This is a genomic window from Asaia sp. A2 (assembly GCF_057319415.1).
In genome coordinates this window covers 1-57,114 of the sequence record NZ_JBXWTO010000007.1, presented here as the reverse complement: position 1 = coordinate 57,114, position 57,114 = coordinate 1, and the positions used below count along the sequence as shown (strand labels likewise).

Below are 57,114 nucleotides of genomic sequence, written 5' to 3'. Positions count from 1 at the left end.
GCGAAATTTTCTGGGCTGCGGCCATGAAGCAATCCGAGGGCTTCACGCGTCTCTGGCCAAGCCTTGCAGCGATCATTGGCATGGTGGTGAGTGTCGGGCTTCTCGGCTGGGCAATGAAGAGCCTGCCTTTGGGTACTGCCTATATGATCTGGACCGGTATCGGGGCGATCGGGGCATTCATCATCGGGATCATGCTTTTTGGCGAGGCTGGCAGTCCTTTGCGCTGCATTGCGGCTCTTCTCATTCTCGCTGGCCTGCTTCTGCTGAAATGGGCCACGTGAGAAGCGGTTTTTCATAGCTCAGCCCTCCCGCCTGTGCGTGAGCTGCGAAGGGATGTGCTGGTCCGGGGGCATCGCGCTCCACCCCTGCACGCTCGCAAAGATCGTTCAGGTCATCGCGCATCCTGTCCCCTGATGGACTGCGAGTAGGCATGGGGGCGGTTACATTCCCTTTCGCTTCGTTCCTCGTCCGGTATGAAGCGTCCTGCCATAGAATGAGCAGGACAATCGCCAGACGGATCACGCCCTTTCATGATACTCCGGATCACGACATCCGCATTGCTTGTGCTCATTTCAGCCGGGTCGGTTTCTGCGGCGCTTGCGCAGAGCAATACGGTTTATAACGGGCAGGTCTATACGGCCTCGCCCGGTTATGGCGCCACCTCATCCGCCGGACCGGAGGACGGGCAGGAACAGCGATGCAGACGCCCCCCGCCGCCACCACGGGACGGAAGGGGACCTCCGGGGGGAGATGACGGACACCCGCCCCCGCCGCCGGATGATGATCGTGGGCCGCCGCCAGGAGACGGGCAGCGCTGGCACCATCCCCCGCATGGATGTCCGCCCCCGCCGCCCCCTCCCGATGGGGAAGGATATGGGCGATGATCCCTCCTATCCGGAGTGACGTGCTGATTGCCCCTGAGGATAGCGACGCAAGGCGGCACGCCGGGGGGCGGTCTCGTGATGGTGAGCGGGCGCCCAGACGCTCCATGGCGTTGCCATATAAGGCCCGGACACTCGGTTTCTGCCTTGTTCTGATCCTCTGCGGATGTGCATCGCATACGCAGCCAGACATGGATGACAGCGGCGCGGGTGCTGATGATCAGGCGCAGCAGAGCGATGGCGCGCATGGCTCACATGGAGGGGGAGGCCATATGGGTGGGCTCTGGACTGAAATGGCCCGTACGGCCCTGCAGACCGGCATGGGTTTCATCCATCACTGAACACGTCATATGAAGCCGCATTTTCAGGGCAGCAGGCCGAGCCTCTTCAAAACTCGCCATTGTCACACGCAATGGTGCGGGGCATCAGGGCTGTCCTGCGCTCGGGGCAGGTGAGCACATCGCTATCGCAACAATCTTCGCCGTTGCGTGATCGGACGTCCCAATTTTTTGTCTCTATAGTCGGATTTCAGACCTATTCAGAAAGAAGATTCCGATGCAGCTCGCTACCGCCCTGGATTATATCGACCGTGCCTTGCAGATTGCCCGCGAGCGCGGCGTGAGGGTTGCGGTCGCCATCGTGGATGCCGGTGGTCATCTGGTGGCTTTCAAGAAGGATGACGGGACGCAGCTGGGAAGCATTGAGCTCGCCCTGTCCAAGGCACGTACCTCAGCCCTTTTCCTGCGCCCGACCGAGGATATGGAAAAGGCCCTGCATGCGGGCAAGACCATGATTGCAGCCCTGCCCAATGTTCTGCCTGCAGGGGGCGGTGCACCCATCATGGTCAATGGTGCGGTCATCGGGGCGCTGGGGCTGAGCGGCGGGGAGGGTGAGACCGATGCCCGTCTGGCCGAGGCGACAATCAAGGCTTTCGGCATAAGCTGAGTTTGTCTTTTGCGGGCCCCAGCCAGCGCGTCGCAACGTTGGGGGCTGGCCTGCAAGTGCACTCTGACTAGGCTGAAAAGCCCGCAGAAAACATGGCGCGCTACAGGACCGTTGAAGCTGATGTGATTTTCAGAGAAATGGCGGACCCGAAAGGATTCGAACCTTCGACCTTCGCCTTCGGAGGGCGGCGCTCTATCCAGCTGAGCTACGGGTCCCGCTGGATCGCTTCATACCCAGATTTTCCAGAGCACGCCAGTCCCAATTTTCGGATGTCGACCAGACGTGTGCTCGCCGTATTACGAGCAGGCGCTCTCTCAACACCTCTTGCGGTAGGCGTATTGCCGGGCAAGGCTCAGGGGCCGAAATGGCCCGGATCACCCGCCATCCATGCCGCCGCAGCGGCATCGCCGCCAGAGGGAAGAAGCTGGTCCGGGTGCAAAATCCATGAGGCGATGTCACCCGTCGCATTGCGCCCATTGCGGTCGCGCAGCAGCAGATGGTGACCCCCGGGAATGAGGTCCTTGCGCACGCCCGCAGGCAGGTGGTGCCAGAACGAGGCCATGGGCGGGGCCGGGATCATCTGGTCATGATCGCCGTACAGGACGAGCATGGGGAGTTGGACATTCCGGGCCTGGCCCTCGCTGGCGGCCATCAGTTCAACCAGCCCGTGCAATGTGTCCAGACGATATTCATGCAGGGTGAGGGGATCGAAATAGAGTCGGCGCAGGGCAGCAATGTTGTTGGTGGCGATATGCTCCCCCGGCACATGCGCGCCGGTAAAGACCCAGTCCGGGGCGATAGTGTCGAGCCCTTCCAGAACGAGGCGTGAGAAGGGGTCAAAGCGCCATATGGCGGGAGAGACGAGAATGACGCCGCTCACTCCCGCGCCTGCGCGAGCTGCCTGCGGATCGGCCGCCAGAATTGTCGCAACCGCGCCGCCCATGCTCTCCCCCATGATGAAAAGCGGCACGGTTGGGTTGCGGGCATGGATGAAGCGGGCCTCTTCGCGCGCATCCTGAACCAGCCTTGCGGTGCTGCTCCAGCGGCCGCGACTAGCTGTTTCACCAAAGCCTCGGGCATCGGGCGCTATGGTTTCGATGCCCGAGGCGGCAAGCTGCGGTGCAGAGAATTCCCAGGCGTCGCGACTGTCACCAAAGCCGTGAAGCGCCAGAATGATGGCACGCATCGGCGCTTTGGCAGGCCATACACGCAGCGGCGCAACGGCACCATCAGACAGGGTGATATGCATTGAGGCGAGAATAAGCGCGGCTTCCTGCCCGCGTGGTTGCGGCGCATGGCGGGGTGGGGCGGTGGTGCAACCCGACAGGATCAGGCCACAGATCACGACAGGAACGAGGAGCGCGAGCCGTGCCCGTGGCGAAATGGACGCGCTCTTGCCTTTCTCAGGGCAGGCATCGATCGCCCTTACCCTGCGACGGTAGTTTGAATGTGGGCGGAACTCTCGTATCATCGGAAGAGTATTGCGTCCTCGGGGCGCGCTGGCCAGTAGGGGCGCAAATCCGCCCCGCCGGGATGCCATATGATGGCGTACCCGTAGAAGGAGATGCGCAGCTTGTCATTCTCGATCATACAGGTTGCCGCATGAGCGCCGGGAAACATCTGGTTCTGGTTGATGGTTCGGGCTTCATTTTCCGTGCCTTTCATGCGCTGCCGCCCATGAGCAGCCCCGAAGGGGTGCCGGTCAATGCGGTGTATGGCTTTACCAATATGCTGCAACGTCTGTTGCGCGATCATGTCGGCACGCATCTGGCCGTTGTTTTCGATGCCGGGCGCCAGACCTTCCGCAACGACATCTACCCCCAGTACAAGGCGCATCGTCCCGAAGCGCCAGAAGATCTGCGCCCGCAATTCCCGCTCATTCGCGATGCGACGCGGGCCTTCAATGTGCCCATGATCGAGCTGGCCGGTTTCGAGGCGGATGATATCATCGCCTCCTATGCCGAAATCATCGAGCAAGAGGGCGGTCAGTGCACGATCGTCTCGTCAGACAAGGATCTGATGCAGCTTGTAAGCGATCGCGTGGCCCTGCTCGATCCGATCAAGCAAAAGCCGATCAAACTGGCCGAGGTCGAGGCCAAGTTTGGTGTGCCGCCAGAGCGTGTGATTGATGTGCAGGCCCTGATGGGCGACCCGACCGACAACGTGCCGGGTGTGCCGGGGATCGGGCCCAAGGGCGCGGCCCAGCTGGTGCAGGAATTCGGCACGCTGGAGGCGATCCTCGCGGCCGCTCCCGACATGAAGAAGTCCAAACGGCAGCAATCGCTGATCGACCATGCCGAGGCTGCCCGGATCTCGCTCAAGCTGGTGACGCTGGCACGCGATGTGCCCTTGCCTGAACCTGTCGAGGCCCTTGGCTGCCGTGAGCCCGACGCGCTCGTCCTTCGTGATTTTCTGGAAAAGATGGGGTTCCACTCGGTCATTCAGCGCATGGGTCTGGGGGCGCTGGCGGGCAAACGCGGCGGCGGTAAGGTCGAGCCGACGGCCAATGAAGCGACCGAAGAGACGACCAAGGGCGACAAGCCCTATGGCCCGTATGAAACCATCCAGTCCATCGACACACTCAAGAACTGGATCGCCCGCGCACAGCGCCGCGGGTATTTCGCGTTCGATACCGAGACGGATTCGCTCAACGCCCGTCAGGCGACGCTGATTGGTCTGTCACTGGCCGTGGCACCAGGCGAGGCGGCCTATGTGCCGCTGCGTCATGAGGGCACGCTGGAGCATCCCGCGGGCGGCCAGCTGGATGTGGCAGAGGTGCTCGAAGCCCTGCGCCCGCTTCTGGCCGATGACTCGGTGCTGAAGATTTTCCAGAATGCCAAATACGACCTGCTCGTGCTGTCTCACGCAGGTATCGATAATGTGGCGCCGGTTGATGACACCATGCTCATTTCCTATGCCCAGTCGGCGGGTGAGCACGGTCAGGGCATGGATGAACTGTCACGCCTGCATCTGGGCCATGAGCCAATTTCCTATGACTCCGTCACGGGGACAGGGCGTAGCAGAGTACCTTTTGCACAGGTCCCCATAGCCCGCGCAACGGAGTATGCGGCCGAGGATGCCGATGTGACGTTGCGTCTGTGGCTCGCTCTCAAGCCTGCCCTGCGCGAGCGTCATGCGCTGGCGCTCTATGAGGAAATGGAACGCCCTCTGGTTGCCATCCTCAGGGATATGGAACAGGCGGGGGTCAAGCTCGATGCCGCGGAACTGCGCCGCATGTCGGCCGATTTCGGCTCGCGCATGGCCGAGATGGAAATCGAGATCCATGCTCTGGCGGGGCGCAGTTTCAATCTGGGGTCGCCCAAGCAGCTTGGCGAAATCCTGTTCGACGAAATGAACCTGCCCGGTGGGAAACGCACCAAGGCGGGCGCGTGGGGCACGGATTCATCGGTGTTGCAGGAACTGGCCGATGCCGGGCATGAACTCCCCTCGCGTATTCTGGCGTGGCGTCAGCTCGCCAAGCTGAAATCGACCTACGCGGATGCGCTGGTACAGCAGATGGATGCGCGCACCCATCGCGTCCACACCTCGTTCCAGATGGCCATCACCACCACAGGCCGCCTGTCATCCAACGACCCCAATCTGCAGAATATTCCCATCCGCACCGAGGAAGGCGGGCGCATCCGCCGTGCCTTCATTGCCGAAGAGGGCTATGTGCTGGTTTCGGCGGATTATTCCCAGATCGAACTGCGCCTCCTGGCCGAGGTGGCCGATATCGGCCCATTGAAGGAAGCCTTCACCCTGGGGCAGGATATCCATGCCCGCACGGCCGCCGAGGTGTTCAATCTGCCGCTTGAGAATATGGACCCGCTGACGCGTCGACGGGCCAAGGCCATCAATTTCGGCATTATCTACGGCATTTCGGCTTTCGGGCTGGCGCGTCAGCTTGGCATACCTGCGGGTGAGGCGCGTCGTTATATCGATGCGTATTTTGCCCGCTATCCGGGTATTCGCGATTACATGGATCGTACCAAGGACGATGCCAAGCGTGATGGCTACGTCACCACGCCGCTGGGGCGTCGGTGCTACGTGCCGGGAATTGGCGAAAAGAACGGGGCCAGACGCGCTTATGCCGAGCGTCAGGCGATCAACGCCCCCCTGCAGGGCGGGGCTGCCGATATCATCAAACGCGCCATGGTGCGTCTGGGGCGGCGCTTGCCACAAAGCGGGCTGGACGCCAGAATGTTGCTTCAGGTGCATGATGAATTGCTGTTCGAGGTCCGGGCTGACCAAGCCGAGGCTCTGGCAGAATTCGTCCGTATCGAGATGGAGCAGGCAGCGACATTGAGTGTGCCGCTGGTTGTCGAGACAGGCATTGGCAAGAACTGGGCGGAAGCACATTAAGCAATGAACAAGAACCGTACACCCCGCAAGACCTGGACCGCTCCGCGTCTTTCCATCGTCGTCCTCATTCTCGCTCTGGCGCTCAGTTGGAGCGCGTATCGCCTTTCCGAGAAATACGGCAGCACGGTTTCGACCCAGGGTAACGAGATTGGCGGGAGTTATCGTCTGGTCGCACTGGGCGAGGGCAATGTCACCGAGGGCGATTTCAAGGGGAGCTGGGTTCTGGTCTGGTTCTTCGACACGCATTGTCCCAAGGGGCTGTGTGGTCCGGTGCTGAAAACCATGAGCGATACCAAGCTGGCTCTCGCGCGCGAAGGGGTGAAGGTTGCCCCGTTGGCCATCACGCTCGACCCGCTTCATGATGAATCAGACGACCTCAAGAAATACGCCCTGCCTCTGGGCGATCACGTCGTGCCGCTCACGGGCTCACCCAGCATGATCGACCGGGTGGCAAAGGAATTTCACGCACCTAACGAGATGATTCATGCCGAAGATGGTACAGCCTATCATCTCCCGGCCCCGCGCATTGTGATCATGGACCCGCAAGGGCGTTACGCCGGGACGGTCGATTCGACAGCAGGGACCGAGGCGCTGGTGACGCGCATCCATCAGCTTGCCCATCGCGGCTGAAGAGTAGCGCAGCGTGAGAGGGCGTTACGGTCTCATCCTTGCCGGACTGGGCGCCGTTCTTCTGGCGCCCTTTCATAGCCGGGAAGCACAGGCGGCGACGCCCGCGGCGCAGGAAGCATTGCCCGCGATGTCAGATGGCATCACGCAAGGCAGTCCTCATCGCGGTGGTGGGTTGCGCCTGACCGCCGATGCGCCGGGCGGTACGCTGGACCCGCAAATCAATTACACCAGCGAATATATCCAGCTTTTCGTGAACATGTATGACGGGCTCGTGACCTATCGTCAGGCCGACGGGACGCGTGGGCTCGAGGTTGTGCCGGATCTGGCGGAGGCGCTCCCCGAGGTGAGCGCGGATGGTCTGGTGTGGGCGTTTCGCCTGCGTGAGGGGATACGCTTTTCCAATGGCGCGCCGGTAACGGTCGAGGATGTAGCGGCATCGCTGCGCCGCATCTACAAGGTGGGTAGCCCCACCGCCTTGTCCTTTTATGGCAATATTACCGGCGCCAAGGCCTGCCTTGCCGATCCCGCCCATTGTCGTCTTGAGGGGGTGACGACCGATCGGGCGACGCGGCGCATCACCATCCGGCTCGATGCCCCTGACGGTGAATTTCTCCAGAAGCTTGCTTTTCCTCATGCTGTGATCCTGCCAAGGGATGCCCCGGCGACGGAATCGGCGCTGACGCCCCTGCCGGGCACAGGGCCGTATCGGATCACGCATTATGATCCGTCGCGGCGGATGGAAATCGGGCGTAATCCCTATTTCAGGGTCTGGAATCCGGCCGCGCAGAGCGAAGGCTATGTCGATCGGATCGATTATGATTTCGGCCTGTCTGATGAGGCTGAGGTGACCGCCATCGAGCAGGGTCAGTATGACTCGATGCTCGATGCCAAGCCGCAGGACCGGCTGGGCGAACTGGGCAGCCGGTTTACCGATCAGGTACACCTGCAGCCACTTCTTGGCCTGTATTATCTGGCCCTGAATGTGCATGAGCCGCCTTTTGACTCGCTTGCCGTCAGGCAGGCCATCAATCATGCGATCGACCGCCATGCGATGACCATTCTCTATGGCGGTTCGGCCATTGCCGAGCCGCTCTGCCAGATTGTGCCTCATGGTATTGCCGGGGCCGATATTCCATGCCGGTTCGGGCGGCTATCCGATGCCGGGCAATGGCAGGGGCCCGACATCGATCGCGCCCGGGCGCTTATCCGCCAGAGTGGCCATGCCGGGCAAAGCGTGACGCTTGTTGTGCCCAATCAGGCTATTGGACTGGCGATGGGGGTCTATCTGCGGAACATGCTGCAATCCCTGGGATTTCAGGCCAGTGTGCGCCCCATGACACCCGCCACGGCGGAAGGCTATGCCCGCAATTCAGACAATCACGTGCAGATCAGCCTGGCTTACTGGTATGCGGATTACCCGTCACCCTCGACTTTTCTGGATGCCTTGCTGGGCTGCGACAACGCACGCCCTCACTCTGACAGTGCGACAAATGCGAGCGGGTTCTGCCATCCCGGGCTTCAGAAGCTCATGATGCAGGCCGAGCACAGCCTCGATGCAGGGCAGGCCCGCGCGTTGTGGGAACAGGCGGGCACATTGGCCATGGAGCAGAGCGCCGTCACACCGCTCATTCAGATGCGCTATGTGGATTTCGTCTCGAAACGTCTCGGGAATTATCACTACTCACTGCTCAACCACATGCTGATCTCGCAGGTCTGGGTGCAATAGGCATACAAATCCTGTGTGCCCGTCCTTCAGTCAGACATCTCGTCGGGTAATGCTGTGACGAGCGCGCTCAGATGCTCTCACGCTCTCGTCCAAACGATCGCTGCTTTCATGGGGTGGCGCCTGGCCAGCCACGTAGCCGCTTGTCGAGCGGCTGTGAAAAACCGCAACTGATCACGCGGCCGAGGCCGAATACAGCAAGCAGGGCCGGGGGGTAGATCAGCCATGCCCAGCCGGTATCGAGACCTGATAACCGGGTGAGCGCGACGACGGGCATGACGATGAACATATGGCTGAGATAGATTTCATAGCTGTCTTGTCCCCAGCGACGCAGCCAGAGTGTATGTCGCCCCGTATATGCGGCCCCCCATCCCCGGGCGAAAGCCCAGACACACAAGCCTATGGCCGTATTGAAAAACAAGGGTGTCGCGAGCCCGAATAGGGACCAGCACCAGCCCCCCTGCAAAAGATAAAGCGCCATACTGGCAAGGCCTGCTGAACCGGCCATCGTGACAGCCAGTCGATAACGCCGATGCAAAGCTAGCCTTGCGACCAGAGCCGCGAACACGCCGGTAGCGATGGCGCTCATGCCGGGGCCATAGGCCTTTTCCTGCCATATCTCAGTGGCATCACGCAGTTGCCACTCGAAATACGGCGAGGCGAGCGCGAGGAGTGCTGCACAGATCAGCAGGGTTGTTCTCGAATGACCGAGGCTCAGGCAGATCAGCGGGAAGGCGAGGTAGAAAACTTCCTCGACCGAGAGTGACCAGAGCACATCCCAATAAGCCGGCAGATATCCTGTGCGGCCCTCATAGACATTCAGATGCATGAACAGGGCGGAAAAGGCTGCCCCACCGAGGCTTTGTCCCGGATGGTCCGGCACGAAGCTTGGCACATGCAGCGCACCAAGCATGCAACAGATGGCGATGAGGGCAAGAAGGCAGGGCAGGATACGTGCAGCACGTCGGCCTGAGAAGGCGCGCCAGTCGAGCGCGGCAGGACGGCCGTAGCGTCTGATCATGTGATCCGTGATCAGGAAGCCGGAAATGACGAAGAACATCGTCACCCCCTTGATGCCGCCCCAGTTCAGCATCCTCAGCACGCGATACGGTATGACGCCCGCAAGACCGGTTTCCGTAAGGGGAAAACGCAGGGCCAGATGATGAATGACCACCAGCAGAATGGCGATCCCACGCAGGCAATCGATCCCGTCATTGCGACGCGGGTTGATCCTGTCCTGCGCGCAAGCGAGAGGCATGGCGGAAGAGGGCAGGGGACACGGAGGCGCGCTCATGATGTGGCAAAGCTCCGCAGGGATGATGACGCTGCGACCTGACATCCCGTCATGGCACCATGATGGCCGATGCGACGCGAGCGCGGCCCATCCTTGTCGCGTCAGTGGATCCTCAGGCGCGGCGGCAAAGGTAGACTGTTATCTATAACTTCAATATAACGTGATATATGGGACGCATAACGTTATTTTCGCTATCGTGAAGATGTCGCCGTGTCGTCACGGCGTCATGGAGAACACGATGATGCAGCATACGATCATGGCGGTATTCGATACCGCCCGTCATGCCCAGATCGCTGTTGATGACCTTCTGGTTTGTGACATCCCATCAGAGACAATCCACCAATATCCCCTGCAGGCAGGCGATGCCCCTGCCGAGGCCATGCGAACGGGCAACGAGCTTCATCGTCCACCGGGTGTGTGGACGTGGCTGATCAATGATCATCCACAGCCCGGTTCGGACAAGGCGCATCAGGTGGCGCTTTATCACGAGAGCCGCGCGCGGAACGAGCCTGTGCTGGTTGCCGTGGCGTCATCTACGCTGAACGAGGCCAGGATCAGAAAAATCCTCAATGACCATGCCCCGCTGGATGTAAAGGGCTCGGAAGAAGGACAACATCATGAGATTACGTCGCTTGCGCAGGAAAGCCAAATGGACCCGTCGTTCCTTGAGCCCACGGCCCCTGTCGAAATGACGGAATACCGCTAGGGCTTCAAAGCCCTCCCGGTCCGGTTTGATTGCCGGGCCGGGGAGAGGCTCACCGTATCCTTGCGTAAGGCGGCTCCTATCCCGGCGAGGGAGAAGAGTACGCATGCCTTTGCGCATTGTGTTTCTGGGCTCACGCGCCGTCCCTCAGGCGGATGCGGCCACGGGTCAGACCCAAGCCTGACGCGGCCGGTTTGATCCGGCGCTGACTCGGGCTTTCGTATCCGGCAGGCAGAATTATCTCGCCTGCTTCGACACCGGGACCAGGTTGATGCCTTGCGAACCGCCCCGACGCATTTGCAGGCGGGTCAGTCTGGCTTCAGAGACCGATATCGCGACGGTAGATCCCGTCATCCCAATCTATAGCCGAGACGCCCTGATAGGCCCGTGCCCGTGCCTCTTCGGGCGTTGCGCCTGTGGCGCACACGGTCAGGACGCGGCCACCGGATGCGACGAGCTTGCCGTCCTGCATGGCTGTGCCGGCCTGAAACACCTGTACGCCCGGCACGGCGTCGGCCCGCTCGATGCCTCGTATCACCCCGCCTTTGGCAGGGGTGCCCGGATAGCCACGCGCCGCCAGCACGACCGAAATTGAGGCCTCATCGGTGAAGCTGATGGCGGCGTCATCAAGGTGTCCCTCGGCAAGGGCCTTGAGCACGGGCAGCAGATCGGATTGCAGGCGGATCAGCAGGGCCTGTGCCTCGGGGTCGCCGAAACGCACATTGTATTCGATCAGCTTGGGGCCTTCCTCGGTCAGCATCAGCCCTGCAAAGATGATTCCCCTGAAGGGCGTCCCACGCCGGACCATCTCGGCCAGCATCGGGCGCACCATGATATCGAGCGCCTTTTCCTGCGCGTCGCGATCGAAATGGGGCGGCGGCGACACGGCACCCATGCCTCCGGTATTGGGCCCTGTATCCCCTTCACCAATGCGCTTGTGGTCGCGCGCGGCACCAATCAGCACAGCCTCGCCGTCAGAGCAGAAGGCGAACAGCGAGACTTCCTGCCCGACAAGACATTCCTCGATCACGATGCTGGCGCCGGCGGCACCGAAACTGCGATCGGTCAGGATATCGATGATGGCGGCCTCGGCCTCTTCGAGCGTCAGGGCCACGATCACGCCCTTGCCGGCGGCCAGACCATCGGCCTTGATGACAATGGGGGCTCCACGGCGACGCACGAAGGCGAGGGCAGGTTCTGCTTCCTCAAAACGCTCCCATCGTGCCGTGGGAATACCGGCGGCGTCGGCCACATCCTTGGTGAAGCTCTTGCTGCCCTCGAGCGCACTCGCGGCCTGGCTCGGCCCAGCGCAGGCAATGCCGGCTCTAGCGCAGAGATCGGCGAGACCAGCGACAAGCGGCGCTTCCGGGCCGGGAACGACGAGATCGATTCGCTGTTCACGGGCGAAATTCACGAGGGCCGTCACATCATCGGCGGCAAGAGGGACCAGCGTACCAAGCGTCTGCATGCCCGGATTGCCCGGTGCAATGAAGAGCGTTTCCAGCTCCGGAGAGCGGGAGAGGCAGGCTGCCAGAGCATGTTCGCGTCCGCCTGATCCGACAAGTAACACCCGCATTGTCATTCTTCCTGTTCTGACTGGTCGTAGCCCGCGTTCCGTAGCATAGACTGTGCTCATGAGCGAAAACGATCACAGCGCGAGCGGGAATGTCCCCGAATATTCGGTCAGTGAAATTTCCGGCGCCATCAAGCGTACGCTCGAAGGCAGCTTCGGCCGCGTGCGTGTGCGCGGCGAGATTACCGAACTCAAACGCTATCCCTCCGGCCATATCTATCTCTCCCTGAAAGATCAGGGAGGCAAGATATCGGGCGTGATCTGGCGCGGCTCGGTGTCACGCCTTGGCATGGTGCCCGAGAACGGGGTCGAGGTGATCGCGACCGGCCGCGTTTCGGCCTATGGCGACAGGTCGAGCTATCAGCTTGTCATCGACCAGATGAGTTTTGCGGGTGAGGGAGCCCTTCTCGCCAAGATCGAGAAGCTGCGCCAGAAGCTTCTGGCCGAAGGGCTGTTCGACAGCGAGCGCAAGAAGCCGCTGCCCTTCCTGCCACGGCTGATCGGGCTCGTGACATCGAGGCGCGGGGCGGTGCTGCACGATATTCTCACCACACTGTCACGTCGCTTTCCACGCCCGGTTCTGGTCTGGCCCGTGGCTGTGCAGGGTGAGGGCGCTGCGGCCCAGATCGCGGCGGCCATCGAGGGGTTTTCGAGCCCGACCCTGCCTGAAGCGCACCGACCTGATCTGATGATCGTGGCGCGCGGTGGTGGCTCGCTGGAGGACCTCATGGCCTTCAATGATGAGTCGGTTCTTCGCGCCGTGGCGGCCTGCCCCATTCCGCTGATCTCTGCGGTCGGGCACGAAACTGATACCACCCTGATCGATTTCGTGTCGGATCAGCGCGCCCCCACCCCCACGGCTGCGGCTGAAATGGCCGTTCCGCTTCGTTCGGAGATGGTGGCCGATCTGGCTCATCGCGGCGCACGCCTTGCTGGTGCCCTGTCGCGGCAGCTGCAAATGGCCCGGGCGAGACATGACCAGATTGTTGCACGCCTGCCCGATCTGCCGGGATTGCTGGAAACGGCGCGTTTCAGGCTGGACGAGCGCGGACAACGCCTTGAGCTTGCCCTGCCCATGGTGGCGGCAAAAGCCCGGCAACGTCTCATGACGCTTGAGGGACGCATGCCCTCGGCTGCTCATTTCATGGGCCAGAAGCAGGCGCGTCTTGGCCTGGCGAGTGCCGCTCTGGCTTCGGGCATCCGTTATCGCATGCAGCAGGAGCGCGCGTCATTCACGCATGCGCGTCTTGGAACCGAAACGGTCAGCGCTCGTCTTGGTCTCGATCGGGCGAGATTGTCCGGTATGGTGGGCAGGCTTGAGGCCGTGTCGCCCGAGGCGGTTCTGGCCCGCGGCTACGCACTGGTGCAGGATGCACAGGGCAAGCCGGTAACAACGGCTTCCGGGCGGCCACGTGGCGGTGCCATTACGCTTCGTTTTGCAGATGGCACGCGCCAGGGACGGCTCGACCCTCTGGGAACGCAAAAGAAAGAACAGGGGGATTTAGGACTATGAAAAAGCGCTTCGCACTCACACTCGCGCATGCCGGTCTGCTTGGGGTTTCGCTTCTGGCTGGTTGTGCCGACACGCCCGCGCCCCAGCCAGCGCAAGCCCAGACCCAGGCGCGTATCCCGCCGCAGGACTTCGCACCGGGCCTGACCGGCGAAACACCGCTGCCCGCCAATGAGGCGCAACTGACCAATGATCCTTCGGCCCCGATCAACACCCCTCTTTGCGGTGCTGTTCAGCAAGAGACCAACCGCATGGGCGGGCAGGTCTTCAGTGACGGTCTGGCCTCAGGCAGCACCTGCCCGCAAAACGCCTGCTTCAACCCGCTGACAGGCACGTATATCGCAGCGACCGGTGCACCGAGCGTGTGCCGCTGAGTTGGGGGCGCATATCTACCCCGGTTTCCCAACTAGATGCTGTATTCACCTGATAGTGCGATACGGTCAGGAAGCGAGCCTACTTCGTTGAGATGTGGCGGCACTTGCTTGGTGAGCGTATAACACATAGGGCGAATGTAGAGCGCGTTCAATTTTTGCATTGTTTCGCTCGATAATGAATCGAGGCAAAGCTGGGTGCGACCCTTGACTGCCGGGATGGCCCCGCTTCGGCATGCGGGTCAATGTGGCCTTCGCGCGTATTGACCTAGATTGATATTGAGATTGCACGGGCGCTTCGTTCCTATCACAGCTTTGGAAAATCCCTTCTGTCTGGATGTCTTCTCGTGGCCGCTTGCGATACCGCGCCTCGCCATCCGCTCTTCCACACTGAAAAAAACGGGGCGGTGTGGGCCGCCCCGTTTTCCTGCTTCAGCAATGAAGTCTGTTGCGGTTACCGCTTCCACCAGCCCGTACGGGGCTTGGCGGGTGCAACCTCATCGACATTGATGGGCTGCACGACCGGGGCCGCATCATCGGCCTTGGCCTTGCCACGGCGAGCGGAGGCTTTGGCGGGCGCCTTCGCGGCCTTTCCCTCTGCCTTTACAGCGCTGTCAGCCTCGACGTCGCTTGCAGCTGCCTTGCGCGGCGTGCGGCCACGGCGTGGCTTGGGCGCATCGGCGGTTGCCGCTGCAGGTTCTGCGGCAACAACATCACCCTCAGGCAGGGCGGCAGTAGCAGCAAGTGCCTTGCGAGGGCGGCCGCGACGACGGGCTGCGGGCTTGTCCTGATCGGCCTCAGCCACGGCCACAGGCTCAGCTACGGAAGCTGAGTCTGATTCTACCGGTGCAGTCGGCGCAGGTTCGGCCTGCTCGGCAGCCACCGGACGACGACGCGGACGGCCACGTCCCTTGCGGGCGCCAGCCTCATCACCCTCGCGAACGCGGCTTGCAGCCGTTTCGGCGGGCGCTTCTGCCGAAAGGCTGGCGGTCGAAGCAGCGCTTTCAGCCCTTGCAGATTCCGCGCCATTGTCGGCCGCGCTATCTGCCAGAGTGGGCGTCGGCTCGTCATTGCGCGCAGACGGTGCACCCAGACGGGATTCTGCCTGTTCGATCATATCGAAGATGTCGAACGAGGCACCACCGAAGGGATCGGCCGGGGTGGGGCCATTCCAGCGGTTTTCCGGTTGGTTGCGACGGCGATCCTCGTTCCCACGCTTCGCGCCATTGCGCTCACCGTTGCGGTCCGCGTTGTCGCGTGTCTCAGCCTTGCGGGGCTCCTGGGCGCGGGCTTCGCGCGGCGCTTCGGTCTGGCCGCGTTCCTCACGGGAGACACGACGCGTCCGCATGCGACGACGGCCGGGAACGATCAGGGCTTCGCTGTCGCCAGCTGCCTGATCGCCGCGCGATGCCACGACGTCCTGCTCAGGGGCCGTGCCTTCTTCGTCCTCTGCTTCATCAGAGGTCTCGGCCTCGGCTGCCTGCGGCATGTCGCGCGACTCATCCGAGCGTCGGCCATTGCGACGGCGACGGCGACGGCGACGGCGACCGCCATCTTCACGGCTGTTTTCCTCGCGCGGCGCCTCATCACGGCTTTCCTCGGCCGAAACCGCGTCCAGATCGGACTCCTCTTCCACGCCGATGGACGCAGATGCGGCGGGGGTCGCTCCAGGCTCATGACGCTCGGGCTGCGGCGCGCGTTGCTCGGCAGGAACCTGCGGGCGCACGCGTTCGATACGCAGATCGGCCGGTGTCAGGCTGTCATCCGGCTGGAACGACACGCGCATGCGGTGGCGCTGTTCGATCTCGCCCAACCAGTCACGCTTGTTGTTGAGGATGTAGAGCGCGATGCCCGACGTGATGTGGACACTGATCTCGGCGGCTTTCTGCTTCAGCCCTTCCTCGTCCAGGGCGCGCAGCACATGCAGGGCGGCACTTTCAATGCCGCGCACATGGCCTGTACCCTGACAATGGGGGCAGGGAACCAGAACGGCTTCCGAAATCGACGGGCGCAGACGCTGGCGGGACATTTCCAGCAGGCCGAAATGCGAGATCTGGCCAATCTGTATGCGTGCGCGGTCAGAACGCAGGGCATCCTTCAGGCGCTTCTCGACCATCGCATTATGCTTGCGGCTTTCCATGTCGATGAAGTCGATCACGACAAGCCCGGCAAGATCGCGCAGACGGAGCTGACGGGCGACTTCCTCAGCGGCTTCGAGGTTCGTGCGGACCGCCGTATCCTCGATATTGCGCTGACCGGTCGAACGGCCGGAGTTCACGTCGATCGAGACGAGGGCTTCGGTCTGGTTGATCACCAGATAGCCACCCGATTTCAGTTGGGCCGTGGGCGAGAAGATCGCGTCCAGATGGCCTTCCACGTGGTAGCGGCCGAACAGGCTCTGGCTCTGGTCGCGCCAGAGTTTTACCTTGTTGGCGTTATGCGGCATCAGAAGACGCATGAACTCACGCGCATTCTTCCAGGCCGGCTCACCATCAATGATGATTTCTTCGATATCCTTGCTGAACAGGTCGCGAATGGCGCGCTTGATCAGATTGGCTTCTTCATAAATCAGCGTCGGCGCGACCGAAGACAGCGTATGGTTGCGGATATCGTCCCAGAGCTGAAGCAGATATTCGCAGTCACGCGTGATTTCGGGCCCCGGACGCTGCGCACCAGCCGTGCGCACGATCATGGCCATGCCGCGCGGCAGGTCGAGCTCGGCAATGATGTCGCGCAGGCGCTTGCGATCGCTGTCGGATGTGATCTTGCGCGATACGCCGCCGCCGCGCAGGGCATTGGGCATCAGCACGCAATAACGTCCCGCCAGCGAGACATAGGTGGTCAGAGCCGCACCCTTGTTACCGCGCTCTTCCTTGACGACCTGAACGAGCAGGATCTGACGACGGCGAATGACTTCCTGGATCTTGTAGTTACGCAGGAAGCGGGCCGTGCGACGGGCAGCCGCACCCTCGTCACCCGTGTCATGCTCACCACCAACGGTCTCGGGGCGGCCTTCGAAATCGGGCTGCTCTGCAGGCTCGGCCTGTTCCGCGTCCGCGCTGACCTCGGCGCCTTCGTTCTCGGTCTCGACGCGCTCATCGGCGCGGAGATCTTCGTCCTGAAGGGCGAGAAGCTTTTCGCGGTCGGCAACCGGAATCTGGAAATAATCCGGGTGGATTTCGCTGAAGGCAAGGAAGCCGTGACGGTTGCCGCCGTAATCGACAAAAGCAGCCTGAAGGCTGGGCTCTACGCGAATGACCTTGGCGAGGTAGATGTTGCCCTTGATCTGCTTTTTTGATGATGTTTCGATATCATAATCTTCGAGACGATCACCATCCATGACCACAACGCGGGTTTCTTCCGCGTGTGTGGTGTCGATCAGCATACGCTTGTTCATAAATAAGGAGACTCCGGTCAGCCCTTGTCACGGCCGGTATCAAACCCTGTGCAGACACAGTGGTGTTTCCGGCGCGCGCGGCAGAATGTCGAGGCGTGGTTTGTGAGAAAGAGCCATCAGACCAGCGCTCGCGGAACAGCGTCGGACACAGGTCGATGCCTGCTCCGGTAGTTTTCCACAAAACGAGACTGGCAGATTTCATGCGGCCCCTGCGAGTTGTCATCTGCGCCCAGGCCTGGAAGACTGACCTCTCTTGTCGTCCCGCGGCTGTGCCTGCGGGAGGGAGGGGGCTCTTGCAAACCATGATGGCGCGCGAAGCATGCCAGAAAACGGGAGCGGCGCTTGGAGAATTCCCCTCTAGACGGGGCGCTGTCCTGACGCCGGATCGACCGTATCGTGATCCTTCTCCCACAGGATGACGGAAAATGCCGTGCCATGCAAGATGGCCGCTATCGCCTTGTTGACACCTTATTTTTTGATCAGAAGATGCATGGTCATTTCTCATCACCGGGGCCGCCTATGCCTGTTTTTGATCCGACCCGCCGTAAGGTGACGCGTTTTCTGGGGGGCTCGCTGGCCACAGGCACGTTGCTGGGTCCGCATGCTGCGGGAGCGGTGGGCCACCGGGCGGCCCATCACGCAGCGCAGGGGACGGGCGTCCACCATCAGACGCCGCACGCCAGGGCGCCAGCGCTGACAGGCAAGGCCGCACCACCGCGCCCTGTGATCATGCTTGACCCCGGCCATGGAGGCAAAGACCCAGGGGCGATTGGTGTTACCGGCACCTATGAGAAACACATTGCCGCAGCCGCAGCGCAGGAACTCTGTCACCAGATCAGGCGCGCCGGGCGCTATGATGTGGTGATGACACGTGCAGACGATCACTTCATTCCGCTTGAGGGGCGCGTGGACCTTGCGCACCGCCACAAGGCAGAGCTTTTCATTTCCATGCATGCCGACGCCCTGCATGACCCGGAGGTAAGGGGCGCCAGCGTCTATACGCTTTCCAACGGTGCATCAGATGCACAGACTGCCTCGCTTGCCCAGACCGAGAACAGCGCTGACCGGTTTGCGGGCCCCGCGTTTCACGGCATGTCCTCCGAGGTGCAGGCCATTCTCGCCAGCCTCGTGAATGAGGAGACGAGGCGGGGGTCGGCGCATATGGCCGCCAGTGTTGTATCAGCCTTTCAGCCGCGTATCGGCCTGCTGCGCCATCCCGCGCGTCATGCAGCTTTTGTCGTGCTCAAATCGGCCGATATTCCCTCTGTGCTGGTTGAAATGGGTTTCATGTCCAACCGGCATGATGAGGCGGCCCTGAGGCAGGGAGGCTATCGCAAGCAGGTGGCGACCGCCATGCGCGCGGCAATCGATCGGTATTTCGCCGGATCTGGCATGAATATTGCGCATTCGGGCTAGAAAATGATGCGACCGCGCTAGGCAACGGCAGGTCTTTTACAGTAGGAAGGGCGTCATGAACATTCTGGCGCCCCTTTCAAGCATAGGATCCCGTGCAGCAGCACGCGCTGATCTATGCCCGGGCCTCCTTCTTCGTACGCTTCGACTTATCTGCCCCTGAGCGCATTTTGCGGCCGGTTCGACCGGCGCGTTCAGGGGTTACGATCCTGTTGTTCAAAGCCACGAAAAGACAAAGCCATGACCATTATCCATCCTTCTTTCGGCACGGTTGCTGACGACCGCGTCATCATTTTTGACACCACCCTGCGTGATGGCGAGCAATCGCCCGGCTTCTCGATGAATCTGGAAGAGAAGATCCGTATGGCGAAGGCTCTTGAAGAGCTGGGTGTCGATGTGATCGAAGCCGGCTTCCCGGTTGCGTCGCCCGGCGATTTTGAAAGCGTGCAGAAGATTGCTGAAACGGTCCGCGAGGCCGTGGTCTGCGGTCTGGCCCGAAGCGGTGGCAAGCGGGACATCGAGGCCGCAGGCGAGGCTATTGCCAAGGCGCCGCGCCGTCGAATTCACAACTTCATTTCCACCTCGCCGCTGCACATGAAGTACAAGCTGCGCATGGAGCCCGAGACGGTTCTGGAGCTGATTGCCGAGGGCAACAAGGCGTCGCGTCACTTCACGGATGACGTGCAGTGGTCGGCTGAGGACGGTTCACGCACCGAGCCGGATTTCCTGTGTCGTTGCGTGGAAATGGCGATCCGTCATGGCGCGACGACCATCAATATTCCTGACACGGTTGGCTTCACGACGCCGGATGAGTTGCAGGCTATCTTCACCATGCTGCGTGAGCGCGTGCCGGGCGCGGAAAAGGTGATCTTCTCGACCCATAACCACAACGATCTGGGCCTGGGTGTCGCCAATACCCTGGCAGCAGTCGCCGGTGGCGCCCGCCAGATCGAGTGCACGATCAATGGTATTGGCGAGCGTGCCGGCAATGCGGCGCTTGAAGAAATCGTCATGGCGATCCGTACGCGCCGTGACAAGATTCCCTTCCAGAACCGTATCGAGACGCCACGTCTGCTGGGGATCTCGCGCCTTCTGGCCAACATCACCGGCTTTGACGTGCAGCCCAACAAGGCGATCGTGGGGCGGAATGCCTTTGCTCATGAGAGTGGTATCCATCAGGACGGTATCCTGAAGAACGCCGCGACTTACGAGATCATGACGCCGGAAAGCGTGGGCTGGAGCAAGACATCGCTCGTTCTGGGCAAGCATTCGGGGCGCGCTGCCTTCCGCGATAAGCTCAAGGCGCTGGGCTACGACCTGCCGGATGAGAAGATCCAGGATGCCTTCGAGCGCTTCAAGGTTCTGGCGGATCAGAAAAAGACCGTATTCGACGAAGATATCCGCGCCCTGGTCGATGACGAAACCCGTGATCACGACCGCATCCGCTTTGTCGCGCTGGAGCTGACGGCTGGCTCGAAGCGTCCGGCCGAAGCAGCTCTCGAATTGCTTGTGGATGGCGTTGTGCGCACGGCAAAGGTCAGCGGTAACGGTCCGGTCGATGCTGCCTTCAAGGCAATTGGCGAGATCTTCCCGCATGAGGCCGAGCTGGCGCTGTTCTCTGTCGGCGCCGTGACCGAGGGCACGGATGCCCAGGCGAAGACAACTGTCCGCCTCCAAGAGGGCGGAAAGATGGTGGATGGTCAGGGCGCTGATGCCGACACAATCGTCTCTGCGGTGCGTGCTTATGTTCACGCGCTGAACAAGCTGCTGGTCAAGCGTGCCCGCAGCGAGCCCGAGGCGCTTGCGGTCTGATCAGACGGCAGATCGATGTTTTCAAGCCCCGGCGGAATCAGGCTGCCGGGGTTCTTTGACGGCACCTTGAGGCTGTCATGAGCTTGCGCCCGCTTATGGAAGCTGTAACGGCACGGGATAAAGGAAAACGCCCCGAAGCGGTATCGCTGCGGGGCGTTTTCCGCATGGTGTAAAAAACGGCGAGGCCGTTGTGACTAGTATCCGTAACCCTGGTTATAGGCTGGATAACCTTGCTGGGCCGGATATGCGGCCTGGGGCTGCGCGGGATAGGCTGGCGCGGCATATCCGTTCTGGCCATTATTATAATACGGCTGCTGGTAGCCCTGCTGTGGCGGGGCCTGATTGGCGTAGCCGTTCTGGTTGTAATACCCACCCTGGGCGTAACCGGCTCCCGGACGATTGGGCGTTGTGGCTGCTCCACCAGCCGCGCCCACCAGACCGCCTGCCAGCGCGCCGATGGCAGCGCCCCGGCCACCACCTGCAAGAGCACCGATTGCCGCGCCGGCACCGCCACCGATCAAGGCGCCCGAGCCAGCCCGTGCACCCGGGTCATAGGGGCTGCCACAACCATTGAGCATCAGGCAAATCCCGGTAATGCCGAGGACACTCAGCGAAGCAGTGCGTGAGTGGTTGCAGGATTTGAAGGCAATTATCATGACAGGCTTTCGGATGGCTGGAAATCAGTAGCCGGAACGCGGGCGGTTGGGGGTGGTTGCGGCACCGCCGGCTGCCCCAAGCGCACCACCGGCGAGAGCGCCGATAGCCGCACCACGGCCACCACCGGCCAGCGCGCCAATCGCCGCGCCGCCGCCTGCGCCGATCAGGGCGCCCGACCCTGCGCGTGCGCCGGGATCATAAGGATTCCCGCAGGCGCTCAGGCCCAGCATACCGAGGCAGGCCAAAGCAGCCAGAAGGCTGCGCAGAGAAAGGGGGGAAGGACGCTTCGTCATTGGTCTGGTATCCTGGTTCATTCATTCGACGCTGTGAGAACGGAGTGGTTTTTCCCGGGTTTCCTCGGGCCACCCAGTCGTGAACAGGTCATGAATAAATTAGGGTTCCACCCACGTTGTCAGCGTGTCGGCATCATGGCTAAGGCGGGACAGTTTGTAACTAAAGGTAACCGCTGCAATAAAGCATGGCTCAGGCAAGGTTTCTGGTCATTAAACTGCAATTTTCCCTGATCACCTCTTGCCCCTCACACGGTGCACCGGTAAGCCACCCGCCAGAATATCTCGCGTCACGACTTCGGCCCGTCAAGGCTCCACGCATTCCCCAAGGGTAATCATGCAGGCGAGACGAAGGCAGGGCGCAACATGTATGCGCACAATCTTTTCGGCCAGGAGGCTTGAATGTTCTCACGTCTGCTGGGTCTCATGTCGGCAGACATGGCTATTGACCTCGGCACCGCCAATACACTCGTCTACGTGAAGGGACGCGGCATCGTCCTTGATGAACCATCTGTCGTTGCCATCGCTGAGGTGCGTGGCAAGAAGCAGGTTCTGGCGGTTGGCGAAGAGGCCAAGCTGATGGTGGGGCGTACACCTGGCAATATTACCGCCATTCGCCCGCTGCGCGACGGCGTGATTGCCGATTTCGAGGTGGCGGAGGAAATGATCAAGCATTTCATTCGCAAGGTTCATAACCGCCGCGCCTTTGCCAGTCCGCAGATCATCGTCTGTGTGCCGTCAGGTTCCACGGCTGTCGAACGACGTGCCATTCAGGAGAGTGCCGAAAGTGCTGGTGCGCGCAAGGTCATGCTCATCGAGGAGCCTATGGCGGCCGCGATTGGTGCGGGCCTGCCTGTTACCGAGCCGTCGGGCAGCATGATTGTCGATATCGGCGGCGGTACGACCGAAGTGGCCGTGATCTCGCTTGGCGGTATCGTTTATGCCCGATCGGTACGCGTCGGCGGCGACAAGATGGATGATGCAATCATCTCGTATATCCGCAAGACCTTCAATCTGCTGATCGGTGAAAGCTCGGCGGAACGTCTGAAGATGGATATCGGCTCGGCCTGTCTGCCCGACGACCCGCGTGATCCGGGCCCCGTCAAGGAGGTCAAGGGACGCGACCTTATCAACGGAGTGCCTCGTGAGGTGCTCGTGAGCCAGGCACAGGTTGCCGAGAGCCTTTCCGAACCCGTCATGCAGATTGTAGACGCGGTTACGATCGCGCTTGAGAATACGCCGCCTGAACTCGCCGCTGATATTGTTGACAAGGGTATTGTGCTGACAGGCGGCGGGGCATTGCTCTATCGTCTTGATGATGTCCTGCGCAATGCGACGGGTCTGCCGGTCACTGTTGGCGAATCTCCGCTTTCCTGTGTGGCGCTCGGGACAGGCCGAGCCCTTGAGGAGATGCGTCGTCTGCGGAATGTCCTTATTTCGATGTACTGATAGTCAGGGAGCATCCGGTCGATGCTGTCGATACAGGGACGACATGCACTCGCGAAGCTGATGCTTCCGTTTTTCTTCATTCTGGCGGTCGGGCTGATCATGCTGGGTCTGACCCGACGCCCTGCCGTCGACTCCCTGCGCATGAAGCTGGCCGATGGACTTTCGCCGGCCTATCGTCTGATGGCGGCACCGGGTGCGGAGCTGGGCCACCTGCGCCAGTCTCTTGCAGGGTTGACTGATATTGTCGGCGAAAATGCCCGCCTGCGTTCGGAGAATGAGCAGCTGCGTCGCTGGTACGATGTTGCCGTTGCTCTCGCCAACGAGAACGCCCAGCTCAAGGCCAGCCTGCATTGGATACCCGATAGCGCTCCCAATTTCGTGAGCGGTCATGCCCTGCGCGATGCAGGAGGGCTCTATGGTCGTTCCATTCTGCTTGCTGTGGGCGATGGTCACGCCATTGTGCCTGGCGATGTGGCGCTGGATGCCTCAGGACTTCTGGGGCGCGTGACGGAGACGGGCGCGCATACAGTCCGGATCCTGATGATCAATGACGAGGCAAGCCGTATTCCTGTCATGCTGGTTGCCTCACGGGGCAACGCGATCATGGCCGGAGACGGGTCCCCTTATCCGCGCCTCATTTATTACTCCCAGGATAATCGGCCGGTTGAGGGAGAGCGCGTCGTAACCGGTGAGCAGCCTGCTCCTGAAGGCCATGACCATGGTGCTTTCGCCGGTATGCCGGGAGGGCTTGTGGTCGGGACAGTTCATTATCTCCGTCCTGGCACGCCTGTTGTTGTGCCTGAAGCTGCGCTTGATCATCCGGATATCGTGCGTGTGTTCAATTACATGATTGCCGATCACAACGGCCCGGAGGCGCCAGGGCGCGTCCATCTGACCCCGCCCATGCCGGTAGCCCCGGAACTGCCCTTTGTCCCGTTTCAGAAACCTGTGCGCGGGCAGGGCTGACCGCATGGTGTCCCATCGTCTGCCTCCCGACATTCATCCCGGCATCGCACCCCGGCAGACCTTGCGTCGGCGTATCGATCGTCTCATGCGTGCGCTCATGCCATCACTCTTCGTGGTGGTATGCGCATTGCTTCTGTCAGCAGACCTAGGTCTGCCCGGACAGAGCGAGCTCTGCTTCGGTATCGGGGCAAGTACGGTTTTCTTCTGGTCGTCTCATCGTCCGCAATCCATGACGCCTTTCATGACGTTCTGCGTGGGGCTCATGTGCGAGGCGCTCAGCTTTGGGCCGCCGGGTGTATTCCTGTTCTCACTTCTTGTTTTGCATGGTGTGGCGCATCTGTGGCGCTACGGACTGAGCCGTATAAGCTTTCTGTTTGGCTGGGCGCTCCTCGGCGCGCTTGCGCTGGTTTTGTCGTTGTTTGGTTGGATCATCGCGTGTATCGGGACGTTAACATTGCTGTCACCGGGGCCGAGTCTCTTTCAGGCGGCGGTGACAATTGGTATCTATCCGACCTTGAGCGCCCTGTTCACCTGGGCGCGTCGTACAGTGGCAAACCCCGAGCAAGCCTGAAGGCACCGTCTTGACCATGATGTCCCGTTACAGCGCAGCGCCTTGTGTTGAACGTCCGACAGGCGAGAGCGACGTCATGGCGTCGTCGCGTAACGGGATTTCCGCCACGCGATGAGAAAGAACAAGCGTTCCCCATCGTCTCGTGCCCGGACCCGGCGCGAGGAAGTCACCCCCTCACGCGGTGTGTTCACCCGTCGTGCGCTTCTCGTCCTGGCCACGCAGGCGGGTGTACTCGGTGTGCTGGGCAAGAAACTTTACGACCTGCAGGTGCATGAGGGTGACCATCTGCGTGATCTTGCCGCCCGCAATCGTACCAGCAAACGACTCCTGGCCCCGGCGCGCGGGCAGATTGTCGATCGGTTCGGCATCCAGCTTGCCGGTAACAAGGTCAACTGGCGTGCGCTTCTCATGCCTGAGGAAACGACCGATATCCATGCGACGATTGCCCGGTTCGGGCAGATCATCGCGCTGGATGATCGCGATCAGGCCCGTATCGAGCGTGATCTGCGCCATATCCGCAAATATGTGCCCGTTGCGCTCAAGGATTTTCTGAGCTGGGATGACATGGCGCGTATCGAACTCAACGCGCCAAGCCTGCCTGGCGTGTTGATCGATGTGGGAACGACGCGCCTTTACCCTTATGGATCGCAGCTTGCGCATATTGTTGGTTATGTTGCCCCACCCAATGAGCGCGATGTAGCATCGAGCCCCATGATGGCACTCCCTGGCATGCGTGCCGGACGCGCTGGCATCGAGCAGACACAGGATGACCTGCTGCGTGGTCAGCCAGGCTCGGTGGAAATGGAGGTCAACTCCAAGGGCCGCGTCATGGGCGAGATGGACCGCGTCGACGGTCAGCAGGGAGACGAGGTCGTTCTGACCATCGATGCCGGATTGCAGCAGATGGTGCTCAACCGCATCGGCGATCAGGCTGCCAGCGTCGTGGTGATGGATTGCCGCAATGGCGAGGTGCTGGCCATGGTCAGCACGCCGTCTTTCGATCCGTCCCTGTTTGATTCAGGCGTGAGCCACGCCCAGTGGATCGAATGGACCAATAACGTCCGCACACCACTCATCAACAAGACCGTGGCAGGTGTTTACCCGCCGGGTTCGACGTTCAAGCCTGCCGTGGCGCTTGCCGCGTTGCAGTCAGGGCAGATCAGCCCCCAGGACCGTTTCAACTGCCCGGGCTATTATGACATGGGCGGCGTTCGCTTTCACTGCTGGTCGCGCTGGGGGCATGGAAATATCACCATGCAGCAAGCGCTCATGTATAGCTGCGACGTCTATTTCTATCTGGCTGCACGCAAGATCGGGATGGAGCCAATCAAGGCGATGGCCAATGGGTTTGGTCTTGGCACCAGGCTGGATATCGAGCTGCCCCATACGCGCGCCGGTGTAATCCCTACCCCGGAATGGCGGCAGAAGCACGGATTTCACTGGAATGGCGGCGACACGGTCAATGCCGGTATCGGACAGGGTTTCGTGCAGGTGACGCCGCTTGAACTTGCGACCTATGTTTCGCGCATAGCTTCGGGCCGGAATGTCACGCCGCATCTGGTACGCAAGATCAATGACAAGGATTCCGAGCACACGCCGCTCGACGCTGCCCCTGCACTGGATATTCCTGACACGCACCTTTCGGTCATTCGTCAGGGGATGTTCGATGTCGTCAATGCGCCGCATGGCACTGCGCCGAAGGCCAGGCTGAATATTCCCGATGTGGCGATGGCGGGCAAGACAGGGTCGGCGCAGGTGCGACGCGTTTCACGCGCCCTGCGTGAGAGCGGTCACTTCAATTCGATGAATCTGCCGTGGGAAGAGCGCCCCCACGCCCTGTTCATCTGCTTTGCTCCCTATGACGCACCGCGTTATGCTATTGCCGTCGTGATCGAACATGGCAATGGCGGTGCCGATGCCGCGGCACCTCTGGCGCGTGACATCATGACCGACACGCTCTCGCGTGATCCGGTCAACCATGATCATGCGCCTGGTCAGGCTGTTGCGGACGCCGCATATTGAACTGGCAGAAACGCCTGTGGCGTCCCGAGCCAAGTTTCAGGCTTCTGGGCAAGCTGCTTCAGATCAACTGGCTCTATGTGCTTCTTATCTGCGCGCTGGCCGGGGTGGGCTATCTCGCGCTCTACTCTGCCGGAGGCGGTACGGCCAAGCCTTTTGCTCGCCCGCAGATGGTGCGCTTTGGCTTCGGTCTCGTGATGATGATCGTGGTTGCACTCACCAGCCCCAGGGTGCTGCGTCTGCTCTCCATTCCGATTTACCTCGTGGCCATCACTCTGCTGACCCTCGTGCTGCGCATGGGCCATGTGGGCAAGGGTGCAGAGCGCTGGATCAACCTGGCCGGTATCCAGTTTCAGCCCTCGGAATTCGCCAAAATTGCTCTGGTCCTGGCTCTGGCAAGCTGGTTTCATCGCATCGACATCAAGCGCATGGGCAATCCGCTCCGATTGATCCCGCCCGCCTTGCTGACGCTCCTGCCAGTGGTTCTGGTGCTCAAGGAGCCCAATCTGGGCACAGCTGTCATCATCGGTCTCATAGGCGCGACCATATTCTTCGCGGCCGGTATGCGCCTCTGGCAGATCGTGCTGCTGGTGGCGCCGGTGCCGTTCCTCGGCAAGTTCGTCTATGCGCATCTGCATGACTACCAGAAGGCCCGCATCGACACCTTCCTGCACCCTGAGCATGACCCGCTTGGCGCTGGCTATAACATCATCCAGTCCAAGATCGCCCTCGGCTCGGGAGGGATGTGGGGCGAGGGTTATCTGCGCGGGACGCAGGGCCAGCTGAACTTCCTGCCGGAAAAACAGACCGATTTCATTTTCACCATGATTGGTGAGGAATGGGGCTATGTCGGCGCGGTGTCGGTCATTGGTCTTCTGGCCACGCTTGTGGTCGGGGGAATGCTCATGTCCATGCGCAGCCGCAACCAGTTCGGGCGGCTTCTGGCTCTGGGCATCTCGGTCGATTTCTTCCTTTACTGCGCGGTCAATCTGTCGATGGTTATGGGGGTCATTCCGGTGGGTGGCGTGCCGCTGCCCCTCATTTCCTATGGCGGCTCGGCCATGCTCACCATGATGTTCGGCTTTGGCTTGCTGCTTTCTTCCTGGGTGCATCGCAACGAGCGCGATGTTGTCGAGCGTAATCCGGATCTGTAAGAAGGATCAGACCGCCGAGCCCGGCGATCCTGCGTGCCTATCATGACACGGCGTATCGGATTGCGCCCTTTGCCCTGCGTATCGGGCAGACACTCAAGCCGTTGCCTTTTTCTGTTCCGGCGCTTGTGCTGATCGGGGCCTGTAATCCCGGTGGCAGGCGAATGCCTGATGGGTACAATCAGCGCGCCATGACGGCTTTGCGCAAGAAACTCGACCGTGCATTGCGTTCGTCTGGCTCGGGCCTCACGCCTATGGTGCTCTGCGGTGAGGGTGTGCTGGGGCAGTGGCAGGAGCCGTTTTTCGCAGTGCCGCTCTCTCCTGGCAAAGCCCGGGTACTGGGCCGACAATTCGGCCAGAATGCCCTCGTCATCGCACGAAGGGGGCAAAAGGCCCGGCTGGTGTGGCTATGCGACCGCCTTGCGCTAACCGAAGTGTTCAAAGCACGGCGATAAACGCGTTCTCTGCTGGGGAGAGCGCTCTGGCGTTGCGCACGAGCGAGAAATGACGCTCGGGAAAGCGGATGCCGACATGATGCAGCAGCCCGTTCTCGATCAAGCCAGCGACCACACTGGCCGAAAGCACCGTGGCTGCATTGCCGGTCGCGACAGCATTGGCGATGGCCTCGTTGGACGTCAGCTCCATCACGACAGGCAGGGCAGCGCGGTCAACGCCCCAGTCTGCCACCGCTTTTTCAAAGCTGGCACGGGTGCCTGAGCCTTTCTCGCGCAAAATCCAGTCTGAACCGGCAAGGTCCTGGGGGTGGGGCGGTTGGTGGGCCCATTTGTGTTCAGGAGCGACCACGAGCAGAAGCTGATCGGTTGCGACTGAGGTGGCTGTCAGCGTGGGGTTCGTCACAGCGCCTTCAATCAGCCCCATGGCCAGCGTATCGTCCAGCAGATGCTGACAGATATCCTCGGTGTTGCTGATGGTGACTTCCAGCGTGATAGCCGGATGCTGTTCATGAAAGCAATTGATACGGGCGGGTAGCCAATAGCTGGCGATGGTCTGGCTGGCCCAGAGATGCAGCGACCCCTCATCGAGCGTCGTCAGGGCGCGCATGCGCTGCTGGGCCGCACCAGCGCGTTTGAGAACTGCACGGGCTTCCTCCAGAAAGAGCGCGCCTGCTTGTGTCAGGCGTATGCGCCGACCGATACGATCGAAAAAGACGAGGCCGAATGTCTGTTCCAGCGTCATGATGGCATGGCTGACCGCTGACTGGGTCAGGCAGAGCGCCTCGGCTGCACGGGTCATATGCTCGCGTTCTGCGACCGCCACAAAGATGCGCAGCTGGTCAAGCGTCATGAAGGCAGAACGCCGAGCAGCGAGAGCAGAATGGCGCCGATCAGGGCGCAGAGGAGCAGACAGAAAATACCCTCCAGTCCACTGAGCGTGATCTCACGGGGTTCCTCTGCCGACAGGGCTTCCTTTGCCTTGCGAAACCGCCACCAGCTGGCAGGCAGAAGCGCAAGCCCGGCACAGATGGTGGCGACCCCGATCCAGGCTGAGGACCCCGGCAGGACCGGCATGGCAGCATGATGCTCGCTGCTGATAAGGCGCAGAAAGATGTTGAATTTTGCCAGCATGCACCCGATGGCGACCATCGCCAGCGCCGTACGCACCCAGGCTAGAAAAGTGCGTTCATTGGCGGCGTGGTCGGTATAGCGGGCAATCATCAGGAACGGCTCTCATGACGGGGGGAAGCAGACGCGCCCTTTGACGTCTGGACGGTTGAAGGGCTGGCGAGGCGTATGGCGAGATCATAGGCCTGCTGGCGGATTTCCGGAATGGCGATGGATTCGAACAGTGTTCCCAGTCGGGCGGGTCCCAGGGTGTAGAGGGCATGAGGGCTTTCGCCATTGGCGTCGATCAGCCTGCCATCATAGCCCGTATCCAGCCCGGCGCCCCGGTTGCCGGGCGAGGCAAGCCCCGAGGCAAATAACTGCTCAAGCAAGGCCGATCCGACACGTGTGTAGTCGAGATCGGGACCCGTGCAATTCAGCACATGGTCAGCGCGAAAGCGCGTCTGGCCCCTGGCGTGGCTGGCTGTCACGATCAGGCCTTCAGGCTGCGCCTCGATATGCGTGACACGGCCGGCGTGAAGTTCAAGCGTGCCTTCCTGAAGGGCATCGTGCAGGAAAGCGGCGATTTGTGGCGCGATGCGGTGGCGCGCTACATCCCATCGACGCCTGAGATGACGATTGAACCGCGCCTGCTCTGTCTGCGATAGCGCTGCCCACAAGGTATTGGTGATGGGACGCAGGCTGTCGATCGCGCTGCGCCAGTCCAGTCCCCGCTTCAGCGCTGCATGAAATTCACGGACATACCGGCTGAGACGGGCGCCCTTCTGATCGGCGCCTTTTTCGACGCTGATAACAGGCGCCACAGATTTCTGGCCGGGTTTGTGGGGCTTCGGTAGGCTTGCATGGCCTGACAGGAGATGGATCGGTCCCGCATGTCCGGCGAGGCGCGCCTTCATGACCATGTCGATGGCAGTCAGGCCGCTACCGATCATCAGTAATGTCGCCTCTGGGGCAAAAGGGGTGAGGCGGCCACTCGCGTCCATATCTTTGGCAGCGTCAGTGCGATGACCGGCCCCGCTATCCCAGACATTGTGATGATAACGCGGGTCGTGCATGATTTCAGGGGGTGCGCCACGCAGCATGGCAGGCGGGAAATTGCCAAGAGCCAGAACAACCTGCTGCGCCATGACGATTTCTCCGGAGGCCAGGACAAGCCGGAAACCCCTAGCGACAACATGGCATGCCACCACCTTGCCCTGAATGGATGCGACGCCGCTTTCGTCAAACAGGTGCTGGAGGTAGAGGCCGTAAATCGCGCGGGGGATGAAGGCATCGGGTGCGATACCCGGATCGATGTACCGGTGTAGCCACTGCACGAAATGATCCGGCTCGTCCGCCAGCCCGCTCATGCCGCAGGCAGGAACGTTGAGCAGGTGGCCGATGCACCGCGTGCCATAGGCCACCCCGAGAGCCGGGTTGGCGTTGGGATCGATGATCAGACAATTCCGTCCGTGCCGTCTTTTGAGCCCATGGGCGAGCAGGGTTGCGCTGGCTCCCCCGCCGATAATGACAATCTCATATGGCCTGTCCATGGTTTCCCACTCCCTCGCGTCTCGTGGAGTATCAGGGGCACAGGTCAATCGATCCAATTGATATTATGGATCAAACCAATCGATTTTCATGAACAGTATCCTTGGTTGGGCCGCGGTTTGTTGCAGGCATTGTATCGCTGGAGTCCCTGCTCCGGAGCCGAACGATCGTCTGGAAGATGTTGTTGCGATCTCGGGGATAGCGGCCTGAAACAGCGCTCGATCCTTAAGGCTATTGCGCGACTCCAAGTCAGAATCTGAAGATCATGTCTTCGACTCTTCGGGAAGGTTCGAGATGATCCAGGACCGTGTGCGAATAATGATAGTTGTAGCCTGCGCGGCGGCCTCACTGCCTTATCCGGCTAGTGCGAAAGGCTTCTCGACCGTCCTGCCGCTTCAGTTCGATATGCCTGCCAGCAAGATGGTTCCGCCTCAAAATGGCCCTCTGGCGGGATCGGGGCACTGGGAGCCTGCGCCAATGCCACGCCCGATGGCGGCACCGCCTTTACGGCGCACCACGATTGGCAGGATCGTGGATTTCGGGCGGCAGTTTCTTCCTGCGGGGAATGGAGCACCGGGGCACGATCCGACAACAGGGACACCGATCGGTGCGTTTGGACCGGCCTATCAGGATGCCAGTCTGGTCGGCCACGGACGCGCTCCGCTGGGCGAGACAATAGGGCACTGACCGGAAGCCTGACGCGGGCCGCTTCTTCGTGCTGTCAGCAAGGATCATGGACAGAGCGCAGGCGCGAGGAACCCTGCGTGACTCTTTTTGGGTTCTGGGAAGTTTGAGGCGCCATCGTTCATGAGCCGGAGCCGGGGATGTGTCGGAGCATCCCTGCGGGATCACGACGTAAGTCGTGCATAGGGCCATGATATCAGCCAACGCACGCGGCGATCCATTCCCCAAGCCCGGATGGGCGCTTTTGTCTGATAAGAAGATAGGCTGTGGCTGACAAAACTGCCGGGTACAGCTTGCGGCCGCACTGTCCGCAGGGTGACTGCGCAAGAGTTCTGGGCGGTGTTGCCTCGGCTGAGGCAGTGAGCCTCCTGTCTCCAGCGCCTCAGGCGCTAAAGACAGGGACAGGCGTCGATATCAGCCTTCGATCTGTCCGAATTCGGCAATCTCGGTCAGTGTCTCGCCAATCTGGGCCAGAAGGCGCAGGCGGTTGAGGCGTCGAGCGGGCTCGGGATCATTGACCGTCACCTCGGCAAAGAACTGATCGAGGCTCGGGCGCAGGCCTGCTGCCACACGCATGGCATCGGCAAAGCGCTCTGCCACCAAGGCGTCGTGGATATCCTTGCGGGCGGCCGCAAGAGCGTGGCCCAGAGCGCGCTCCTCATCCTGCACATAGAGGGCCGCATCGGGCTCACCCTGATGCGGGCCGTCCTTGCGGTTCTCGATACGCAGGATATTGGCGGCGCGCTTGCTGGCAGCCAGCAGGTTGCGTCCGTCATCCGTGTCCACCATCTCGGCCAATGCCGAGGTGCGGGCCAGAAGACGTACGAGGTCGCCATCCAGTCCCCCTGCCAGTGTGGCGGCGAGCACGTCGTGGCGCTCGCCCTCGGTGCGAAGCTGCACGCGCAGGCGCTCGGCCAGGAAGCCGGGCAGGGCGGCAAGCTCGCCGCCCTCGCGCAGGCCTTCGGGCAGGTTCTGTGCGGCCTGTGCGATCAGCGCTGTCAGATCGAGGCGCAACTGGTTGTCGCGGATGATGCGGATGATCCCGAGCGCCGCGCGACGCAGCGCATAGGGGTCGCCAGAGCCGCTTGGCGTCTCGCCCATGGCGAAAAAGGCCGTCAGCAGGTCCAGACGGTCTGCCAGAGCCACGGCGACCGAAACAGGTGCGCGCGGCGTGTCGTCATTCAGGCCGCGCGGCATGTAATGCTCTGCCACCGCATCCGCAACCGCATCGCCTTCTTGGTCATGACGGGCGTAATACCCGCCCATGATGCCCTGAAGTTCGGGGAACTCGCCGACCATGCCGGTGGTCAGATCGGCCTTCGCCAGCAGCGCGGCACGCTTTGCGTGGTTCTGTGCGGCATCATCCAGCCCCATCGCCTGTGCCACGATACCGGCCAGCGTCACGATGCGCTGGACGCGCGCGCCCTGACTGCCAAGGCGGGCATGGAAGGTCACGGCATCGAGCGCCGCAACACGATCGGCCAGCGTCGTCTTGCGGTCGAGATCCCAGAAATGGCGGGCATCGGCAAAGCGTGCCCGCAGCACGCGCTCATTGCCTGCAATGGTCAGGGCGCCACCATCGGCAAAGTCCATATTCGCGATGAATGCGAAATGCGGTGCTGCCTTGCCGTCTGCCGTGCGCAGCGCAAAATAGCGCTGGTTGATACGCATCGAGACCTGCATCACTTCAGGCGGCAGGTCCATATAGGCATCGTCGATACGCCCGAGCAGGGCAACGGGCCATTCGGCCAGACCCGAAACTTCCTCGACCAGCTTGTCATCCTGCACAAGGGTCAGGCTGGCCCTCTCTGCCTGAGCCTGCAACCCGTCGCGAATGATCGACAGGCGCTGCGCCGGGTCGAGCACGACCTTGCGAGCGAACAGCTCGCTCCTGAGCTGCTCGAAGGATGTCACCTCGAACGCCTCCGGTGCCATGAAGCGATGGCCTTCGGTCTGCGTACCGGCCACGAGCCCGTGGGCATCATCGGTGTCGGTAGCGAGGCTGAAAGGCACCAGCTTGCCGTCAAGCAGGCAGATCACGCGGCGCAGGGGGCGTACCCAGGTGAAAGCGCTGCCCTGTCCCCAGCGCATCGATTTGGGCCAGGGGAAGCGCCAGAGCAGGCCGGGGATGGTCGCAGCGATCTGCTGGGCAGCGGTGATGGCTGGCAGCGTGCGATTGAGCACCCAGAAACCGTTTTCGAGCACGAGCGCATCGCGCTCGGCACCGTGCTTGCGCAGAAAACCGGCAAGCGCCTGTTCGGGCGCGCTCTCGCGCGGGCCGCGCTCGGACTGCGTCGTTTCGGCAATCTGATCGTTGATCTGTAGCGAGATGCCGATACGACGCGCGCCCCAGAAAGTCGTGACGTTTACGGGTGACAGGGGCGAAAGGGCCTCACTGACCAGACGGGCCAGATCTTGCCCCGCCGTTTCCTGCATACGGGCGGGAATTTCCTCGCAATCGAGAACGAGAAGGAATTCGGCCATTATTTCGACTCCTCGTCGCCAGCAAGCCAGGTTTCGCAGCACAGCTTCGCAAGATTGCGCACGCGACCGATGTAAGAGGCACGCTCCGAGACCGAGATCACACCGCGTGAGTCGAGCAGGTTGAACAGATGGCTGGCCTTGACGCACTGGTCATAGGCTGGCTGGGCGACGCCGGCTTCGGCCAGACGGACAGACTCTGCCTCGGCATCACGGAAGTGACGCATGAGCATTTCGGTATCGGCCAGCTCGAAATTGTGACGCGAGTAATCCTGCTCGGCGCGCAGGAAGACATCGCCGTATTTCAGGCCCTGACCGTTGAAGTCGAGGTCATAGACGTTTTCGACGCCCTGCACATACATGGCCAGACGCTCGAGCCCGTAGGTCAGCTCGGTTGAGGGAACAACGGTCGGGATGCCGCCGACCTGCTGGAAATAGGTGAACTGCGTGACTTCCATGCCATCGCACCAGACTTCCCAGCCCAGACCCCAGGCGCCGATGGTCGGGTTTTCCCAGTCATCTTCCACAAAGCGGATATCGTGCTTTTCCGGGTCGATCCCGATGGCGCGGTAGCTGTCGAGCAGCAGGCGTTGGCTGTCCTCGGGCGTTGGCTTGAGCAGCACCTGATACTGGTAATAATGCTGAAGACGGTTCGGGTTTTCGCCATAGCGGCCATCGGAAGGACGGCGGCAGGGCTGCACATAGGCGGCCTTCCACGGCTTGCGCCCCAATGCCCGCAAGGTGGTGTGCGGCGAGAGCGTGCCCGCGCCAAGCTCTATGTCATAGGGCTGGAGCAGGGCGCAGCCCTGTGCCGACCAGAACTGGTGCAGGCGCAGGATCAGATCCTGAAAGGAAAGGGGGCGTCCGCCGTTTTCGGGCAAGGGGGTCAAGGATCGAGGCTCCGGTCTTGTTCACTTGCCCTGTTCTACCCCGACAGCCCAAACAAGCCAATCGCAGGCACGGCATTCAATAGGCCTGGCCTTTGAGCCGGGCTCTTGCAACTCTTTCCGACCCAAACCACATTATACTCTGTTATCATTTTGACCGGATGGAGAGTCATCCCCATGAACCAGCAAGAGCGTGATCTTATTTCGCAGTTCGTTGCCCGCGTCGGCGGAGCGCCGAATAGCGGGTTTGGCGGCTCTCAGGCCCCGGCCAATCTGCCTCCGGTCGATCCCGAGGCGGATCGCTGGATTGCGGATAACTTCCAGAAATATCCCGAAGCCCGCTACCGCGTGACCCAGATGGCTGTGGTGCAGGAAGTGGCGTTGGCCGAAGCGCAGAACCGCATCCGTCAGCTTGAGTTCCAGTTGCAGCAGGCGCAGTCCCAGCTGCAACAGGCACAGCAGCAGCGTCCGCAGAGCGGTGGTGGTCTGTTTGGCGGTCTGTTTGGCGGCGGTAATCGCCAGCAGTCATCGGCACCGCCTCCGGGCTGGGGTGGTCAGCCCCAGCAAGGCTACGGTCAGCAGGGTTATGGCCAGCAGGGCTACGCCCCGCCGCCGCAGGCCAATCTGCCTCCGGGCTACTCGACCGGCATGTTCCAGCAGCGTGGGTCGGGCTTTCTCGGCTCGGCACTGACCACGGCCACCGGCGTTGCGGGCGGTATGCTGGCGGCCAACGCCATTGAAAGCCTGTTCTCGGGCCATCATGGCGGCGATGCTGCCGGGGGTTTTGGTGGTGGTGAAACCATTATCAACAACAATTACGGTGGCGCGGGTAACGATCCCTTTGCCGGAAGCGGTCAGGACGCCGGGCAGAATTACGACGCCAATGACTGGGGCAATAATGGCGGCGACAGCGGTGGAGACTGGGGTGGTGACAGCGGCGGTGGCTGGGGCGACGATTCCTTCTGAGCCCGTCGTCATGCCTTGATCCGAGCGGATCTTTGGGCTGTGCGGCCTCAATGTCATTCACGCCGCAGCGTCAGACCTACGGCTGATTTTTGGAAAACCCGGCCCTCACGCCGGGTTTTCTTTTGCGCGGTGCCAGATCGTGACAGGGTCGCGGGTCCATGTCAGGCCTCGGGGCATGATTTCTGGCTGCCCCGCCATCCGCGAGGAGAAACTCCCTAATGAGCCATCCTGTTTTCCGCCGTATCCTTCTGACCAATGATGACGGCATTGATGCACCCGGTCTGGCAGTCCTTCAGGATGTGGCAGCGAAGCTGTCGGATGATGTGTGGGTGGTTGCTCCGGCGCGGGATCAGAGCGGGATTTCGCATGCACTCAGCCTGCATGACCCGCTTCGAGTGCATCAGCATGGGCCAAGGCGCTTTGCCGTGGCCGGCACGCCGGGCGATTGCGTGGCCATCGCGGCACGGCATATCCTGCGCGACGCGGCCCCGAGCCTTGTCCTGTCCGGGGTCAATCGTGGGGCAAATCTGGGCGTCGAGACGGTGTTTTCCGGCACGGTGGGGGCGGCCATGACAGCCATGCTGCTCGGCCTGCCTGCCTTTGCGCTCAGTCAGGCCTTCAGTGACGGCAATAATGTGCCGTGGGAAACAGCCCGTAAACTGGCGCCGGATGTCATTGCCGCCTTCGCGCTCCTCGCGCTGCCGGAGCCCGCCTGCCTGAACATCAATTTTCCTGCCTGTCCCGCCAGCGAGGCAAAGGAGGCCGTGGTAACGACGCAGGGCCGCGGGCTCTTGCGTGATGTCGAGGTCGTGGCGCGCGAGGATATGCGCCGTGCGGCCTATCACTGGCTGCATCTCAAGCGCGATCATGAGAGTGACGCACCCGGTACGGAAACCCGTGCCATCGCCGAGAAACATGTGAGCGTGACGCCGCTTTCCTTCGGGCGGACAAACAGGGTGGTCCATGACTGGCTGATGGCACGGCCCCGCTAGCTGTCGGGAATTCTCCTCTGCTCGGTCAGATCGGGGGAGGGCAGGCGAAGGTCTCGCACTGGTCGCTACCGTATCATGTCATGACCTGATCCGGGCTCGCTGACGTTACGCGCTGCTTTCAGGGGGATGACGCAAGCCAGAGGCCTCAACCCGATCCGTTTCCCGGCGTTGCAATCGGTATCCAATACCGATTCATCCGATTGCACTGGAAACGACATGAGCGAAGATCTGCTGGACTGGACCGATGTTATGGCCCTGAATGACCTTCCGGAGGAGGTTATCACGCCCTTTACCATCGGCGACAAGGCGCTGGTTCTTTATCGCTCAGGCGATCAGATCCGGGCATTCGACGGAAAATGCCCGCATAAGGGGGCCCCGATGGAGCAGGGTGTGGCCTGCCGCTCGCTGCATGGCGATGTGCAGCTTGTCTGCCCCTGGCACAAGGCAAGTTTCTCGGCTGAGAGTGGTCGCCTGATCGAGCCGCCCGCTCTCGACCCGCTCAAACGCTACCCGGTGGAAATTCACGATGACCGCGTGCTTGTGGGCAAACAGCCCATGAGCCAGACGGCGCCAGCCCCCATGCGCGAGCACGAAGTCGTTGCCGTTATCGGGGCCGGGGCGGCGGCGATTGCGGCTGCGGTGACCCTGCGCGAGGAGGGCTTTGCCGGACGCGTGGTGCTGATCAGCCCTGAGCCCGACCTGCCTTACGACCGCACAGCGCTCAGCAAGATGGTGCTTGGCTCGGGTGAGGAAGGGGCCCCCCCTCCGGCCCTGCGCCCTGCTGAATGGTATGATTCGCACGAGATCGAGCGGCTGGTTGATCGGGCGGTCAAGGTCGATCTCGAAACCCGCCTGATCACGCTGGAGAAAGGCAATCCGTTCACGCCGGATCATATCCTGCTTGCCTCCGGCTCGCGCGCCCGCAAGCTGGATGTGCCCGGCGCCACGCTGGAAGGGGTGCATGGGCTGCGCTCTGCGCAGGACGCTCAGCAGATCATCGCGGCGGTGGACAAGAACACGAGTGTCGTCGTGATCGGCTCCGGCTTTATCGGCATGGAGGCGGCGGCGGCCTTGCGCAAGCGTGGGGCTGGCGTAACGGTGGTGTCGCAAAGCGAATTGCCATTCCAGAAGCAGCTTGGCGACAGCGTGGCAGGTGCCATGCGCAGCCTGCATGAGGAGAAAGGTGTCGCCTTTATCGCCTCGCGCAAGGTGGAGGCCATTGAGGGAGACAAGGCAGTCAGCGCTGTGACGCTGGATGACGGAAGCACCATCAGCGCCAATCTGGTTCTGGCCGGTATCGGTGCCAGCCCGGTGCTGGATTATCTGCCTGATTATGCCATCAACAATCAGGGCGGGCTCGATGTGGATGAGTCCATGCGGGTTGCCCCTCATGTCTATGCGGTGGGCGATATTGCCAGCATGGCGCATGACGGCCAGCGTTACCGCATCGAGCATTGGCGCACCGCGCAGTGTCAGGCGCGTATCGCGGCACGCACCATGCTGGGCCTGCCCGGGGGAGCATTGCCCGTGCCGTGGTTCTGGACGCAGCAATATGACCGCAAGATCGAATATCTTGGCTGGCCCCAGAGCTTCGACAGGGTCGAGATCGACGGCGAGGCGGATCGTTTCGATTTCACCGCACGTTATCTGAAGGGTGATAAAATTGTGGGTCTCGCCATGGCGGGACGTCCAAAAGAGATGGCGAAGGAAGCCGTCACCTTCGACGATGCTTGACAGACAAGGGGTGGAGCGGCTTCCTGCGCTTCATTCGCGGGGGGAACACCCCCGCAACCCCGTGGTTACGAATCAGGAAGACGCCCATGCACCTTTATCGCACGCATAGCTGTAGCGCCCTGCGCGAAAGCGACGCCGGCCAGACCGTCCGTCTGTCAGGCTGGGTTCACAGCAAGCGCGATCATGGTGGGCTTCTCTTCATCGACCTGCGCGATCAGACCGGCGTCACCCAGATTGTCATTCCTTCGGGGACGGATCTGCTGGAGACGGTAGAACGTCTGCGCGTCGAGAGCGTGATTACGGTTACGGGCGAAGTGGTGGCGCGTGAAGACGGCCAGCGCAACCCGCATCTCCCCACAGGTGCCATTGAACTGCGCGCCCGCGAGATCGAGGTTCGCTCCCATGCTGCCGTGCTGCCTTTTCAGGTGGCGGGCAACGAGAACTACCCCGAGGACCTGCGCCTCAAATATCGTTACCTCGACCTGCGCCGTGAGAAGATGGCGGCCAATATCCGCCTGCGTTCGGCAGTCATCGCTTCCATGCGCTCGCGCATGATCGGTCACGGCTTCACCGAATTCCAGACGCCCATCCTGACCGCATCCTCACCTGAGGGTGCACGCGACTTCCTCGTGCCTGCGCGCCTGCATCCCGGCAAGTTCTATGCGCTGCCGCAGGCACCGCAGCAGTTCAAGCAGCTGGCCATGGTGGCGGGGTTCGACCGCTATTTCCAGATCGCCCCTTGCTTCCGCGATGAAGCCTCACGCGCTGACCGCAGCCCCGGCGAGTTCTACCAGCTCGATTTCGAGATGGCGTTTGCCACGCAGGAAGACGTGTTTGCGGTTCTGGAAGACGTGCTGAGTGGCCTGTTTGCCGAGTTCGGCAAGGGCCGCAAGGTCGATACAGCGCCGTTCCGCCGTATTCCCTATGACGAGGCGATGCGTCTTTACGGCTCCGACAAGCCCGATCTGCGCAACCCGCTCCTGATCAGCACGATAACAGAAGCCTTTGCCAATTCCGGCTTTGGCCTGTTCGCCCGTATTGCGGCCAATGGCGGCGAAGTGCGCGCCATTCCGGCCCCCGGTGCCGGGACGCGTCCGCGTGGCTTCTTCGACAAGCTCAATAGCTGGGCGCGTGATGCCGGTGCGGGCGGTCTGGGCTACATCATCTTCGAGGAAGATGGCGGCAAGGGCCCGATTGCCAAGAATCTGGAAGCCGATCGCGTTGAGGCCATTCGTGAAGCCTGTGGCCTTAAGGCGGGCGATGCCGTGTTCTTTGCCGCAGGCGAAGGCGATGCCGTGGCCAAGTTCTCGGGTCAGGTGCGCACGCGCATCGCCCAGGAACTCGATCTGATCGAGCAGGACGCGTTCCGTTTCTGCTGGATTGTCGATTTCCCGATGTTCGAGCGCAATGAGGAGACGGGTCAGATCGACTTCTCGCACAACCCGTTCTCCATGCCGCAGGGCGGGCTTGAAGCGCTGAATTCGCAGGACCCGCTGACCATCAAGGCCTATCAGTACGATATCGTCTGCAACGGCATCGAGCTCTCTTCGGGCGCGATCCGTAACCATCTGCCGGAAGTCATGATCCGCGCCTTTGCCATTGCTGGCTATGGCGAAGATGTGGTCGAGGCGCGCTTTGGCGGCATGCTCAACGCCTTCCGTTATGGCGCCCCGCCTCATGGTGGCTCGGCACCTGGTGTGGACCGCATTGTCATGCTGCTCGCTGATGAGCCGAATATTCGTGAGGTTATCCTGTTCCCGCTCAACCAGAGCGGTGAGGACCTCATGATGGAAGCACCGGCGCCGGTTGAGCCCGCGCGCCTGAAGGAACTCTCGCTCGCCGTCCTGCCGCCCAAGCCCAAGGCTGCGGTCGTCAAGGAAGGGGGACAGAAGGAAGCCGATCAGAAGGACGGGGCTGCCTGAGACCCCCTCGGAGCAGAACCATGCAATTGAGCCGGGCAAAGGGAGTATCGTCTGCGATGCTCTGCCTTCGGGCTGTAGTCTTGAGAGGTGCCGGTACTTTGTCGGGTTTCTGGCTGGCCCTTCACGGTCTGGCTCCCCCGGCGCACGCGGCGCAAGTCCCGAAGGCCGCGCCAGCCTTGCTCGCCCATAAGGTGACCTACACGCTCGATCTCGCCCGTCTCAAGGCGGGGTCGCTGGCAACGGCGGGTGGCCAGGCCACTTACCAGATACATGATCTGTGCGATGCCTGGTCGGTCAGCCAGAAGCTCGATGTGCAGGTGACCGGTGCCGATGGCACGGTCTCGGCACTGAGTTATCAATCGGCAACGCTCGAGGACAAGAGGGGCCGGTCCTTCATTTTCCGGACGGTTCAGAGCCAGGATAATGAAACCACCAGCGAGACCGCCGGAGAGGCCAAACGCCAGCGCAATGGCAGTGTGGTGGTGCACTTTACCAAGCCAGAGGCCAAGGTCATGACCTTGCCGGCACGGGTCATCTTTCCCACGCAGTTCACGCTTCAATTGCTCGATGGCGCGCATAAGGGTGCTCTGCATCTGGCGCGCGATCTGTTCGACGGGGCTTCGACCGATGGCGCAACGCCGAGCTATGCCACGTTGGGGCGACTGGCGCAGGTAAAGCCCGATAGCCCCAAGGCGCTCTTTGACGGGCTCAGCGCCGTGCCGGTCTCGGTAGCGAGTTTTGGCATCGGCAACGCGGCGTTTTTGCCTGACTCGACGTATAGCGACCGTCTCTGGACGAACGGCGTCGAGGATAGGTTGCTGATCGATTTCGGTGATTATGTTCTGTCAGGCCAGATCGAGAGCCTGACAACCTTGCCAAGCCCGCACTGCCCCTGAAGTGAGCCCTCCGCTTTCGATTGACGGCCTTGCCGCCACCCGACCGGAGCGGGTCTAATCTTGGTCACGCCCCGGATGCGTTTTCGCGCGGGTGTGGCCAGTGCCGCGACAGCCGGAGGAGGGGAGTCCTGTAAAGGCCGTCGCGCTCTTCGTAAGCAACGGCCAACAGAGCCCTATATCAGGCCAGCGTCACAATCAGCGGGATGTGATCCGATGGTTGATCTATCGCCCGCTCATCACGATCGGGCGTGACCGATACCAGACGTTCGGCCAGTCTTGGCGACAGCAGTGCATGGTCGATGCGCAAACCGGCGTTTCGCTGGAAGGCAGCGTTCTGATAATCGAAGAACGTATAGTGCCGTCCCGTGGGTTTGAGCGCGCGCAGCGCATCTGTCAGCCCGAGCCAGAGCAGACGATGCCAGCCTGCGCGGCTCTCGGGACGCAGCAGGGCATCGCCCGGACTCAGGGCACCGGGGGCGAAATCCTCATCTGTGGGGCAAACATTGAAATCACCCGTGAACAGGAAATCGGCCTCCTCATCGCGCAGGGTTCTGGCCCGCTCGGCGAGTGCCGCGAAAAAGTCGAGCTTGGTCGCAAACCCTTCTGCCCCGCCCGAATTGCCGTTGGGCAAATAAAGATTGCCAATCGTCATGCCTGCCATGCGGATTTCGACATAGCGGGCAGCTTCATGGGCGAAGCCGGGGAGGCGCTCATGAACCACGTCGACAGGTTCGCGCGCCAGCATCGCGACGCCATTATAGCCTTTCTGCCCCACCACAACCGGGTGATATCCAGCCTCTGCAAAGCTTGCCGGAAAGAGATGCGTCTCGCATTTCAGTTCCTGCAGGCAGAGCAGATCCGGTTTGACGCGGTCGAGCCAGTCGAGCACGTGTTTCTCACGCTGGCGGATGGAATTGACGTTCCAGCTTGCGACAGTAAAGCTCATGCGAGGGAGAAGCTCGTGCCGCACCCGCAGGACGAGGTTGCGTTGGGATTGGCGACCGTAAAATGCGCTCCCATCAGCTTGTCCACGAATTGCAGCTGGGCCCCACCAAGCAGGTCGAGGCTGATAGGATCGACCAGAACCGTTGCGCCGTCCTGCTCGATCACCACATCATCATCCGCCCGGTCAGTGTCGAGCTTGAACTGATACTGAAAGCCATTACACCCCCCTGCCAGCACGGCCACACGCAGGGCCAGCCCGGCGGGCTCGTCCTGCTGTGAGATGATCTCGACAATCCGGGCAGCGGCACCGGGCGAGACCGAAAAGCTGCCCGCAAGGGCCGCGTCGGAAGGAGGCGTGGTCTGGCTCATGTTTTCCCATATAATGCGCCCGGCCATGCTCTTAAAGCGGGCAAAGTGGAGAGTGTGGATGATCAGTCAGGATGTCGCCCCCTATGCCGTGCGTCGCGAGACAGCGCGAGGCCGCCTGCACCCCGAGGAGGATGCGCCCACGCGCTCGCCCTGGCAGCGTGACCGCGATCGCGTCATTCATTCTGCGGGGTTTCGCACGCTGCAATACAAGACGCAGGTCTTCATCAATCACGAGGGTGATTTCTTTCGCACACGCCTGACTCATTCGCTTGAGGTGGCGCAGATTGCCCGCTCGATTGCCCGCCAGCTTCGTCTGGATGAGGATCTGACCGAGGCACTTGCTCTGGCGCATGATCTCGGCCATACGCCTTTCGGCCATGCGGGGGAGGATGCGCTGAAGGCCTGCATGCAGGATCATGGCGGGTTCGACCACAATACCCAGTCCCTGCGTCTCGTGACCCTGCTTGAGGGGCGCTATCACGCCTTTGACGGCCTTAACCTCACATGGGAAACGCTTGAGGGGCTGGCCAAGCATAATGGCCCGGTCAAACGCCCGACGCCCTATCTGCTGGAATATGATGCCCAGCATCACCTTGATTTCGCCAGCTATGCCTCTGCCGAGGCTCAGGTGGCGGCGCTGGCCGATGATATTGCCTATCATGGCCATGACCTCGATGACGGGTTGCGCGCAGGGCTGCTTCGCTTTGAGGATATCGCAAATCTGCCGATCGTGGGACCAGCGCTTGAGCGGGCGATGAGTGGCGCAAGGGCGACCGAGCGCTATGATCGCGAACGCCGGATACGCCATGAGACCATCAGACAGGTCATCAACGTGCTGGTGACCGATCTCACAATGCAGACAAGGGCCAATATCGAGGCGCTTCGGCCGGAATCGTCAGACGACATCCGGCAGGCCCCGGGGCCCGTGGTTGCCTTCAGCGAGCAGGTGGCGCTGGAGAACAAGGAAATCCGCAAGTTTCTCTATGCGCGCATGTATCGTCACTGGAAGGTGAAGCGCATGACCCGCAAGGCCCGCTTGGCGCTGGGCGAGATTTTCGGGATATTGGCAGAAGACCCAAGCCTGCTGCCCGATGGCTGGCGCGAAAAGGCACAGCAGGGCGATGAGAACGGGCGCAGACGTGTTGTGGCCGATTACATCGCAGGAATGACCGATCGATTTGCGATGGATGAACATCGACGGTTGACGGAACTCTCGATGCTGGGTTGATACAGGCAGCAGAATACACGTCAGGAACGCAAGGCTCTTCATGTCCGATACACCAACGCCCACCACAGACTGCCTTTTCGCCCGTTACCAGAACCAGGTGCGTGAGGCATTGCGTTCGGTGGTGGCCGATCTGCCTGACGAGATCGCAGCCCGTGTCGAGGTAACGCCAACGCGCGACCCGTCTCATGGTGATATGGCAACCAATGCCGCCCTGCTGGCCTCGAAATTCGCCCGTCGTCGTCCTGCCGATATCGCGGCCGATCTGGTGCCATTGCTTGTCGCGCTGCCGGGCGTCGCCAAGGCAGAAGCTGCCGGACCGGGCTTTGTGAATATCACGCTCAGCCCTGACGTGCTGCAATCGGTGGCGCGCAGCGTGATCGAGGCCGGGCCGCGTTTTGGTGAGTCGCGTCTGGGGGCGGGCAAGCGCGTGAACGTGGAATATGTCTCGGCCAACCCGACGGGCCCGATGCATGTGGGCCATTGCCGTGGTGCCGTGGTGGGCGATGCCCTCGCCAATCTGCTGGCCAAGACCGGGCATGACGTTACCAAGGAATACTACATCAACGATGCCGGGGCGCAGGTCATCGCACTGACCTGGGCGGCATATTGGCGCTACCTTCAGGCCATTGGCACGCAGGTCGACACCGAGGCTTTTGCCGCGCTGACGCCGACCGGTCTGCAATATCAGGGCGACTACCTCATTCCCATCGGCGAGGCTCTTGCTGCCGCGCATGGCAAGGCGCTGGCGAATGAGGCCGGGCAGGCCGCCGATCCTTCCGTATGGTTCGAGATCGTGCGCGCCGCCACGCTCAAGGCGATGATGGAAGAGATCCGCACCGATCTCGCAGCTCTGGGTATTCATCACGAGGTTTTCGCCTCGGAAGCCGAGACGCTCGCCAGTGGTCGCGTGGATGAGGCGATCAACGCGCTGGACGCCAAGGGGCTGCTCTATGAGGGTGTGCTTGAACCCCCCAAGGGCAAGACGCCGGAAGATTGGGAGCCTCGCCCCCAGACGCTGTTCCGCTCCACCCAGTTTGGCGACGACGTGGATCGTGCGCTGCGTAAATCCGATGGCAGCAACACCTATTTTGCCAATGATATCGGCTATCACGCCAAGAAGGCCGAAGCGGCCGATGTGCTGATCGATGTGCTGGGCGCCGATCATGGCGGCTATGTCTCGCGTATGCGGGCCGCGGTCAGCGCACTGACCGATGGCAAGACCGAGTTCGAGGTCGTGATGTGCCAGATCGTGCGCATCATGAAGAGCGGCGAACCCGTGCGCATGTCCAAGCGTGCCGGTACGTTCGTGACCCTGCGCGACCTGCTGGACGAGGTGGGACGCGACGCCGTGCGCTTTACCATGCTGACCCGCAAGGCCGATGCGCAGATGGATTTCGACCTTGATGCGGTCGTGGCCCAGACGCGCGACAATCCGGTTTTCTATGTTCAGTACGCCCATGCGCGCTGCCGCTCTGTCATGCGCAGTGCCGAAACCATGTTCGGTGCTGACAGCACGGGCGATGCCTCCTTGCTCGGTGCCGATCTGTCGCGCCTCAATGCCGATGTGGAGCTTGCCGTGCTGCGTCGTCTCTCGACCTTCCCGCGTGTGGTCGAGGGGGCTGCCCAGACGCGCGAGCCGCATCGTATCGCTTATTATTGCGGCGAGCTTGCGGCCGATTTCCACGCCTTGTGGAACAAGGGCCGTGAGGATACGACGCTGCGCTTCCTGCATGAGCAGGACCGCCCGGCGAGTCTGGCCAAGCTCGCTCTCGTGGCGTCGGTTGCCAGCGTGTTGCGCTGTGGCCTGGCCATTCTCGGTGTCGAGCCGGTTGAGGAGATGCGATGAACGACGATACGCCAGACTGGCGCGACGACCAGCCGGGCGGCGACGGGAGCTATGACCGCCCCCGGCAGGAAACAGGCCGTGGCCCGGACCGACGCGCCAATGACCCGCGCTTCACCGATACGCGTCCGCCGTCCTATCCCTCGGACGCTACGGGCGGTGCCGGGTATGACGGTGCGACGGGCTCTTCTCGTGGTGCATCGTCGCAGACTTCCTCTCCGCGTGAGCGCCTGAGCGCCGATTACGATGACGAGCCTGTCTTCAGGCGCCGCAGCGCCGGGGCAGGGGGTGGTCTGGCGTCCCTGCTGGGCTCTGACATCATGACGCGTCGCCTTGTTTACGGGGCTGCGGGTCTGGGTGCGCTGCTTGTGGTTGGCGTGGGTGGCTGGTCACTGCTGGGCGGCCATTCAGGGGGTATTCCCGTCATTGGCCCGCCTCCCGGTCCTGTGCGCGACCGCCCGGCCGATCCGGGCGGCATGCAGATCATGGGCGATGGCACGGATCTTGACGTGACAGGCAAGGGTGAGGCGCATCTGGCCCCTGAACCAGAGCAGCCACGCCCCGAGGCGCTGGCGGCGCGAACAGCCCCGGAGACGCCCCCCGCCGGGGCAGCGACGCCTGCTGGAACAGCAAGCGCGGGTGCAGGGCAGGATGCGGGGGGCGATAGTGCCGGGGCTTCGGGGCAGAGCGCCCCTGGCGGCCTGCCCGACACATCCGTTCAGAAGCTGCCGGAAGGTACCGGAGCGCAGGGTGAAGCCGATCAGGGCGGGTCTGCCGCCCCGGCGGCGCCGGAAAATCCGGCTCCTGAAAAGGCGATGCCTGAAAAAGCTGCGCCTGAGAGAGCTGTGCCGGAGAAAGCCGTGCCCGAGCGTGCGCCGTCCGAGAAACCGGCCAAGGCAGCATCGGCCCCTCCCGCTGCGTCGTCTTCCGTAACGACAGGCTCTACCAGCAAGACCGCTTCCGCCATTCCGGCAACGGGCGGGCATATGGTCCAGCTTGCAGCGCTTGGCAGCGAAGCGGACGCCAAGGCGACGTGGAGCAAGCTTTCGAAGCAGGCCGGCGATCTGCTGAGCGACCGCACGCCGATGATCGAGCAAAAGACCATCAATGGTCATGTGTTCTATCGTCTGCGCGTCGGCGGGTTTGACACCACCCAGGCCGCCAAGTCGTTCTGTGTGCGCCTGCATGCACGCTCGATTGCCTGCACGCCGGCTGTCTTCTGATCGGTATGGGGGAGGGAAGCACCGCCTTTTCGTCGGCCATGGTACCGGGTGGTGCGGATCTGGAATCGGCGCCGCATCTCTCCCTGACCGGATTTGAGGGGCCGCTCGACCTGTTGCTCGATCTCGCCCGTGCCCAGAAGGTCGATCTGGCACAGATCTCGATATTGCAACTGGTTGAGCAATATCTGGCTTTCGTTGAGAGCGCGCGGCAGATCAGGCTCGAACTGGCCGCAGACTGGCTGGTCATGGCAGCCTGGCTGACATGGCTCAAATCACGGTTGTTACTACCCATCGAGAATGAGCCCGATACCGAGGCGGAGGATGCTGCGGGGTTACTGCAGGGGCGCCTTCAGGAACTGGATTCCATCAGGGCTCTTTCTGTCTGGCTTGATCAACGCCCCAGACTGGGAGAGCACGTCTTCGCGCGTGGTGCCGGCGAGGACATGACCCGTATTGATCGTTCGGGGCTGCGGGTGGATCTGATGGGGCTGATCGGTGCCTATCTGGGCATGACCCGTCGCCGTGGGCGCAAACGTATCTACGCGCCACCGAGCCCGCGCTACTGGACCGTGACCGAGGCCGTCTCGGCCCTGCATCGCCTGCTGAATGCGAGCGAGGTGGCGGGCTGGCAGAAACTGACCTCGCTTTTGCCAGCGCAATCTGCTGCGTCGCCACGGGCACGGGCCGCCGCCATGGCCAGCGCCCTCGTGGCAGGGCTCGAAATGGCCAAGAGCGGCACGGTGGAATTGCGGCAGGAAAGCGTTTTTGCCGAGATCATGCTTCGTGCCCCTCAGGGTGATTTTCAGGAAGTGACAGAAAGCTGATGTCAGAACTCTCCATGCCCGGCGGGTCGACTTCCCCTGCGGATGCAGGGGAACAGGCCGAAGATGTGTCGGTCGCCTCACCAGCAGTCGGTCTTGCCGCTCACTCGGACGCGGTCACTGACGCGGATCAGGCAGCTACGCATCGCGACCGCGCGATCGAGGCTGTGAACGCGCTCTCCCGTCTGGTTGAGGGACTGATTTTTGCCAGTGCCGAGCCCGTCACCGAAACGGCGCTGAAGCAGTTCGTGGTCTCGCAGGGGGCCGATGAGTCGCTGCTGGGGCCGGTTCTGGCCTGTGTCGTGGCAAGATATGAAGATCATGCGGTGGAGCTGGTGTCGGTCTCCAGAGGCTGGCAGTTCCGGACACGTCCTGAAATTGCCCCGGCACTGACACGCGTGGTGGAGAAACCGCGACGGCTGAGCCGTTCCGCGATGGAAACATTGGCGATCATCGCCTATCATCAGCCCTGCACCCGTGCCGATATCGAAGGCATACGCGGCGTCTCGCTAAGCCAGACCGTGCTTGATACCCTGATCGAGGATGGACTGATCATGCCCAAAGGGCGCAAGGAAGTACCGGGTCGCCCCATTTTATGGGGGACCTCGACGCATTTTCTGAGCAGTTTCGGGCTGAGTGATCTCGGGGCTCTGCCGCGGCGTGAGGAATTGCTGCTCGATCCCGATGCTTCGGGGCGTAATGATCGTATCGTGACCCAGAAGGGCGCGGGCTAGGCCGGGCGTCGTGCAAGACCGGAGCCGGGTTTCTGAGATGAGTGGGGAAGATGTTCGATTTTAGCTGGTCGGAAATTGCGCTGATCGTTGTCGTGGCGCTGGTTTTCATCGGCCCCAAGGACATGCCGACCGCCATTCGCGCCGTCAGTCGGGGTATCAAGGCGGTGCGCCGCATGGCGTCAGAGTTCCAGGGCCATGTGGATGAGATGATCCGCGAGGCTGATCTGGGGGAAGCACGCGACCATCTGCGCGACCTGAAGCGCTTCGACTTCCGGGACCGTATTGCGCGCACGATCGACTCGGACAAGACGATCAGCAAGAGCCTCGATTTCACGCCTCCTCCGTCGCTTTCCTCTCCGGCCCACGGAACGGACAACGCGATCCCGGTCACGGGGCCTGGCGTGACAGAGACGCCCAATACCCATGCCTACGGGGCCGGTGAGGCCGAGGCCCACAGCCCGGCCAGGCCAGCCGAGGCCTTTGGTCCGGCGATCCTGCCCCCGGCAACGGCGCGTCGCCTCCGGCATGAGGAGACGCTGTGGCACGCCCCGGCCGTCATTCCGCCCCTGCGGGTCATCCATAACGGGCGACGTGTCGCGCTCGATCCGCCACCTGCTGCACCTGCGTCGGTGCCTCCAGCCTCGTCAAAGCCTGGCGACGTGATGAGCGATGATGCCGCTGCCGCGACCCCCGATCTTGCCCAAGCGCCCTATCCTGCCATGACCCCAGAGGTCTCAACGGCCCCGGCCCCTGCGCCGGGGGTGATCCTGCCTGAATGTCCGACAGCGCCATGACGAATAACGACTCCCTCGATGACAAGGCCATGCCGCTTCTCGATCACCTGATCGAACTGCGCAGGCGGCTTATCTGGTCTCTGGTCGCGTTTATCGTCGCCTTCCTGCTCTGCTATCATTTCTCGGAGCAGATCTATCTGTTTCTTGCCGAGCCTCTGGCGAGGATCATGCGTCAGCAGGGCGAGCAGCCGCATCTGATCTATACGGCGCTGTCAGAAGCCTTTTTTACCTATGTGCGTGTGGCGGTGTTCGGCGCCGTGTTCCTGTCATTCCCGATTATTGCCATGCAGGCCTGGATCTTTATTGCGCCGGGCCTGTACCGCAACGAAAAGCGGGCCTTTGCGCCATTCCTGATTGCCACGCCGCTCATGTTCCTGCTTGGCGCGACCATGGCGTATTACTTCATCTTTCCCATAGCATGGCGCTTCTTCCTGTCGTTTCAGACGGCCCCTGCAGGCTCACAGGGGCTGCATATCGAATTGCAGGCGAGGGTCTCGGATTATTTGTCTCTGGTCATGAAGCTGATCCTGGCTTTCGGTGCGGCTTTCGAACTTCCCGTCGTGCTGACCCTGCTGGCACGTGTGGGCATCGTAACTTCCAAAGGCCTGAAGAAATTCCGCCGCTATGCCATTGTCGGGGCAACGGTCATTGCCGCCATACTGGCCCCGCCCGATGTGATTACCCAGGTGGGCCTCGCCGTGCCGCTGATCTTTCTGTATGAAATCTCGATCTTTACGGCACGTCTCGTTGAGCCGCGCCCTGCGACGATCGACTGAAACCTGACAGGACTTTACTGACATGCATGACTTGCGCGCCCTTCGCGCCGACCCGGCTGGTTTTGATGCGGCTCTGGCCCGTCGCGGCCTGTCGCCTGTCGCCGGTGATCTGGTGCGACGCGATGAGGAGCGTCGTGCGGCCCTTCAGGTCCTTCAGGAGCAGCAGGCACAGCGCAAGGTTCTGGCCAGGGAAATCGGTCAGGGCAAGAAAGCCGGGCAGGATACCAGCGCCCTTGAGCAGAAGGCTGTCGAACTGCGCGATCATATCGCGGCGCTCGAAGCCAGCGCCTCAACGATTGAGAGCGAGATCAGCGCCACGCTGGCCGGTCTGCCCAATCGTCTCGATGAAACCGTGCCGGAGGGGCGCGACGAGGAGGCCAATCAGGTTGTTCACCAATGGGGTGAGGTGCCTGTTTTCGATTTCGAGCCCAAGCAGCATTTCGAACTTGGCGAACAACTGGGGCTGATGGATTTCCCGACGGCCGCCAAGCTTTCAGGGGCCCGTTTCACGGTGCTGCGTGGGGCGCTGGCGCGGTTAGAGCGCGCGCTCGGGCAGTTCATGCTTGATACCCATACGCAGGAATTTGGCTATAGCGAGACCATCGTGCCGCTTCTGGTCAATGATGCCGCCATGTATGGCACCGACAAGCTGCCCAAATTCGCCGAGGATTCCTTCCAGACTACGGATGGTCGCTGGCTGATCCCGACCGCAGAGGTGCCCCTCACGGCCAGTGTCGCAGGTGAGATCCTCGAGGCGAAGGCGTTGCCATTGCGTATGACGGCGCTTTCAAGCTGTTTCCGTTCCGAGGCCGGGTCGGCCGGGCGTGATGTGCGTGGCATGTTGCGTCAGCACCAGTTCAGCAAGGTCGAACTGGTGTCTGTTACGACGCCCGAGGCCAGCGCGGATGAGCATGAGCGCATGACGCGCTGTGCAGAAACCATTCTGGAGCGGCTGAATATCCCCTATCGCCGTATGCTGCTCTGCGCCGGAGATACCGGGTTCGGTGCTGCCAAGACATTCGATCTCGAAGGCTGGTTGCCCGGCCAGAAGGCCTGGCGCGAAATCTCCTCCTGCTCCAACACGCGTGATTTTCAGGCACGCCGCATGAATGCGCGCTACCGCACCGAGAACGGTCCGGCTTTTGTGAACACCCTCAACGGGTCTGGTCTGGCAGTGGGGCGCACGCTGATTGCCGTCATGGAAAACGGCCAGACGGCCGATGGGGCGATCGAGATCCCCGAGGTGCTGCACCCCTATATGGGCGGTATGACCCGCATCGGCTGATGATGACCCTCGATGGGACGCGCCTCCGATGGCACGGTAAAGCCAGTCTGTCGGATGAGGTCGTATCGACGCCGTGCGGGCGAGCGCCTGCCTGACACGCCCGTAAAAAGGGCGTCGTGACTGACATTGCGAGAAGGAAGACCCTCATGCGTCTGACCGAACCGACCCTTCATGCCGACAGGCTTCTTGTGTTGTTGCGTCAGATCGTCGGCACGCCGCATGTGCTTGTCGCGCCCCATGCGACAGCGCCCTATACCAAGGGGTTCAGGTTCGGATCGGGCAAGGTGAGGGCGGTCATCCGGCCACGGACGCTGGTGGAGTTCTGGCGTGTGGCCGAGCTTTGCGTGGCGGCTGACCAGATCATGATCGTGCAGGCGGCCAATACCGGGCTGACCGGGGGCTCGACGCCAGACGGCGACGCGTATGATCGCCCCGTCATCCTGATCAATACCCGCCGTCTGCGCGGCATGCATCTGCTCGATGGTGGCCGACAGGTGATCTGCCTGCCCGGCACAACCCTGCACAAGCTTGAGACCACTCTGGCGCGTCATGGACGCGAGCCCCATTCGGTTATTGGCTCATCCTGTATCGGGGCCTCGGTGCTGGGTGGGATCAGCAATAATTCAGGGGGCGCTCTGGTGCAGCGCGGCCCGGCTTATACCGAGATGGCCCTGTATGGTCGCGTCACGGCAGAGGGGCGACTCGAACTCGTCAACCATCTGGGCGTAAAACTGGATGCCGACCCCATCAAGGCACTGGCCCGTCTGGAAAGTGGCGCATTCACACGTGACGAGATCGAATGGACCGATCGGAAAGGGCATGACGACGGTTATGTTGCGCATGTGCGCGATGTCGAGGCCCAGACACCTGCGCGATTCAATCAGGATGAGCGCCGTCTGTTCGAGGCATCCGGCTGCGCAGGCAAGCTGATCGTCTTTGCCGTGCGCGTTGACAGCTTTCCGGCAGAGGTCGATTCCCGCGTTTTCTATATCGGCACGAATTGCACCGACAAGCTGGAGGATCTGCGCCGTCATCTCCTGACGGCCTATGACACGCTGCCGATCGCTGGTGAATACATGCACCGCAATGCCTTTCGTATCGCCGAGGCCTATGGGCGCGATACGGTGGCTCTCATACGCTACGCGGGCACCAGGAATATTCCGCGTCTCTTCGCGGCCAAGGCCTGGCTGGATGACTGGCTTCGTCATTGGAAATGGCTGCCCGCGCACCTGACCGACAAGGTCATGCAGAAGCTGGGGCGTCTGTTACCCCAGCAGATTCCCGAGCGTATGCTCGATTTCGAGGCGCACTTCGAGCACCATCTCATGCTGCGCGTTTCGGCAGATCTGGCCCCCAGGGTAGAGGCGCATTTGCGCGATACGTTCGCGACAGAGGGAACAGGCTGGTTTGCCTGCACGCCCGATGAAGGCAAGCGTGCCTTTCTGCATCGGTTTGCGGCAGCCGGTGCGGCGCTGCGTTATCGCGCGGTGCATGATCGCGGGGTGGGGGAGATTGTCGCCCTTGATGTTGCGCTGCGACGCAACGACCGGGAGTGGTCCGAAACCTTGCCCTCAACACTCGACGCCCGGATATTGGAGAAGCTCTATTACGGGCATTTTCTCTGCCACGTGATGCATCAGGATTACGTTCTGAAGCCGGGGGAGTCAGCGGAAGCGACCGAGCATGAAATGCTCACGCTGCTGGACCAGAGAGGGGCTCGTTATCCCGCCGAGCATAATCTCGGCCATCTCTATGAAGGTGATGACGCCCTGTTTGCCCATTACCGGGATCTCGACCCTTGTAACTGTCTCAATCCCGGTATTGGAAGGTCAACAAGGAAGCGAAACTGGAAAGCAGAAAGTATCTGAGGAGAGTAGAACGGGTGGCCCTGCGCAAGACCTGTCAAAGCAAGGTGGCGTAGGGCCGAGGTGCACCTTTACGGTGGGCCAACCCCTTTATATTTGGCATCTGCGGAGAAAACCCTGATCGAGACCATAGTTTTCGACGATAATGTGCTTACGGAAAAACCAGACGACATATCTGTATTCCTTCTTCACATGGCGCACGATGCGCACTATTTTGCGTTGGCCGAACTTTACTTCAATTAACCGGAGTGATTTCCGGAGAATTACTTGAAGCAACCTCGGTTGCCGCAAAGAAACGCTAGCGCGGTTTTTGTGAAGAATGGAAGAACTTTTTGCGTCGACCACGCGAAAAAATTCATGTGTCGCACCTCGAACCGGGCCGTCGATCTGTATAAATCTCTGTTTTAAAAGTATTTTTTTTGCTCATGGCGCAGCGGGACGACTCGTCAAATCGGACTCATCACAGCGCCCGCCCAGCCGTTTCGCATGGTGCTGACGCCGGCTCGGCAGGGATGCAGGTGCTAGCGACAGGGAGGGGACGCGCACGTGCGATCTTGCGCAGCCACACTCCCATGCCCCTCTTCCGTGTATGCTTTGCTACCCTGCCGGAGCGCAGCGAGACGACGCGGGATAAAAAGCGACTGCGGCGTGTCAGCCGCGGCCGCGCCCCCCTTTACCGCCCTTACGTGGGCCGCCCGCTCCCTTGAAACGCCTGCCGGAGGGCGATCCACCGGGGGAGCGCTCACTCGACTCGCTTCTGCCGCCATCGCGCCCGGCGCCGTCTCGTCGCGCATCGCTTCTGGATGACGGTGGGCGGCCGGGGCCGGAATAGCCTCCGCCGGACCGGTCACCAAATCCTTTCCCGCCGCCGCGCCTGCCGGGCATGGCGCGTTTCTGGTGTTCTCGCTCGCGGCTTTGCTGGCGAAGCACCGCCTCGATCCAGTCATTCAGCGCCGTCGTGTTGTCCTCGGCGGCCTGCTTGTCGGTGTAGGCATCGGCAAAGCGCAGCGACAGCCAGCGCCACGCCACAAGGCGCTTATGCCGTTTCTCGGCGCGCTCGAGTTCCTCGCGCCCGGCCTGTGAGGGCTGGACCAGACGCCCTGTGCCGGGGGGCGGCACCCGCCGACCCGCCGCATGATCGCTGGCCCAGCCGACCAGCCGCGAAATGCCATTATCGCGCTCATCGATGGGGCACATGGCATAGACCCAGCGCTGGGTGAGGGAGAGTCCCTCCACACCTTCCAGGGCTGAGGCAATCTCGAAGGCCTGATCCATATCGGCCAGGCGGTAATTCGGGTCGTCGGCGCGCAACACGGCGCGCTTGATGCGCACCAGCACACCGTAAAGGCTGTCAGTCTCGATTTCCTCAGCCACCGCGCGCACGATATCGGCATCCGGCTGCACGAGGGGGCGCAGTTCCGTGATGGGCTCGGGCGGTGCGGCCAGCATCTTGCGGATATGGGCCGGTGTGCCCGCTTCGCCCAGCACGGCGACGACGCCGTTTTCATGATGGCCGTAGCGCCCGGCGCGCCCGCCAATCTGCTTGATTTCCTGCGCGGTCAGGTCTCGCGTCTGCTTGCCGTCATATTTGCGCAGTGCGCTGAACACCACACGCTTGATGGACAGGTTGAGCCCCATGCCAATGGCATCGGTTGCCACAAGGATTTCGGCTTCGCCATTATTGAAGCGCGCGGCTTCGGCACGACGCACTTCAGGGCTGAGCGCGCCATAGACCACAGCCACGCGCTTGCCGAGTGTCAGAAGTTCGGCGCGCAGATCCAGCACTTCACGTCGTGAGAAGGCAATGAGCGCGTCGCCCGCCTCCAGATCGCGCAGGCGCAAGGGCGCGCTGGCGGCGCGGAGTGGCGATTTACGCTCAAGGCTGATCTCGTCCAGCGGATCATCGCAAAGCTCGGCAATACGCCTGATGAGGGGGATGCAATCGGGGGCACCCAGAATATACAGATGACGCGCCGGTACACCCATGATGGCAGCCGTCCACGCAGCACCACGGTCGGGGTCCATCAGCATTTGCGCTTCATCGATCAGCGCGACATCGACCGGGTTGTGAAAGGGGCACATCTCGACTGTTGCGGCCAGATGGCGGGCGCCGGGGAAATCGATGCGCTCTTCACCCGTGGCGAGCGAAGCCGGAACCCCGCGGGACAACAGGGACTCGCGAAACTCATGGGCCAGAAGGCGCAGGGGGGCGAGGGCGAGGCCACTCTCGGCATTGGCCAGCGCATTGAGCGCGGTGTAGGATTTGCCCGAATTGGTGGGACCAGTCACCAGCGTGATACGGCGCTTGAGCGAGCGTGCCGTGCGAAAATGCGCGACATAGCGATCGAGCGCGGCCACACGGGCAATGACAGCATTGCCGACCTTGCGCCCGGCGAGCGCTGGCGTGCCTTTCTCGCCTCCGCGCCATTCCGCCAGCTGCGAGCGCAGGCGCTTGAGGATTTCGGGATCGAACTCGAATTTTTCAGTGCCGTCGGGCTGCGGGGTACGGCGTGTGACGGGCAGGCGGTTTTCGGCAATCCAGCGCAGTGCCTCGCGCGGGGTGCAATGCAGGATGGCGGGCACCTGATCGAACCCGACGAGGCTTTCTTCCCATGCCTTGAGGCGCTCGTTTTCCCGCTTGCGCCGTGCCTCGGCGCGCGCTTCGATCCGCTCTTCCTCTTCGCGTCGCGCCTTTTCGCTCGCGATCAGCTCGGCCTCGAAGCCCGTATCCTCCACCCCGAAAGCCGAGGCGATGATCTGCGCCAGCCGATCGATCTGTCCGCCCGAGAGGAAGGTGCCCGCATCGGTCAGATCGGCCTGCACCGCTTCAAGCACGTCGCGCGGCGTGTGGCCCATATCGCGAAAACGTGCGGCCAGCGTGTCTGCCAGCGTGGCACGGAGCAGCTCTGGCGTGGCCCGCGGGTCGTGCACGCGACTCACCGCATCGAGCATATCAGCCTTGCTGATCCAGAGCTCACCCGCGCGGCGGGTGAGGTTCATCAGCTGTGCTGCCCAGTCCTTGCGGCGCACATCGCATATCAGGCGCTCATATTCAGAGGCGAGGATGGTGTTCGTTCCCGGCACGAGGCTTCGTGCGATCAGTTTGAGCAGGCGCGGCTCTTCCTTGGGGGAGGGCGAGAGGCCGGTTTCCTCGATCGCAACAGAGAGCGCGTGATCGGCGGGGGAGAGTGCTGAGTCCATGAATCCGTTTGTGCGTTATGACACGGTTTGCTGCAACGGGAGACTTGCGGCCATGGGCGTTTCGCTTTCCTATACGCAACCGGAACGATACGCCGCGGCGTATTTTTTGAGACGTGACACAAGGAGAACCTGGTGCGGTTCAAGCAAGCTCCGAAGATTTCTGCCCTTTTCGCTCTGACGGCTTTGATGGGCGGCACGGCCCTCGCAGCGCCGGACATGCCTCCGCATATGGGCCCGCCACCCCCGCCGCCCGGCCCCGATGGTGGCCCCGGCGAGGTGCGCGGTCCTGCCTTTCTGATGAAGCCACAGCATGTTCTGAGCGATGGCAGCGTGACCATTCGCGGGCAGGCTGTTCCCTATCAGGCAGAGTCCGGCACGCTCATCGTTCATCCTGAGGGCTGGGACGATGCCAATCCCGATCCGAAGGCCCCGCAGGCTGTCGCCTCCATTTTCTATGTCGCCTATTTCAAGAAGGGCGCACATCCGGAAAACCGCCCCATCACTTTTGTCTTCTGTGGATGGCTCCCTTGTTGCAAGAGAAAAATGACACACTGACGTTGATCAGGAGCAGTCTTCTGTCCGGCCTGTTTGCGCAGTCGGTTTTGGACTGCTGGCCCTGATGGGTTCCGCGAACAAAG

General features: G+C 61.8%; 48 protein-coding genes and 1 tRNA gene (1 of these 49 only partly in view). 34 read left to right on the top strand and 15 right to left on the bottom strand.

Annotation, left to right across the window (positions count from 1 at the left end; translation table 11 throughout):
- The 4 genes from ACWNRM_RS07615 to ACWNRM_RS07600 all read left to right on the top strand — a co-directional run.
- A protein-coding gene (locus tag ACWNRM_RS07615) for a DMT family transporter (RefSeq protein ID WP_485170247.1) crosses the window boundary here: on the top strand, positions 1-281 show its 3' portion. 34 nt of this gene lie to the left of the window's left edge; only the last 281 of its 315 coding nucleotides appear in the window; its start codon lies beyond the left edge, outside the window; it ends in the stop codon at positions 279-281.
- A gap of 469 nt (positions 282-750) precedes the next feature.
- Positions 751-903, top strand: a complete 153-nt coding sequence (locus tag ACWNRM_RS07610; protein WP_485170246.1) for a hypothetical protein — start codon at positions 751-753, stop codon at positions 901-903.
- Positions 881-1,222, top strand: coding sequence for a hypothetical protein (locus ACWNRM_RS07605; protein WP_485170245.1), 342 nt, complete (start codon positions 881-883; stop codon positions 1,220-1,222). The genes ACWNRM_RS07610 and ACWNRM_RS07605 overlap by 23 nt, the downstream gene beginning before the upstream one ends.
- Positions 1,223-1,436: 214 nt before the next feature.
- Positions 1,437-1,826 carry a GlcG/HbpS family heme-binding protein gene (locus ACWNRM_RS07600; RefSeq protein WP_485170244.1) on the top strand — a complete coding sequence of 130 codons (390 nt, stop codon included), beginning with the start codon at positions 1,437-1,439 and terminating at the stop codon, positions 1,824-1,826.
- Positions 1,827-1,964: 138 nt separating this feature from the next.
- Here ACWNRM_RS07600 and ACWNRM_RS07595 read toward each other — a convergent pair.
- Positions 1,965-2,041, bottom strand: a tRNA-Arg gene (locus tag ACWNRM_RS07595).
- A gap of 137 nt (positions 2,042-2,178) precedes the next feature.
- Positions 2,179-3,297, bottom strand: a complete 1,119-nt coding sequence (locus tag ACWNRM_RS07590; RefSeq protein WP_485170243.1) for an alpha/beta fold hydrolase — start codon at positions 3,295-3,297, stop codon at positions 2,179-2,181.
- A 131-nt stretch (positions 3,298-3,428) separates the two neighbouring features.
- Between ACWNRM_RS07590 and polA the strand changes: the two genes are divergently transcribed.
- The 3 genes from polA (at position 3,429) to ACWNRM_RS07575 (ending at position 8,544) form a co-directional block, all read left to right on the top strand.
- Positions 3,429-6,188, top strand: coding sequence for a DNA polymerase I (polA, locus tag ACWNRM_RS07585; RefSeq protein ID WP_485170242.1), 2,760 nt, complete (start codon positions 3,429-3,431; stop codon positions 6,186-6,188).
- Positions 6,189-6,191: 3 nt separating this feature from the next.
- Complete coding sequence (locus ACWNRM_RS07580; RefSeq protein WP_485170241.1) at positions 6,192-6,818, top strand: SCO family protein; 627 nt, start codon at positions 6,192-6,194, stop codon at positions 6,816-6,818.
- Positions 6,819-6,879: 61 nt separating this feature from the next.
- The gene (locus ACWNRM_RS07575; protein ID WP_485170340.1) at positions 6,880-8,544 is read left to right on the top strand and encodes an ABC transporter substrate-binding protein; all 1,665 of its coding nucleotides are present in this window, start codon (positions 6,880-6,882) and stop codon (positions 8,542-8,544) included.
- A 106-nt stretch (positions 8,545-8,650) separates the two neighbouring features.
- On the opposite strand, the gene ACWNRM_RS07570 is transcribed toward ACWNRM_RS07575, so the two are convergent.
- Entirely contained in the window at positions 8,651-9,835 is a 1,185-nt protein-coding gene (locus ACWNRM_RS07570) for an acyltransferase family protein (protein ID WP_485170240.1), read from the bottom strand.
- A gap of 238 nt (positions 9,836-10,073) precedes the next feature.
- Between ACWNRM_RS07570 and ACWNRM_RS07565 the strand changes: the two genes are divergently transcribed.
- Positions 10,074-10,541: a hypothetical protein gene (locus tag ACWNRM_RS07565; RefSeq protein ID WP_485170239.1), complete on the top strand. Its 468-nt coding sequence runs from the start codon at positions 10,074-10,076 to the stop codon at positions 10,539-10,541.
- 316 nt (positions 10,542-10,857) lie between these two features.
- Here the strand turns inward: ACWNRM_RS07565 and purD are convergent, their stop codons facing one another.
- Positions 10,858-12,114, bottom strand: a complete 1,257-nt coding sequence (gene purD, locus ACWNRM_RS07560; RefSeq protein ID WP_485170238.1) for a phosphoribosylamine--glycine ligase — start codon at positions 12,112-12,114, stop codon at positions 10,858-10,860.
- Between the two features lie 58 nt (positions 12,115-12,172).
- On the opposite strand from purD, the gene xseA reads away from it, so the two are divergent.
- Positions 12,173-13,624 carry an exodeoxyribonuclease VII large subunit gene (xseA, locus tag ACWNRM_RS07555; RefSeq protein ID WP_485170237.1) on the top strand — a complete coding sequence of 484 codons (1,452 nt, stop codon included), beginning with the start codon at positions 12,173-12,175 and terminating at the stop codon, positions 13,622-13,624.
- A complete protein-coding gene (locus tag ACWNRM_RS07550; RefSeq protein WP_485170236.1) occupies positions 13,621-13,995 on the top strand; it encodes a hypothetical protein in 375 nt (124 codons plus the stop codon). Before xseA ends, ACWNRM_RS07550 begins: the two co-directional genes overlap by 4 nt.
- Positions 13,996-14,446: 451 nt before the next feature.
- Here the strand turns inward: ACWNRM_RS07550 and ACWNRM_RS07545 are convergent, their stop codons facing one another.
- Positions 14,447-17,389, bottom strand: a complete 2,943-nt coding sequence (locus ACWNRM_RS07545; protein ID WP_485170235.1) for an Rne/Rng family ribonuclease — start codon at positions 17,387-17,389, stop codon at positions 14,447-14,449.
- 519 nt (positions 17,390-17,908) lie between these two features.
- On the opposite strand from ACWNRM_RS07545, the gene ACWNRM_RS07540 reads away from it, so the two are divergent.
- Positions 17,909-18,805 carry an N-acetylmuramoyl-L-alanine amidase family protein gene (locus tag ACWNRM_RS07540; RefSeq protein ID WP_485170234.1) on the top strand — a complete coding sequence of 299 codons (897 nt, stop codon included), beginning with the start codon at positions 17,909-17,911 and terminating at the stop codon, positions 18,803-18,805.
- 237 nt (positions 18,806-19,042) lie between these two features.
- Positions 19,043-20,614 (top strand): 2-isopropylmalate synthase, encoded by a 1,572-nt coding sequence (locus tag ACWNRM_RS07535; protein ID WP_485170233.1) that lies wholly within the window; start codon positions 19,043-19,045, stop codon positions 20,612-20,614.
- Positions 20,615-20,808: 194 nt separating this feature from the next.
- On the opposite strand, the gene ACWNRM_RS07530 is transcribed toward ACWNRM_RS07535, so the two are convergent.
- Positions 20,809-21,270: a YMGG-like glycine zipper-containing protein gene (locus tag ACWNRM_RS07530; RefSeq protein WP_485170232.1), complete on the bottom strand. Its 462-nt coding sequence runs from the start codon at positions 21,268-21,270 to the stop codon at positions 20,809-20,811.
- 24 nt (positions 21,271-21,294) lie between these two features.
- Positions 21,295-21,564: a hypothetical protein gene (locus tag ACWNRM_RS07525; protein ID WP_485170231.1), complete on the bottom strand. Its 270-nt coding sequence runs from the start codon at positions 21,562-21,564 to the stop codon at positions 21,295-21,297.
- Positions 21,565-21,963: 399 nt separating this feature from the next.
- Between ACWNRM_RS07525 and ACWNRM_RS07520 the strand changes: the two genes are divergently transcribed.
- From ACWNRM_RS07520 to ACWNRM_RS07495, 6 genes are all read left to right on the top strand, one after another.
- Entirely contained in the window at positions 21,964-23,010 is a 1,047-nt protein-coding gene (locus ACWNRM_RS07520) for a rod shape-determining protein (RefSeq protein WP_485170230.1), read from the top strand.
- A gap of 21 nt (positions 23,011-23,031) precedes the next feature.
- Entirely contained in the window at positions 23,032-23,976 is a 945-nt protein-coding gene (locus tag ACWNRM_RS07515) for a rod shape-determining protein MreC (protein WP_485170229.1), read from the top strand.
- Between the two features lie 4 nt (positions 23,977-23,980).
- On the top strand, positions 23,981-24,547 hold the full coding sequence (locus ACWNRM_RS07510; RefSeq protein WP_485170228.1) for a hypothetical protein: 567 nt from the start codon (positions 23,981-23,983) through the stop codon (positions 24,545-24,547).
- 111 nt (positions 24,548-24,658) lie between these two features.
- Positions 24,659-26,569, top strand: a complete 1,911-nt coding sequence (mrdA, locus tag ACWNRM_RS07505; RefSeq protein WP_485170227.1) for a penicillin-binding protein 2 — start codon at positions 24,659-24,661, stop codon at positions 26,567-26,569.
- Complete coding sequence (gene rodA / locus ACWNRM_RS07500) at positions 26,566-27,720, top strand: rod shape-determining protein RodA (protein ID WP_485170226.1); 1,155 nt, start codon at positions 26,566-26,568, stop codon at positions 27,718-27,720. The genes mrdA and rodA overlap by 4 nt, the downstream gene beginning before the upstream one ends.
- Positions 27,721-27,821: 101 nt before the next feature.
- Positions 27,822-28,172 (top strand): DUF3293 domain-containing protein, encoded by a 351-nt coding sequence (locus ACWNRM_RS07495; protein ID WP_485170225.1) that lies wholly within the window; start codon positions 27,822-27,824, stop codon positions 28,170-28,172.
- Here the strand turns inward: ACWNRM_RS07495 and ACWNRM_RS07490 are convergent.
- Genes ACWNRM_RS07490 through ACWNRM_RS07480 form a run of 3 tightly spaced genes read right to left on the bottom strand, consistent with a single transcriptional unit; the run spans position 28,156 to position 30,832 of the window.
- The gene (locus ACWNRM_RS07490; protein WP_485170224.1) at positions 28,156-29,022 is read right to left on the bottom strand and encodes a LysR family transcriptional regulator; all 867 of its coding nucleotides are present in this window, start codon (positions 29,020-29,022) and stop codon (positions 28,156-28,158) included. The genes ACWNRM_RS07495 and ACWNRM_RS07490 overlap by 17 nt on opposite strands.
- On the bottom strand, positions 29,019-29,393 hold the full coding sequence (locus ACWNRM_RS07485) for a YidH family protein (protein ID WP_485170223.1): 375 nt from the start codon (positions 29,391-29,393) through the stop codon (positions 29,019-29,021). Before ACWNRM_RS07485 ends, ACWNRM_RS07490 begins: the two co-directional genes overlap by 4 nt.
- Complete coding sequence (locus ACWNRM_RS07480; RefSeq protein ID WP_485170222.1) at positions 29,393-30,832, bottom strand: FAD/NAD(P)-binding protein; 1,440 nt, start codon at positions 30,830-30,832, stop codon at positions 29,393-29,395. The genes ACWNRM_RS07485 and ACWNRM_RS07480 overlap by 1 nt, the downstream gene beginning before the upstream one ends.
- A 316-nt stretch (positions 30,833-31,148) precedes the next feature.
- On the opposite strand from ACWNRM_RS07480, the gene ACWNRM_RS07475 reads away from it, so the two are divergent.
- The gene (locus tag ACWNRM_RS07475; protein WP_485170221.1) at positions 31,149-31,517 is read left to right on the top strand and encodes a hypothetical protein; all 369 of its coding nucleotides are present in this window, start codon (positions 31,149-31,151) and stop codon (positions 31,515-31,517) included.
- A gap of 411 nt (positions 31,518-31,928) precedes the next feature.
- On the opposite strand, the gene glyS is transcribed toward ACWNRM_RS07475, so the two are convergent.
- Both glyS and ACWNRM_RS07465 read right to left on the bottom strand, forming a co-directional pair.
- Complete coding sequence (gene glyS, locus ACWNRM_RS07470; protein WP_485170220.1) at positions 31,929-33,998, bottom strand: glycine--tRNA ligase subunit beta; 2,070 nt, start codon at positions 33,996-33,998, stop codon at positions 31,929-31,931.
- Entirely contained in the window at positions 33,998-34,885 is an 888-nt protein-coding gene (locus ACWNRM_RS07465; protein WP_485170219.1) for a glycine--tRNA ligase subunit alpha, read from the bottom strand. The genes glyS and ACWNRM_RS07465 overlap by 1 nt, the downstream gene beginning before the upstream one ends.
- Positions 34,886-35,059: 174 nt before the next feature.
- Here ACWNRM_RS07465 and ACWNRM_RS07460 point away from each other — a divergent pair, with 174 nt between their 5' ends.
- From ACWNRM_RS07460 to ACWNRM_RS07440, 5 genes are all read left to right on the top strand, one after another.
- Positions 35,060-35,848 (top strand): DUF2076 domain-containing protein, encoded by a 789-nt coding sequence (locus ACWNRM_RS07460; RefSeq protein ID WP_485170218.1) that lies wholly within the window; start codon positions 35,060-35,062, stop codon positions 35,846-35,848.
- 218 nt (positions 35,849-36,066) lie between these two features.
- Positions 36,067-36,840, top strand: a complete 774-nt coding sequence (gene surE, locus ACWNRM_RS07455; RefSeq protein ID WP_485170217.1) for a 5'/3'-nucleotidase SurE — start codon at positions 36,067-36,069, stop codon at positions 36,838-36,840.
- A 216-nt stretch (positions 36,841-37,056) separates the two neighbouring features.
- On the top strand, positions 37,057-38,574 hold the full coding sequence (locus ACWNRM_RS07450; RefSeq protein ID WP_485170216.1) for an FAD-dependent oxidoreductase: 1,518 nt from the start codon (positions 37,057-37,059) through the stop codon (positions 38,572-38,574).
- 86 nt (positions 38,575-38,660) lie between these two features.
- The gene (gene aspS, locus ACWNRM_RS07445) at positions 38,661-40,496 is read left to right on the top strand and encodes an aspartate--tRNA ligase (protein ID WP_485170215.1); all 1,836 of its coding nucleotides are present in this window, start codon (positions 38,661-38,663) and stop codon (positions 40,494-40,496) included.
- A 98-nt stretch (positions 40,497-40,594) separates the two neighbouring features.
- Positions 40,595-41,392 (top strand): EipB family protein, encoded by a 798-nt coding sequence (locus ACWNRM_RS07440; protein ID WP_485170214.1) that lies wholly within the window; start codon positions 40,595-40,597, stop codon positions 41,390-41,392.
- Positions 41,393-41,570: 178 nt separating this feature from the next.
- On the opposite strand, the gene xth is transcribed toward ACWNRM_RS07440, so the two are convergent.
- Together xth and erpA are read right to left on the bottom strand one after the other, a co-directional pair.
- A complete protein-coding gene (gene xth, locus ACWNRM_RS07435) occupies positions 41,571-42,338 on the bottom strand; it encodes an exodeoxyribonuclease III (protein ID WP_485170213.1) in 768 nt (255 codons plus the stop codon).
- Positions 42,335-42,706 carry an iron-sulfur cluster insertion protein ErpA gene (gene erpA / locus ACWNRM_RS07430; protein WP_485170212.1) on the bottom strand — a complete coding sequence of 124 codons (372 nt, stop codon included), beginning with the start codon at positions 42,704-42,706 and terminating at the stop codon, positions 42,335-42,337. The genes xth and erpA overlap by 4 nt, the downstream gene beginning before the upstream one ends.
- A 58-nt stretch (positions 42,707-42,764) precedes the next feature.
- On the opposite strand from erpA, the gene ACWNRM_RS07425 reads away from it, so the two are divergent.
- From ACWNRM_RS07425 to dld, 9 genes are all read left to right on the top strand, one after another.
- Positions 42,765-43,934 (top strand): deoxyguanosinetriphosphate triphosphohydrolase, encoded by a 1,170-nt coding sequence (locus ACWNRM_RS07425; RefSeq protein WP_062164197.1) that lies wholly within the window; start codon positions 42,765-42,767, stop codon positions 43,932-43,934.
- Positions 43,935-43,974: 40 nt separating this feature from the next.
- Entirely contained in the window at positions 43,975-45,780 is a 1,806-nt protein-coding gene (gene argS, locus ACWNRM_RS07420; protein WP_485170211.1) for an arginine--tRNA ligase, read from the top strand.
- Positions 45,777-47,000, top strand: a complete 1,224-nt coding sequence (locus tag ACWNRM_RS07415) for an SPOR domain-containing protein (protein WP_485170210.1) — start codon at positions 45,777-45,779, stop codon at positions 46,998-47,000. The genes argS and ACWNRM_RS07415 overlap by 4 nt, the downstream gene beginning before the upstream one ends.
- A gap of 38 nt (positions 47,001-47,038) precedes the next feature.
- Positions 47,039-47,824 (top strand): segregation and condensation protein A, encoded by a 786-nt coding sequence (locus ACWNRM_RS07410; RefSeq protein ID WP_485170339.1) that lies wholly within the window; start codon positions 47,039-47,041, stop codon positions 47,822-47,824.
- Positions 47,824-48,555, top strand: coding sequence for an SMC-Scp complex subunit ScpB (scpB, locus tag ACWNRM_RS07405; RefSeq protein WP_485170209.1), 732 nt, complete (start codon positions 47,824-47,826; stop codon positions 48,553-48,555). The genes ACWNRM_RS07410 and scpB overlap by 1 nt, the downstream gene beginning before the upstream one ends.
- Positions 48,556-48,605: 50 nt before the next feature.
- Positions 48,606-49,349 carry a Sec-independent protein translocase protein TatB gene (gene tatB, locus ACWNRM_RS07400; RefSeq protein WP_485170208.1) on the top strand — a complete coding sequence of 248 codons (744 nt, stop codon included), beginning with the start codon at positions 48,606-48,608 and terminating at the stop codon, positions 49,347-49,349.
- A complete protein-coding gene (gene tatC, locus ACWNRM_RS07395) occupies positions 49,331-50,125 on the top strand; it encodes a twin-arginine translocase subunit TatC (RefSeq protein ID WP_023978650.1) in 795 nt (264 codons plus the stop codon). Before tatB ends, tatC begins: the two co-directional genes overlap by 19 nt.
- Positions 50,126-50,147: 22 nt before the next feature.
- On the top strand, positions 50,148-51,410 hold the full coding sequence (gene serS, locus ACWNRM_RS07390; RefSeq protein WP_122039062.1) for a serine--tRNA ligase: 1,263 nt from the start codon (positions 50,148-50,150) through the stop codon (positions 51,408-51,410).
- Between the two features lie 146 nt (positions 51,411-51,556).
- Positions 51,557-53,278, top strand: a complete 1,722-nt coding sequence (gene dld, locus ACWNRM_RS07385) for a D-lactate dehydrogenase (RefSeq protein WP_485170207.1) — start codon at positions 51,557-51,559, stop codon at positions 53,276-53,278.
- A gap of 648 nt (positions 53,279-53,926) precedes the next feature.
- On the opposite strand, the gene ACWNRM_RS07380 is transcribed toward dld, so the two are convergent.
- The gene (locus ACWNRM_RS07380; protein WP_485170206.1) at positions 53,927-56,476 is read right to left on the bottom strand and encodes a helicase-related protein; all 2,550 of its coding nucleotides are present in this window, start codon (positions 56,474-56,476) and stop codon (positions 53,927-53,929) included.
- Positions 56,477-56,608: 132 nt separating this feature from the next.
- Here ACWNRM_RS07380 and ACWNRM_RS07375 point away from each other — a divergent pair, with 132 nt between their 5' ends.
- The gene (locus ACWNRM_RS07375; protein ID WP_485170205.1) at positions 56,609-57,031 is read left to right on the top strand and encodes a hypothetical protein; all 423 of its coding nucleotides are present in this window, start codon (positions 56,609-56,611) and stop codon (positions 57,029-57,031) included.
- The last annotated feature ends 83 nt before the right edge of the window (positions 57,032-57,114 follow it).

What these genes read in the sequence shown, in the direction of transcription:
- purD (WP_485170238.1), bottom strand. Translation starts at nt 12,114, where the DNA reads ATGCGGGTGTTACTTGTCGGATCAGGCGGACGCGAACATGCTCTGGCA.
- ACWNRM_RS07475 (WP_485170221.1), top strand. Translation starts at nt 31,149, where the DNA reads ATGATAGTTGTAGCCTGCGCGGCGGCCTCACTGCCTTATCCGGCTAGT.
- ACWNRM_RS07610 (WP_485170246.1), top strand. Translation starts at nt 751, where the DNA reads ATGACGGACACCCGCCCCCGCCGCCGGATGATGATCGTGGGCCGCCGC.
- xth (WP_485170213.1), bottom strand. Translation starts at nt 42,338, where the DNA reads ATGAGCTTTACTGTCGCAAGCTGGAACGTCAATTCCATCCGCCAGCGT.
- ACWNRM_RS07450 (WP_485170216.1), top strand. Translation starts at nt 37,057, where the DNA reads ATGAGCGAAGATCTGCTGGACTGGACCGATGTTATGGCCCTGAATGAC.
- ACWNRM_RS07570 (WP_485170240.1), bottom strand. Translation starts at nt 9,835, where the DNA reads ATGAGCGCGCCTCCGTGTCCCCTGCCCTCTTCCGCCATGCCTCTCGCT.
- ACWNRM_RS07510 (WP_485170228.1), top strand. Translation starts at nt 23,981, where the DNA reads ATGGTGTCCCATCGTCTGCCTCCCGACATTCATCCCGGCATCGCACCC.
- erpA (WP_485170212.1), bottom strand. Translation starts at nt 42,706, where the DNA reads ATGAGCCAGACCACGCCTCCTTCCGACGCGGCCCTTGCGGGCAGCTTT.
- ACWNRM_RS07415 (WP_485170210.1), top strand. Translation starts at nt 45,777, where the DNA reads ATGAACGACGATACGCCAGACTGGCGCGACGACCAGCCGGGCGGCGAC.
- ACWNRM_RS07485 (WP_485170223.1), bottom strand. Translation starts at nt 29,393, where the DNA reads ATGATTGCCCGCTATACCGACCACGCCGCCAATGAACGCACTTTTCTA.
- aspS (WP_485170215.1), top strand. Translation starts at nt 38,661, where the DNA reads ATGCACCTTTATCGCACGCATAGCTGTAGCGCCCTGCGCGAAAGCGAC.
- ACWNRM_RS07550 (WP_485170236.1), top strand. Translation starts at nt 13,621, where the DNA reads ATGAAAAAGCGCTTCGCACTCACACTCGCGCATGCCGGTCTGCTTGGG.
- ACWNRM_RS07460 (WP_485170218.1), top strand. Translation starts at nt 35,060, where the DNA reads ATGAACCAGCAAGAGCGTGATCTTATTTCGCAGTTCGTTGCCCGCGTC.
- scpB (WP_485170209.1), top strand. Translation starts at nt 47,824, where the DNA reads ATGTCAGAACTCTCCATGCCCGGCGGGTCGACTTCCCCTGCGGATGCA.
- ACWNRM_RS07490 (WP_485170224.1), bottom strand. Translation starts at nt 29,022, where the DNA reads ATGACGCTTGACCAGCTGCGCATCTTTGTGGCGGTCGCAGAACGCGAG.
- polA (WP_485170242.1), top strand. Translation starts at nt 3,429, where the DNA reads ATGAGCGCCGGGAAACATCTGGTTCTGGTTGATGGTTCGGGCTTCATT.
- mrdA (WP_485170227.1), top strand. Translation starts at nt 24,659, where the DNA reads ATGAGAAAGAACAAGCGTTCCCCATCGTCTCGTGCCCGGACCCGGCGC.
- glyS (WP_485170220.1), bottom strand. Translation starts at nt 33,998, where the DNA reads ATGGCCGAATTCCTTCTCGTTCTCGATTGCGAGGAAATTCCCGCCCGT.
- ACWNRM_RS07525 (WP_485170231.1), bottom strand. Translation starts at nt 21,564, where the DNA reads ATGACGAAGCGTCCTTCCCCCCTTTCTCTGCGCAGCCTTCTGGCTGCT.
- ACWNRM_RS07480 (WP_485170222.1), bottom strand. Translation starts at nt 30,832, where the DNA reads ATGGACAGGCCATATGAGATTGTCATTATCGGCGGGGGAGCCAGCGCA.
- tatB (WP_485170208.1), top strand. Translation starts at nt 48,606, where the DNA reads ATGTTCGATTTTAGCTGGTCGGAAATTGCGCTGATCGTTGTCGTGGCG.
- ACWNRM_RS07600 (WP_485170244.1), top strand. Translation starts at nt 1,437, where the DNA reads ATGCAGCTCGCTACCGCCCTGGATTATATCGACCGTGCCTTGCAGATT.
- xseA (WP_485170237.1), top strand. Translation starts at nt 12,173, where the DNA reads ATGAGCGAAAACGATCACAGCGCGAGCGGGAATGTCCCCGAATATTCG.
- tatC (WP_023978650.1), top strand. Translation starts at nt 49,331, where the DNA reads ATGTCCGACAGCGCCATGACGAATAACGACTCCCTCGATGACAAGGCC.
- argS (WP_485170211.1), top strand. Translation starts at nt 43,975, where the DNA reads ATGTCCGATACACCAACGCCCACCACAGACTGCCTTTTCGCCCGTTAC.
- ACWNRM_RS07535 (WP_485170233.1), top strand. Translation starts at nt 19,043, where the DNA reads ATGACCATTATCCATCCTTCTTTCGGCACGGTTGCTGACGACCGCGTC.
- dld (WP_485170207.1), top strand. Translation starts at nt 51,557, where the DNA reads ATGCGTCTGACCGAACCGACCCTTCATGCCGACAGGCTTCTTGTGTTG.
- ACWNRM_RS07515 (WP_485170229.1), top strand. Translation starts at nt 23,032, where the DNA reads ATGCTGTCGATACAGGGACGACATGCACTCGCGAAGCTGATGCTTCCG.
- ACWNRM_RS07590 (WP_485170243.1), bottom strand. Translation starts at nt 3,297, where the DNA reads ATGATACGAGAGTTCCGCCCACATTCAAACTACCGTCGCAGGGTAAGG.
- ACWNRM_RS07565 (WP_485170239.1), top strand. Translation starts at nt 10,074, where the DNA reads ATGATGCAGCATACGATCATGGCGGTATTCGATACCGCCCGTCATGCC.
- ACWNRM_RS07545 (WP_485170235.1), bottom strand. Translation starts at nt 17,389, where the DNA reads ATGAACAAGCGTATGCTGATCGACACCACACACGCGGAAGAAACCCGC.
- ACWNRM_RS07425 (WP_062164197.1), top strand. Translation starts at nt 42,765, where the DNA reads ATGATCAGTCAGGATGTCGCCCCCTATGCCGTGCGTCGCGAGACAGCG.
- ACWNRM_RS07530 (WP_485170232.1), bottom strand. Translation starts at nt 21,270, where the DNA reads ATGATAATTGCCTTCAAATCCTGCAACCACTCACGCACTGCTTCGCTG.
- serS (WP_122039062.1), top strand. Translation starts at nt 50,148, where the DNA reads ATGCATGACTTGCGCGCCCTTCGCGCCGACCCGGCTGGTTTTGATGCG.
- surE (WP_485170217.1), top strand. Translation starts at nt 36,067, where the DNA reads ATGAGCCATCCTGTTTTCCGCCGTATCCTTCTGACCAATGATGACGGC.
- ACWNRM_RS07540 (WP_485170234.1), top strand. Translation starts at nt 17,909, where the DNA reads ATGCCTGTTTTTGATCCGACCCGCCGTAAGGTGACGCGTTTTCTGGGG.
- ACWNRM_RS07605 (WP_485170245.1), top strand. Translation starts at nt 881, where the DNA reads ATGATCCCTCCTATCCGGAGTGACGTGCTGATTGCCCCTGAGGATAGC.
- ACWNRM_RS07520 (WP_485170230.1), top strand. Translation starts at nt 21,964, where the DNA reads ATGTTCTCACGTCTGCTGGGTCTCATGTCGGCAGACATGGCTATTGAC.
- ACWNRM_RS07410 (WP_485170339.1), top strand. Translation starts at nt 47,039, where the DNA reads ATGGTACCGGGTGGTGCGGATCTGGAATCGGCGCCGCATCTCTCCCTG.
- ACWNRM_RS07580 (WP_485170241.1), top strand. Translation starts at nt 6,192, where the DNA reads ATGAACAAGAACCGTACACCCCGCAAGACCTGGACCGCTCCGCGTCTT.
- ACWNRM_RS07380 (WP_485170206.1), bottom strand. Translation starts at nt 56,476, where the DNA reads ATGGACTCAGCACTCTCCCCCGCCGATCACGCGCTCTCTGTTGCGATC.